This is a genomic window from Pseudomonas brassicacearum (genome assembly GCF_918698105.1).
In the GTDB taxonomy this organism is placed as follows: domain Bacteria; phylum Pseudomonadota; class Gammaproteobacteria; order Pseudomonadales; family Pseudomonadaceae; genus Aquipseudomonas; species Aquipseudomonas brassicacearum_F.
Genome location: NZ_CAKKMI010000053.1, coordinates 1 through 48,067, shown reverse-complemented (window position 1 = coordinate 48,067; position 48,067 = coordinate 1). Strand labels below are relative to the sequence as shown.

The 48,067-nt window shown below is 61.1% G+C and carries 42 protein-coding genes and 2 pseudogenes; 20 read left to right on the top strand and 24 right to left on the bottom strand.

From position 1 onward, the window contains the following. Positions 1–389 precede the first annotated feature (389 nt). From hutU to mdoH, 15 genes are all read left to right on the top strand, one after another. Complete coding sequence (gene hutU / locus LQ215_RS19985) at positions 390–2,078, top strand: urocanate hydratase (protein WP_003196887.1); 1,689 nt, start codon at positions 390–392, stop codon at positions 2,076–2,078. 149 nt (positions 2,079–2,227) lie between these two features. Further along, positions 2,228–3,694, top strand: coding sequence for a purine-cytosine permease family protein (locus LQ215_RS19980; protein ID WP_230152223.1), 1,467 nt, complete (start codon positions 2,228–2,230; stop codon positions 3,692–3,694). Positions 3,695–3,764: 70 nt separating this feature from the next. Next, on the top strand, positions 3,765–4,733 hold the full coding sequence (locus LQ215_RS19975) for an ABC transporter substrate-binding protein (RefSeq protein WP_230152222.1): 969 nt from the start codon (positions 3,765–3,767) through the stop codon (positions 4,731–4,733). A gap of 71 nt (positions 4,734–4,804) precedes the next feature. After that, positions 4,805–5,656, top strand: coding sequence for an ABC transporter permease (locus LQ215_RS19970; RefSeq protein ID WP_186613288.1), 852 nt, complete (start codon positions 4,805–4,807; stop codon positions 5,654–5,656). Next, positions 5,653–6,483, top strand: coding sequence for a quaternary amine ABC transporter ATP-binding protein (locus LQ215_RS19965; protein ID WP_207963024.1), 831 nt, complete (start codon positions 5,653–5,655; stop codon positions 6,481–6,483). The genes LQ215_RS19970 and LQ215_RS19965 overlap by 4 nt, the downstream gene beginning before the upstream one ends. A 170-nt stretch (positions 6,484–6,653) precedes the next feature. Then, positions 6,654–8,177 (top strand): histidine ammonia-lyase, encoded by a 1,524-nt coding sequence (gene hutH / locus LQ215_RS19960; RefSeq protein WP_230152221.1) that lies wholly within the window; start codon positions 6,654–6,656, stop codon positions 8,175–8,177. A 129-nt stretch (positions 8,178–8,306) separates the two neighbouring features. Then, complete coding sequence (gene hutH / locus LQ215_RS19955) at positions 8,307–9,839, top strand: histidine ammonia-lyase (RefSeq protein ID WP_436839589.1); 1,533 nt, start codon at positions 8,307–8,309, stop codon at positions 9,837–9,839. A 109-nt stretch (positions 9,840–9,948) separates the two neighbouring features. After that, positions 9,949–11,151, top strand: a complete 1,203-nt coding sequence (gene hutI / locus LQ215_RS19950) for an imidazolonepropionase (protein ID WP_230152220.1) — start codon at positions 9,949–9,951, stop codon at positions 11,149–11,151. Between the two features lie 11 nt (positions 11,152–11,162). Then, on the top strand, positions 11,163–11,966 hold the full coding sequence (hutG, locus tag LQ215_RS19945; RefSeq protein WP_230152219.1) for an N-formylglutamate deformylase: 804 nt from the start codon (positions 11,163–11,165) through the stop codon (positions 11,964–11,966). 261 nt (positions 11,967–12,227) lie between these two features. Next, positions 12,228–13,175, top strand: a complete 948-nt coding sequence (locus LQ215_RS19940) for a choline ABC transporter substrate-binding protein (RefSeq protein ID WP_230152218.1) — start codon at positions 12,228–12,230, stop codon at positions 13,173–13,175. Between the two features lie 231 nt (positions 13,176–13,406). Beyond that, positions 13,407–14,294: an alpha/beta hydrolase gene (locus LQ215_RS19935; protein WP_290369148.1), complete on the top strand. Its 888-nt coding sequence runs from the start codon at positions 13,407–13,409 to the stop codon at positions 14,292–14,294. A 105-nt stretch (positions 14,295–14,399) separates the two neighbouring features. Continuing rightward, positions 14,400–15,371: a prolyl aminopeptidase gene (gene pip / locus LQ215_RS19930; RefSeq protein ID WP_003196909.1), complete on the top strand. Its 972-nt coding sequence runs from the start codon at positions 14,400–14,402 to the stop codon at positions 15,369–15,371. Continuing rightward, positions 15,368–15,805, top strand: a complete 438-nt coding sequence (gene dtd, locus LQ215_RS19925) for a D-aminoacyl-tRNA deacylase (RefSeq protein ID WP_003196911.1) — start codon at positions 15,368–15,370, stop codon at positions 15,803–15,805. Before pip ends, dtd begins: the two co-directional genes overlap by 4 nt. Before the next feature lie 350 nt (positions 15,806–16,155). After that, positions 16,156–17,895 (top strand): glucan biosynthesis protein G, encoded by a 1,740-nt coding sequence (locus LQ215_RS19920; protein WP_230152216.1) that lies wholly within the window; start codon positions 16,156–16,158, stop codon positions 17,893–17,895. Next, positions 17,888–20,458 carry a glucans biosynthesis glucosyltransferase MdoH gene (gene mdoH / locus LQ215_RS19915; RefSeq protein ID WP_230152215.1) on the top strand — a complete coding sequence of 857 codons (2,571 nt, stop codon included), beginning with the start codon at positions 17,888–17,890 and terminating at the stop codon, positions 20,456–20,458. The genes LQ215_RS19920 and mdoH overlap by 8 nt, the downstream gene beginning before the upstream one ends. Before the next feature lie 94 nt (positions 20,459–20,552). Here mdoH and LQ215_RS19910 read toward each other — a convergent pair whose 3' ends face one another. Both LQ215_RS19910 and LQ215_RS19905 read right to left on the bottom strand, forming a co-directional pair. Next, positions 20,553–21,200, bottom strand: coding sequence for a hypothetical protein (locus LQ215_RS19910; protein WP_230152214.1), 648 nt, complete (start codon positions 21,198–21,200; stop codon positions 20,553–20,555). A gap of 17 nt (positions 21,201–21,217) precedes the next feature. Beyond that, positions 21,218–21,475: a hypothetical protein gene (locus tag LQ215_RS19905; RefSeq protein WP_230152213.1), complete on the bottom strand. Its 258-nt coding sequence runs from the start codon at positions 21,473–21,475 to the stop codon at positions 21,218–21,220. A gap of 415 nt (positions 21,476–21,890) precedes the next feature. On the opposite strand from LQ215_RS19905, the gene LQ215_RS19900 reads away from it, so the two are divergent. Beyond that, complete coding sequence (locus tag LQ215_RS19900; protein WP_230152212.1) at positions 21,891–23,039, top strand: PheS-related mystery ligase SrmL; 1,149 nt, start codon at positions 21,891–21,893, stop codon at positions 23,037–23,039. Between the two features lie 94 nt (positions 23,040–23,133). On the opposite strand, the gene LQ215_RS19895 is transcribed toward LQ215_RS19900, so the two are convergent. Next, positions 23,134–23,475 carry a DUF6124 family protein gene (locus tag LQ215_RS19895; RefSeq protein WP_230152211.1) on the bottom strand — a complete coding sequence of 114 codons (342 nt, stop codon included), beginning with the start codon at positions 23,473–23,475 and terminating at the stop codon, positions 23,134–23,136. A 420-nt stretch (positions 23,476–23,895) separates the two neighbouring features. Here LQ215_RS19895 and LQ215_RS19890 point away from each other — a divergent pair, with 420 nt between their 5' ends. Next, positions 23,896–24,084 (top strand): nucleoid-structuring protein H-NS, encoded by a 189-nt coding sequence (locus LQ215_RS19890; RefSeq protein ID WP_230152226.1) that lies wholly within the window; start codon positions 23,896–23,898, stop codon positions 24,082–24,084. 1,386 nt (positions 24,085–25,470) lie between these two features. On the opposite strand, the gene LQ215_RS19885 is transcribed toward LQ215_RS19890, so the two are convergent. From LQ215_RS19885 to ubiE, 14 genes and pseudogenes are all read right to left on the bottom strand, one after another. After that, positions 25,471–27,375 (bottom strand): methyl-accepting chemotaxis protein, encoded by a 1,905-nt coding sequence (locus tag LQ215_RS19885; protein ID WP_230152210.1) that lies wholly within the window; start codon positions 27,373–27,375, stop codon positions 25,471–25,473. A 142-nt stretch (positions 27,376–27,517) separates the two neighbouring features. Then, positions 27,518–28,222, bottom strand: a complete 705-nt coding sequence (locus tag LQ215_RS29820; protein ID WP_436839590.1) for a methyl-accepting chemotaxis protein — start codon at positions 28,220–28,222, stop codon at positions 27,518–27,520. Positions 28,223–28,420: 198 nt separating this feature from the next. Further along, a pseudogene (locus LQ215_RS29815) lies at positions 28,421–29,350 on the bottom strand (methyl-accepting chemotaxis protein); the annotation flags it as partial. Positions 29,351–29,651: 301 nt separating this feature from the next. Next, the gene (locus LQ215_RS29810; protein ID WP_373557684.1) at positions 29,652–30,365 is read right to left on the bottom strand and encodes a methyl-accepting chemotaxis protein; all 714 of its coding nucleotides are present in this window, start codon (positions 30,363–30,365) and stop codon (positions 29,652–29,654) included. Between the two features lie 144 nt (positions 30,366–30,509). Next, positions 30,510–31,478, bottom strand: a pseudogene (locus tag LQ215_RS29805) (methyl-accepting chemotaxis protein); the annotation flags it as partial. Between the two features lie 192 nt (positions 31,479–31,670). Further along, complete coding sequence (locus LQ215_RS19870; RefSeq protein WP_230152206.1) at positions 31,671–32,378, bottom strand: 16S rRNA (uracil(1498)-N(3))-methyltransferase; 708 nt, start codon at positions 32,376–32,378, stop codon at positions 31,671–31,673. Then, on the bottom strand, positions 32,375–33,172 hold the full coding sequence (gene tatC, locus LQ215_RS19865) for a twin-arginine translocase subunit TatC (protein ID WP_230152205.1): 798 nt from the start codon (positions 33,170–33,172) through the stop codon (positions 32,375–32,377). Before tatC ends, LQ215_RS19870 begins: the two co-directional genes overlap by 4 nt. Continuing rightward, complete coding sequence (gene tatB, locus LQ215_RS19860) at positions 33,169–33,588, bottom strand: Sec-independent protein translocase protein TatB (protein ID WP_230152204.1); 420 nt, start codon at positions 33,586–33,588, stop codon at positions 33,169–33,171. The genes tatC and tatB overlap by 4 nt, the downstream gene beginning before the upstream one ends. Positions 33,589–33,598: 10 nt before the next feature. Further along, on the bottom strand, positions 33,599–33,886 hold the full coding sequence (locus LQ215_RS19855; protein ID WP_210642454.1) for a twin-arginine translocase TatA/TatE family subunit: 288 nt from the start codon (positions 33,884–33,886) through the stop codon (positions 33,599–33,601). Between the two features lie 24 nt (positions 33,887–33,910). Further along, the gene (locus LQ215_RS19850; protein ID WP_003186671.1) at positions 33,911–34,243 is read right to left on the bottom strand and encodes a phosphoribosyl-ATP diphosphatase; all 333 of its coding nucleotides are present in this window, start codon (positions 34,241–34,243) and stop codon (positions 33,911–33,913) included. Continuing rightward, the gene (gene hisI, locus LQ215_RS19845; RefSeq protein WP_003196931.1) at positions 34,236–34,634 is read right to left on the bottom strand and encodes a phosphoribosyl-AMP cyclohydrolase; all 399 of its coding nucleotides are present in this window, start codon (positions 34,632–34,634) and stop codon (positions 34,236–34,238) included. The genes LQ215_RS19850 and hisI overlap by 8 nt, the downstream gene beginning before the upstream one ends. An 81-nt stretch (positions 34,635–34,715) precedes the next feature. After that, positions 34,716–36,320: a ubiquinone biosynthesis regulatory protein kinase UbiB gene (gene ubiB, locus LQ215_RS19840; RefSeq protein WP_230152203.1), complete on the bottom strand. Its 1,605-nt coding sequence runs from the start codon at positions 36,318–36,320 to the stop codon at positions 34,716–34,718. Next, positions 36,317–36,940 carry a ubiquinone biosynthesis accessory factor UbiJ gene (locus LQ215_RS19835; protein ID WP_230152202.1) on the bottom strand — a complete coding sequence of 208 codons (624 nt, stop codon included), beginning with the start codon at positions 36,938–36,940 and terminating at the stop codon, positions 36,317–36,319. Before LQ215_RS19835 ends, ubiB begins: the two co-directional genes overlap by 4 nt. After that, a complete protein-coding gene (gene ubiE, locus LQ215_RS19830; RefSeq protein ID WP_003196937.1) occupies positions 36,940–37,710 on the bottom strand; it encodes a bifunctional demethylmenaquinone methyltransferase/2-methoxy-6-polyprenyl-1,4-benzoquinol methylase UbiE in 771 nt (256 codons plus the stop codon). The genes LQ215_RS19835 and ubiE overlap by 1 nt, the downstream gene beginning before the upstream one ends. Before the next feature lie 155 nt (positions 37,711–37,865). Between ubiE and LQ215_RS19825 the strand changes: the two genes are divergently transcribed. The 3 genes from LQ215_RS19825 (at position 37,866) to LQ215_RS19815 (ending at position 39,741) form a co-directional block, all read left to right on the top strand. Continuing rightward, a complete protein-coding gene (locus LQ215_RS19825; protein ID WP_063323320.1) occupies positions 37,866–38,141 on the top strand; it encodes a polyhydroxyalkanoic acid system family protein in 276 nt (91 codons plus the stop codon). Positions 38,142–38,411: 270 nt separating this feature from the next. Continuing rightward, a complete protein-coding gene (locus tag LQ215_RS19820; protein ID WP_230152201.1) occupies positions 38,412–38,834 on the top strand; it encodes a phasin family protein in 423 nt (140 codons plus the stop codon). A gap of 10 nt (positions 38,835–38,844) precedes the next feature. Beyond that, positions 38,845–39,741 (top strand): phasin family protein, encoded by an 897-nt coding sequence (locus tag LQ215_RS19815; RefSeq protein ID WP_230152224.1) that lies wholly within the window; start codon positions 38,845–38,847, stop codon positions 39,739–39,741. A gap of 207 nt (positions 39,742–39,948) precedes the next feature. Here the strand turns inward: LQ215_RS19815 and LQ215_RS19810 are convergent, their stop codons facing one another. From LQ215_RS19810 to hslV, 7 genes are all read right to left on the bottom strand, one after another. Then, positions 39,949–40,569, bottom strand: coding sequence for a TetR/AcrR family transcriptional regulator (locus LQ215_RS19810; protein ID WP_230152200.1), 621 nt, complete (start codon positions 40,567–40,569; stop codon positions 39,949–39,951). 60 nt (positions 40,570–40,629) lie between these two features. Continuing rightward, a complete protein-coding gene (gene phaC / locus LQ215_RS19805) occupies positions 40,630–42,312 on the bottom strand; it encodes a class II poly(R)-hydroxyalkanoic acid synthase (RefSeq protein WP_230152199.1) in 1,683 nt (560 codons plus the stop codon). A 112-nt stretch (positions 42,313–42,424) separates the two neighbouring features. Continuing rightward, a complete protein-coding gene (phaZ, locus tag LQ215_RS19800; protein WP_230152198.1) occupies positions 42,425–43,279 on the bottom strand; it encodes a poly(3-hydroxyalkanoate) depolymerase in 855 nt (284 codons plus the stop codon). Between the two features lie 260 nt (positions 43,280–43,539). Next, on the bottom strand, positions 43,540–45,219 hold the full coding sequence (phaC, locus tag LQ215_RS19795; protein ID WP_230152197.1) for a class II poly(R)-hydroxyalkanoic acid synthase: 1,680 nt from the start codon (positions 45,217–45,219) through the stop codon (positions 43,540–43,542). Between the two features lie 278 nt (positions 45,220–45,497). Beyond that, positions 45,498–45,875, bottom strand: coding sequence for a gamma-butyrobetaine hydroxylase-like domain-containing protein (locus LQ215_RS19790; RefSeq protein ID WP_018606686.1), 378 nt, complete (start codon positions 45,873–45,875; stop codon positions 45,498–45,500). A 168-nt stretch (positions 45,876–46,043) separates the two neighbouring features. After that, positions 46,044–47,381 carry an ATP-dependent protease ATPase subunit HslU gene (gene hslU / locus LQ215_RS19785; protein ID WP_230152196.1) on the bottom strand — a complete coding sequence of 446 codons (1,338 nt, stop codon included), beginning with the start codon at positions 47,379–47,381 and terminating at the stop codon, positions 46,044–46,046. A 56-nt stretch (positions 47,382–47,437) separates the two neighbouring features. Next, the gene (gene hslV, locus LQ215_RS19780; protein WP_003196958.1) at positions 47,438–47,968 is read right to left on the bottom strand and encodes an ATP-dependent protease subunit HslV; all 531 of its coding nucleotides are present in this window, start codon (positions 47,966–47,968) and stop codon (positions 47,438–47,440) included. Positions 47,969–48,067 lie beyond the last annotated feature (99 nt).

Genomic DNA, 48,067 nt, shown 5'->3' with positions numbered 1-48,067 from the left:
GCCCTGTTTTTTGGGTCTGCTGCGCAGCCCAGCGGGAGCAAGCTCCCTCGCCACAAAAGCTCACTCGTTGTTCCTTCCGGGCGCACCAACTTGTTACCGAACGCCCCAGCGTGGCGCAATACCACGCTTCTATGCCCCGCCGATTTCCCCCTCGAAACCGCTCTTCAAAAATTTTCATGCAGCTCAGCGGCCCATAAATCACAAGGCTTCCAGCCAATTCCCCAAGCGTTTCTGAACACTGCCTCCAACAAGTTGGCCGCTCGATTGCATATGCTTGTACATACAAGTAAAGACGTATGCGTATGAGTCACCAACATTCAACGCAACGTTCGCTAAATCGCTGCCCACTGCCCGGGCTGGTCTGGATTGATCGCTGAGGAGTTTTTGCTGTGACCGACGCTACCCGCAAACCTGAAAAATACCGTGACGTTGAAATCCGTGCCCCTCGCGGTAACACGCTGACCGCCAAGAGCTGGCTGACTGAAGCGCCGCTGCGCATGCTGATGAACAACCTCGACCCGGAAGTGGCCGAGAACCCCAAGGAACTGGTGGTCTACGGTGGCATTGGCCGCGCGGCGCGCAACTGGGAGTGCTACGACAAGATCGTCGAAAGCCTGACCAACCTGAATGATGATGAAACCCTGCTGGTGCAATCCGGCAAGCCGGTGGGCGTGTTCAAGACCCACAGCAACGCCCCTCGCGTGCTGATCGCCAACTCCAACCTGGTCCCGCACTGGGCCAGTTGGGAGCACTTCAACGAACTCGATGCCAAGGGCCTGGCCATGTACGGCCAGATGACCGCCGGCAGCTGGATCTACATCGGCAGCCAGGGCATCGTGCAAGGCACTTATGAAACCTTCGTCGAGGCCGGTCGCCAGCACTACGACTCCAACCTCAAGGGTCGTTGGGTCCTGACCGCCGGCCTGGGCGGCATGGGCGGTGCGCAACCGTTGGCCGCGACCCTGGCCGGTGCGTGCTCGCTGAACATCGAGTGCCAACAGGTGAGCATCGATTTTCGCCTGAAAACCCGCTATGTCGATGAGCAAGCCAAGGACCTCGACGACGCCCTGGCGCGCATCGAGAAATACACCGCCGAAGGCAAGGCGATTTCCATCGCGCTGTGTGGGAACGCTGCCGAGATCCTGCCGGAAATGGTCCGTCGTGGTGTGCGCCCGGACATGGTCACCGACCAGACCAGCGCCCACGACCCCCTCAACGGCTACCTGCCGGCTGGTTGGACCTGGGACGAATACCGTGCCCGCGCCAAGACCGAACCCGCCGCCGTGGTGAAGGCCGCCAAGCAATCGATGGCCGTCCACGTCAAAGCCATGCTGGCCTTCCAGAAAATGGGCGTGCCGACCTTCGACTACGGCAACAACATCCGCCAGATGGCCCAGGAAGAGGGCGTCGAAAATGCCTTCGATTTCCCTGGTTTCGTACCAGCGTATATCCGTCCGCTGTTCTGCCGCGGCATTGGCCCGTTCCGCTGGGCTGCGCTTTCGGGTGACCCGCAGGACATCTACAAGACCGACGCCAAGGTCAAGGAACTGATCCCTGACGACGCCCACCTGCACAACTGGCTGGACATGGCCCGCGAGCGCATCAGCTTCCAGGGTTTGCCGGCACGTATCTGCTGGGTCGGCCTGGGCCAACGCGCCAAGTTGGGCCTGGCGTTCAACGAGATGGTGCGCAGCGGCGAATTGTCGGCACCGATCGTCATCGGTCGCGACCACCTGGACTCCGGTTCTGTCGCCAGCCCCAACCGTGAAACCGAATCCATGCAGGACGGTTCCGATGCGGTTTCCGACTGGCCGTTGCTCAACGCCTTGCTCAACACCGCCAGCGGCGCGACCTGGGTGTCGCTGCACCACGGTGGCGGCGTCGGCATGGGCTTCTCGCAGCACTCGGGCATGGTGATCGTCTGCGACGGTACCGACGAAGCGGCCGAGCGCATTGCCCGCGTGCTGCACAACGATCCGGCCACGGGCGTGATGCGTCATGCCGATGCCGGTTACCAGATCGCGATCGATTGCGCTAAGGAACAGGGGCTGAACCTGCCGATGATTACCGGCAAATAAACCCGGGCCCCCCTGTGGGAGCGAGCTTGCTCGCGATAGCGGTGGATCAGTACCGGTTCCGTCTACTGACACGCCCTCATCGCGAGCAAGCTCGCTCCCACAGGAGTGCGGCGCAATTGAATTGCAGAACAATCCACAGAGGTTGAACCATGGCTGTCACCAGCACACGTGCAAGCAGCAAGCCGTTGATCGAGAAACGTTCGATCGACTACATCCCGGAAACGGAGAGACACGGCCGATTGTTGAGCCAGTTCACCCTCTGGATGGGGGCCAACCTGCAAATCACGGCAATTGTCACCGGCGCATTGGCGGTGGTGCTTGGCGGTGATGTGTTCTGGTCGTTGATCGGTTTGCTGATCGGCCAACTGCTCGGCGGTGGCGTCATGGCGTTGCATGCCGCGCAAGGGCCCAAGCTTGGCCTGCCGCAGATGATCTCCAGCCGGGTGCAGTTTGGTGTGTATGGTGCGGCCATCCCGATCGTGCTGGTGTGCCTGATGTACCTGGGTTTCACCGCAACGGGAACCGTGCTTTCCGGCCAGGCGCTGGGCCAGTTGTTTGGTGTCAGCGACAGTGTCGGCATCCTCATTTTCGCCAGCGTCATCGTACTGGTCACGGTGCTCGGTTATCGGGTGATTCACTTCATTGGCCGTGTCGCCAGCATCCTTGGTGTGATCGCCTTTGTTTACCTGTTCTCTCGTCTGATGAGCCAGACGGACGTTGGCGCACTCTTGCAAATCCGTCATTTCAGCTGGAGCAGTTTCCTGCTTGCGGTGTCGCTCGCGGCATCCTGGCAGATCGCCTTCGGCCCCTACGTGGCGGACTATTCGCGTTACCTGCCGAGCAAGACTTCTTCGGTGAAAACCTTTTTTGCCGCGGGCGCCGGTTCAGTCATCGGCGCACAGGTGGCGATGATCCTCGGCGTGTTTGCCGCGGCCTCGGCCAATGGGCAATTCGCCGGTCACGAAGTGGCCTACATCGTGGGCCTGGGGGGCACCGGTGCCACCGCCGCGCTGCTGTATTTCAGCATCGCGTTCGGCAAGGTCACCATCTCCACGCTGAACTCCTACGGCAGCTTCATGTGCATCGCGACCATCATCAGCGGTTTTCGTGGTCACCTGAACGTAACGCGCTTGCAGCGTCTGGTCTTCGTGCTGGTCATCGTCGGCGCTGCGACGCTGATCGCGCTGCTCGGCCAGCACTCGTTCCTCGGCGCGTTCAAGTCCTTCATCCTGTTCTTGCTGGCGTTCTTTACGCCTTGGAGCGCGATCAATCTGGTGGACTACTACTGCATCACCCGCGAGCGCTATGACGTGCCGGCGCTGGCCGACCCGAATGGTCGCTATGGTCGTTGGAATGCCCTTGGCATCAGCGTCTATGTCTTTGGCGTACTGGTCCAACTGCCGTTCATCGCCACCAAGTTCTATACCGGTCCGCTGGTGGCCGCCATGGGCGGCGTGGACATTTCCTGGATCATCGGCCTGGTGGTTCCGGCGGCGCTGTATTACGTCGTCGCCAAGAAGTGGCACAGCGCTGTACCCGATCAATTGATCCTGCCGGTCGAGCAGGACACGGTTGACGCACAACCGAGCAGGGCGGGCCGCATCCAAGCGGTCTGATGGGACGTTGACAGGGCTGGATGCCTCTTGACTGCCGTAAGCCAATCCAACTGATTAGGAGCGTCACATAATGAAGTCGAACAAGACCCTGCTGACCACATTGCTTGCCATGGGCCTGCTGGCCAGCGCCGGTGCCACACAAGCGGCGGGTTGGTGCGAGTCGGGCAAACCGGTGAAGTTCGCCGGCCTGAACTGGGAAAGCGCCATGCTGCTGACCGACGTCCTGCAAGTGGTGCTGGAAAAAGGCTACGACTGCAAGACCGACAGCCTGCCAGGCAACTCCATCACCATGGAGAACGCCCTGAGCAGCAACGACATCCAGGTGTTTGCCGAAGAGTGGGTCGGCCGCAGTGAAGTCTGGAACAAGGCCGAGAAGGCCGGCAAGGTGGTTGGCGTCGGTGCCCCGGTCGTGGGCGCCATCGAAGGTTGGTATGTGCCGCGCTACGTGGTGGAAGGCGACGCCAAGCGCAAGCTCGAAGCCAAGGCGCCAGGCCTGAAGAACATCGCTGACCTGGGCCAGTACGCCGCCGTGTTCAAGGACCCGGAAGAACCGTCCAAGGGCCGCTTCTATAACTGCCCGGCCGGCTGGACCTGCGAGCTGGACAACAGTGAAATGCTGAAAAGCTATGGCCTGGAAAAAACCTACACCAACTTCCGTCCAGGCACCGGCCCGGCGCTGGATGCGGCGGTGCTGTCGAGCTACAAGCGCGGCGAGCCGATCCTGTTCTACTACTGGTCGCCTACGCCGCTGATGGGCCAGGTGGACCTGGTGAAACTGGAAGAAAAACCGGGCGTGGATAAAAGCGTGAGCATCAAGGTCGGCCTGTCCAAGACCTTCCACGACGAGGCACCCGAATTGGTGACGGTGCTGGAAAAGGTCAACCTGCCGATCGATATCCTGAACCAGAACCTCGGGCGCATGGCCAAGGAGCGGATCGAGTCGCCGAAACTGGCGAAGATCTTTCTGAAGGAACATCCTGAAGTCTGGCACGCCTGGGTCAGTGAAGACGCAGCCAAGAAAATCGACGCGGCTCTGTAGGTCGACTACTTCCCGGCCAACCGTAGGGCTGGCCGGGACGTTCACCGCATCCACTTGATCGAGAGTCTCTTATGTTTCCCGAAAGCTTTACCTTCTCCATCGCCGATTGGGTCAACGGTTGGGTCGACTCCCTGGTGACCAACTATGGCGATGTGTTCCGGCACATCTCCGAGACCCTGCTGTGGGCCATCGTCAACCTCGAAGGCCTGCTGCGCATGGCGCCCTGGTGGCTGATGCTGGCCATCGTCGGCGGCATCGCCTGGCACGCCACCCGCAAGGTGGTCGCCACGGCGGTGATCGTCGGCCTGTTGTTCCTGGTGGGTGCGGTGGGTCTGTGGGACAAACTGATGCAGACCCTCGCCCTGATGCTGGTAGCGACGCTGATCTCGGTGTTGATCGGCATTCCGCTGGGCATTCTCTCGGCGCGCAGCAATCGCCTGCGTTCGGTGCTGATGCCTTTGCTGGACATCATGCAGACCATGCCGAGCTTCGTGTACCTGATTCCGGTGTTGATGCTGTTCGGCCTGGGCAAGGTCCCGGCGATTTTCGCCACGGTGATCTACGCCGCGCCGCCACTGATTCGCCTGACTGACCTTGGCATCCGCCAGGTGGACGGCGAAGTGATGGAAGCCATCAACGCCTTTGGCGCCAACCGCTGGCAACAGTTGTTCGGCGTGCAACTGCCCCTGGCCCTGCCGAGCATCATGGCCGGGATCAACCAGACCACCATGATGGCCCTGTCGATGGTAGTCATCGCCTCGATGATCGGCGCCCGTGGCCTGGGTGAAGACGTGCTGGTGGGGATCCAGACCCTCAACGTCGGACGCGGCCTTGAAGCCGGGCTGGCGATCGTGATTCTCGCCGTGGTCATCGACCGCATTACCCAGGCCTATGGTCGTCCTCGGCATGAGGTGAGCAAATGAGCAACGCAGCCATCAGCAAGATCGAAGTCAAGAACGTCTTCAAGATTTTCGGCAATCGCTCCAAGGACGCCCTGGAGCTGATCCGCCAGAACAAGACCAAGGACCAGGTGCTGGCCGAAACCGGTTGTGTGGTCGGCGTGAACGACCTGTCGCTGAGCATCGGCACCGGTGAGATCTTCGTGATCATGGGCCTGTCCGGTTCCGGCAAGTCGACGTTGGTGCGCCACTTCAACCGGCTGATCGACCCTACCAGTGGCGCGATCCTGGTGGACGGCGAAGACATTCTGCAGCTGGACATGGACGCCTTGCGCGAATTTCGCCGGCACAAGATCAGCATGGTGTTCCAGAGCTTCGGCCTGCTGCCCCACAAGAGCGTGCTGGACAACGTCGCCTATGGCCTGAAAGTGCGCGGCGAGAGCAAACAGGTGTGCGCCGAGCGGGCGTTGCACTGGATCAACACCGTGGGCCTGAAAGGCTACGAGAACAAATACCCGCATCAGCTCTCCGGCGGCATGCGCCAGCGTGTCGGCCTGGCCCGGGCCTTGGCGGCGGACACCGACATCATCCTGATGGACGAAGCCTTCAGCGCCCTCGACCCGCTGATCCGCGCGGAAATGCAGGACCAGTTGCTGGAACTGCAAAAGACCCTGCACAAGACCATCGTCTTCATCACCCACGACCTCGACGAGGCCGTGCGCATCGGTAACCGCATTGCGATCCTCAAGGACGGCAAGCTGATCCAGGTCGGCACGCCGCGGGAGATCCTGCACTCGCCGGCGGATGAGTATGTCGATCGGTTTGTGCAACGGCGGGCGGCGGTGGTTTGAGGGATTTGTGGTGGCTGGGCTGGCGTCATCGCGAGCAAGCTCGCTCCCACAAGGGGGCCTCCTTTGTTCACACATTTTGTGTCCAAAGGAAATCCCTGTGGGAGCGAGCTTGCTCGCGATAGGGCCGGCAAAGCTGCATCAATGTTCAAGTTGCAAGCATGAGGTTGAAGATGTCCCAGGCTGAAAAAATCATCATCACCGGCGCCCCTCTGCGCTGGCAGGACGTCGTCGCCGTCGCCCGCTTTGGCGCTGTGCTCGAGCTATCGACTGAGACTTGGGCGCGGATCGACAATGCCCAGGCCATCGTCCAGCGTATCGTCGCAAGCGGTGAGCGCGCCTATGGCGTCAACACCGGCCTGGGGGCCTTGTGCAATGTTTCGCTCAAGGACGAACAACTCAGCCAACTGTCGCGCAACACCCTGCTCAGCCATGCCTGTGGCGTCGGTGCGCCGCTTGCCGATGAACAGACCCGGGCGATTCTCTGCGCCGCCATCCTGAACTACAGCCAAGGCAAGTCCGGCATCCATCGTCGGGTGGTCGAAGCGCTGCTGGCGCTGCTCAATCGCGGCATCACGCCGCACGTGCCGTCCCAAGGTTCGGTGGGTTACCTGACCCACATGGCCCACATCGGCATCGCGTTGCTGGGTGTCGGCCAGGTCAGCTATCGCGGGCAAATCGTCCCGGCGCAACAGGCCCTGGCCGCCGAGGGTTTGCAACCGGTGCAACTGGGGGCCAAGGACGGTTTGTGCCTGGTCAATGGCACGCCGTGCATGACCGGTCTGAGCTGCCTGGCCCTGGCCGATGCGACACGGCTGGTGCAATGGGCCGATGTGATCGGCGCCATGAGTTTCGAGGCCCAGCGCGGCCAGATTGCTGCGTTCGATGCCGAGGTCATGGCCCTCAAGCCGCACCCGGGCATGCAGCAGGTTGGGAGCAATTTGCGCGCGTTGCTCGACGGCAGCGAAGTCATCGCCGCGAGCCTGGGTATTCGCACCCAGGACGCCTTGAGTATCCGCTCGATTCCCCAGGTGCACGGCGCGGCGCGCGATCAGTTGGCCCACGCCCGGCAACAGATCGAAACCGAACTCAACGCGGTGACCGATAATCCGCTGCTGCTGGGTACGCCGGAGAACTTCCGGGTCATGTCTCAGGCCAATCCCCACGGCCAGTCGGTGGCGCTGGCGGCGGATCTGCTGGCGATTGCCATGGCTGAGATCGGCTCCATCGCCGAGCGTCGCCTCGATCGCTTGATCAACCCCCACGTCAGCGGCCTGCCGGCCTTCCTGGTGGCCAACCCCGGGGTGAACTCGGGGATGATGATCGTGCAATACGTCGCCGCGTCGCTGTGCGCAGAAAACAAGCAACTGGCGCAACCGGCGGTGCTCGACAATTTCGTCACCTCCGGATTGCAGGAAGACCATCTGAGCATGGGCACCAACGCAGCCCTGAAGCTGCACCGGGCGCTGGAAAACTGCACGCAGATCCTCGCCATCGAATACCTGCTGGCGGCCCAGGCCTTTGAGTTTCTCAAGGCCCAGCGTTTCGGCGCCGGCACCGACATCGCCTGGAAACTGTTGCGCGAGCGCGTCCCGGCCTACGACCAGGACCGTTGGCTGGCGCCGGACATCGCCAGTGCCGCCGCCCTGCTCAAAGACCCGAATGTGCTGCGCAACGTATTACCGAATTTGAATTGAACGAAAATGCGCCAGCGTGCCAAGGCACCTCTTGCCCACAAGGCATCGCCCAAAAAGCGGAGGTGACGGATAACGGAACATTCCGGAGCGACTGGCGGGTGAAAACAAAACTCTCAAAAGGAGCATTACATGATTGCCTTAAACCTGATTCCCGGCCAATTGAGCCTGGCTCAATTGCGTGACATCTATCAGCAACCCGTGACCTTGAGTCTCGACGCCAGCGCCTCGGCACAGATCGAAGCCAGCGTTGCCTGTGTCGAACAGATCCTTGCCGAGAACCGCACCGCCTACGGCATCAACACCGGTTTCGGCCTGCTGGCCTCGACCCGCATCGCCAGCGAGGACCTGGAAAACCTGCAGCGCTCCCTGGTGCTGTCCCATGCCGCCGGGGTGGGCGAGCCGATCAGCGATGCGCTGGTGCGGCTGGTCATGGTGCTCAAGGTCAACAGCCTGAGCCGGGGTTTTTCCGGCATCCGCCGGCAGGTGATCGATGCGCTGATTGCGCTGATCAATGCCGAGGTTTATCCGCACATTCCGCTCAAGGGTTCGGTCGGTGCGTCCGGTGACCTGGCGCCGCTGGCCCACATGTCCCTGGTACTGCTGGGCGAAGGCAAGGCCCGCTACAAGGGCCAATGGCTGCCGGCCGTCGAGGCGCTGAAAGTGGCGGGCCTAGCGCCGCTGACCCTGGCCGCCAAGGAAGGCCTGGCGCTGCTCAACGGCACCCAGGTCTCCACCGCGTTTGCCCTGCGTGGCCTGTTCGAAGGCGAAGACCTGTTTGCCGGGGCCGTGGCCCTGGGCAGCCTCACGGTGGAAGCGGTGCTCGGCTCGCGTTCGCCATTCGATGCGCGCATCCATGCCGCCCGTGGCCAGAAGGGCCAGATCGACGCCGCCGCGGCCTACCGCGATCTGTTGGGCGAGCGCAGCGAAGTCTCTGATTCGCACCAGAACTGCGACAAGGTCCAGGACCCGTACTCCCTGCGCTGCCAACCGCAAGTGATGGGCGCCTGCCTGACCCAGTTCCGCCAGGCCGCCGAGGTGCTGGTGATCGAGGCCAACGCGGTGTCGGATAACCCGCTGGTGTTCGCCGCCGAGGGCGACGTGATTTCCGGCGGCAACTTCCACGCCGAACCGGTGGCGATGGCGGCCGACAACATGGCCTTGGCGATTGCCGAAATCGGCTCCCTGAGCGAGCGCCGCATTTCGTTGATGATGGACAAGCACATGTCGCAACTGCCGCCGTTCCTCGTCGCCAATGGTGGGGTGAACTCCGGTTTCATGATCGCCCAGGTCACCGCTGCGGCCCTGGCCAGTGAAAACAAAGCGCTGTCCCATCCCCATTCGGTCGACAGCCTGCCGACCTCGGCCAACCAGGAAGACCACGTTTCCATGGCCCCGGCTGCCGGCAAGCGTCTGTGGGAAATGGCCGAGAACACCCGGGGGATCCTCGCGGTGGAATGGCTCGCGGCCTGCCAGGGGCTGGACCTGCGCGGCGGCTTGAAGACCTCCGCGAAGCTGGAACGGGCCCGTGGCCTGTTGCGTGCGCAAGTGCCGTTTTACGAGAAGGACCGGTTCTTTGCGCCGGACATCAATGCGGCCAGTGAATTGCTGGCGAGTCGGTGCCTGAACGAACTGGTCACGGCGCAGTTGTTGCCGAGCCTGTAAGGGCCTCATCGCGAGCAAGCTCGCTCCCACACTTATTTGGGGGACACCCTGACCCTTGTGGGAGCGAGCCTGCTCGCGAATCGATTTTGAATGAGACGAGGAAACGTGGATGAAAACCCTCTGGCAAAACTGCCACGCCGCCACCATGGCCCAGGGCGTCTACTCGATCATCGAAGACGCCGCCATCGTCACCCTGGACGAGCACATCCAATGGATCGGCCCGCGTGCCGAATTGCCGACGGGTGACTACCCGGCGGTCAACGACCTCAAGGGCGCCTGGGTCACGCCGGGGCTGATCGACTGCCACACCCACACGGTATTCGGCGGCAACCGCAGCGGTGAGTTCGAGCAGCGCCTGCAAGGCGTCAGCTATGCCGAGATCGCCGCCGCCGGTGGCGGCATCGCCAGCACCGTGCGCGCCACCCGCGCCGCCAGTGAAGACGAACTGTTCGCCAGCGCCGCCAAACGCCTGAAAAGCCTGATGCGCGATGGCGTGACCACAGTGGAAATCAAATCCGGCTACGGCCTGGACCTGGCCAGCGAGCGCAAGATCCTGCGGGTCATCCGCCGTCTCGGCGCTGAGTTGCCGGTCAGCGTGCGCAGCACCTGCCTGGCGGCCCACGCCTTGCCGCCGGAATACAAGGATCGCGCCGACGACTACATCGAGCACATCTGCACCGAGATGCTTCCGGCCCTGGCGGCCGAAGGACTGGTGGATGCGGTGGATGCCTTTTGCGAATACCTGGCGTTTTCCCCGGCGCAGGTCGAGCGGGTGTTTATCGCCGCGCAACAACTGGGGCTGCCAGTGAAGCTGCACGCCGAGCAGTTGTCATCCCTGCACGGTTCAAGCCTGGCGGCGCGTTACCAGGCGCTGTCGGCCGATCACCTGGAGTTCATGACCGAGGACGATGCCAAGGCCATGGCCGCATCCGGCACCGTGGCGGTGCTGTTGCCAGGGGCGTTTTATTTCCTGCGCGAAACCCAACTGCCGCCCATGGAAGCCCTGCGCAAGCACGGTGTGAAAATCGCCGTGGCCAGCGACCTCAACCCTGGCACCTCGCCGGCGTTGTCGTTGCGCCTGATGTTGAACATGGCCTGCACCTGTTTCCGGATGACCCCGGAAGAAGCCCTGGCGGGGGCGACGATTCATGCGGCCCAGGCCTTGGGCATGGCTGACACCCACGGTTCGCTGGAAGCCGGCAAGGTCGCGGATTTTGTCGTCTGGCACATCGACCGCCCGGCCGACCTGGCGTACTGGCTCGGTGGCGATCTGGAAAAACGCGTCGTGCGTCACGGCGTGGAAATCGATTGAGGAGAAAGCTTGTGGAGAAGGTCCTGAATTTCAAGCAAGGCCGCGTGCCGCTGTTGGTCAGCATGCCCCACGCCGGCCTGCGCCTGACGCCAGCGGTGAAGGCCGGGTTGATTCCCGAGGCCCAGAGCCTGCCGGACACCGACTGGCACATACCCAAGCTCTATGAATTCGCCAATGAATTGGGCGCCAGTACCCTGGCCGCGCAATACTCACGGTTCGTCGTCGACCTGAACCGTCCCTCCGATGACAAGCCGATGTACGTCGGCGCCACCACCGGTTTGTACCCGGCGACGCTGTTCGATGGCGTACCGTTGTTTCGCGACGGGCTGGAGCCGTCGGTCGAGGAGCGGGCGACGTATCTGCAACAGATATGGATGCCCTACCACCAGGCGCTGCGGGAGGAACTGGCGCGGCTCAAGGCCGAGTTCGGCTATGCCTTGCTGTTCGATGCCCATTCGATCCGCTCGGTGATCCCGCACCTGTTCGACGGCAAGCTGCCAGACTTCAACCTCGGCACGTTCAACGGCGCCAGTTGCGACCCGACCCTGGCCAGCCAGCTCGAAGCCATCTGCGCTCGCCATGCTGAATTCACCCATGTGCTCAACGGACGGTTCAAGGGCGGACACATCACCCGGCACTACGGCAACCCGGCCGAAGACATCCACGCGGTGCAACTGGAACTGTGCCAGAGCACCTACATGGAAGAATTCGAACCGTTCAACTACCGCGCTGATTTGGCGGCGCCGACTCAGGTAGTGCTCAGGGAATTGCTGGAAGGCTTCCTGGCGTGGGGACGCAACACCTACAAACGCTAACCTGTGGCGAGTCAGCTTCTGTGGCGGGGGAGCTTGCTCCCGCTCGAGTGCGTAGCGCTCGCAAAATTTGGGGCCGCTGCGCAGCCCAGCGGGAGCAAGCTCCCTCGCCACAAAAGCATTTCAAGCCCCTCTCCCTGTCGCCACCGTGCAAAACCGAGTCGCCACAGTTCATCTTCGGCCCCTCGGCGCTGCGTAATGTTTCGGGCACGGTGCAGCAAGACACCGACCTACAATAATCCGCTGCCGCACGAGACCTTCCCGATGAAAAGACTGTTCAAGCGCTGTCTGTCGATCCTCTGCGGTACCACCCTCTTGAGTGCCGGGGCGATGGCCGCCGAGCCTGCGTCGTGCCAGACCGTGCGCATGGGCGTGGTCAACTGGACCGACGTGATCGCCACCAGCGGCATGGCCGATGTGTTGCTCGCCGGGCTGGGCTACGACAGCAAGCAGACCAGCGCCGTGCAACAGATCATCTTCGCCGGCATCCGCGACAAGCGCCTCGACATTTTCCTGGGCTACTGGAAGCCGGCGATGGACAAGAACATCGCGCCGTTCCTGGCGGCCAACCAAGTGAAAGTGTTGGACAAGCCGAGCCTGGCCGACGCCCAGGCCACCCTGGCTGTTCCAGACTACGTGGCGGCGGCGGGGCTCAAGACCTTTGCCGACATCGCCCGGTTCAAAGATCAACTGGGCGGCAAGATCTACGGGATCGAGCCGGGCAGCGGGGCCAACACCACCATCAAGACCATGATCGAAACCAACCACTTCGGCCTCAAGGACTTCAAGCTGATCGAATCCGGTGAAGCGGGCATGCTGGCCGCGGTGCAGCGGGCGGTGAATCGCAAGGAGTTCGTGGTCTTCGTCGGCTGGACCCCACACCCGATGAACATCAACATGAACATCACCTACCTGACCGGCAGCGAGGATGTCTATGGCCCGAACGAAGGCGCCGCGACCGTCTCCACCGTCACCGCGCCGGACTATGCCCAACGGTGCCCGAATGTGAACCGGTTGTTGGAAAACCTCACCTTCACCGCCGCCCAGGAGAGTCAGTTGATGGTGCCGATCATGGAGCGCAAGACGCCCCAGGACGTCGCCCGGCAATGGTTGCGCGAGCATCCCGAGGATTTGCAGCGGTGGCTGGCCGGCGTCTCCAGCTTCGACGGCAAGGATGGCGTGGCGGCGGTGCAGGCCAGTCTCAAGAACTGACACAATCGTCTGGACACTGATAACCCCTGTGGCGAGGGAGCTTGCTCCCGCTGGGCTGCGAAGCAGCCCCAGAAAAAAACGGGCGCTGCGCACCCGAGCGGGAGCAAGCTCCCTCGCCACAAAAGCCACAAAAGCCACAAAAGCCACAAAAGCCACAAAGCCATAAAGGCCTCCGAGCCACACCTTGGCGATCCACGGCAAACCACAATGACCTACCCACTCTCCCAGGCAATGTCAGCCTTCATCGACCAGACCCGGAGCTTCACCAGCCCGGACGACAGCCTCGCCGGTTCGCGCCTGGCCTACAGCCAAATGTGTCGGGCGTTCACCCCGCCGTGCCCGCCGACGCTGGCCGTCGAGGATTTCGAACTGGCCGGCGTGGCGGTGCGGGCCTATTACCCGCAGCGTGCGGCACCGCTCGCCGGCTGGCCATGCCTGCTTTACTTGCACGGTGGCGGTTGGGTGGTGGGGAACCTGGATTCCCATGACTTCATCTGCATGGAGCTGGCGGCTGCCCTTGGTGCGCTGGTGGTGGCGGTGGATTATCGGCTGGCCCCAGAGCATCCGTTTCCAGCCGGGTTGGACGATTGCCTCGCCGTGTGGCGTCATCTGGCAGCCTTGCCCTTTGCCATCGACCCGCGTCGCCGGCTGGTGGTCGGCGACAGTGCCGGCGGCAATCTCACGGCGGCGTTATGCCTGGCCTTGCGTGATGCCGGGCAACCGTTGCCTCGGGCCCAGGTGCTGATCTATCCGGCGCTCGGTGGCCCGGCAACGCTACCCTCGCGCCACGAATGTGCCGATGCGCCGCTGTTGAGCAGCCAGGAGCTGGACAACTATTACGCGCTTTACCTGGGTGACGTTGCACCGTCGCCCGGCGCCATGCCGCTGCTTGCCGATCACCTGGGCGGCTTGCCGCCAGCGCTGATCATCGTGGCGCAATGGGACCCGCTGCGCGACGACGGCATCCTTTATAGCGAGCGGCTGAACGCCGCAGGGGTAGCCTCTGTGTTGTACATGGGCGAAGGGTGGGTCCACGGTTGCCTGCGCGGTCGGGGGCAGGTGCCGGAGGTCGATCGGCTGTATCGCACGCTGCTGGGGTACCTGGCTGACATGCTTTGACTGCGCAGGGGACATGCTCATTAAGGTAATTCGGGTTTATGATGCCGGACGGCAGACTAAATAGACGTCCCCACAGGGATGACTCGACCCCTTACGGAGCGCGCAATGCAGACTTTGTACCCGCAGATCAAACCCCATGCCCGGCACGATCTGGCTGTCGATGACACCCACACGCTCTATGTCGATGAAAGCGGTTCCCCCGAAGGCCTGCCGGTGGTGTTCATTCACGGCGGCCCGGGTGCTGGCTGCGATGCACAGAGCCGCCGCTACTTCGATCCGAACCTGTACCGCATCGTCACTTTCGACCAGCGCGGCTGCGGTCGGTCCACCCCCCATGCCAGCCTTGAAAACAACACCACCTGGGATCTGGTCGAAGACCTGGAGCGCATCCGCAAGCACCTGGGCATCGAGAAGTGGGTGCTGTTTGGCGGTTCCTGGGGCTCGACCCTGGCCCTGGCCTATGCCCAGACTCATCCCGAGCGGGTCCACGGCCTGATCCTGCGTGGGATCTTTCTCTGCCGGCCGCAAGAAATCGAATGGTTCTACCAGGCCGGTGCCAGTCGCCTGTTCCCCGACTACTGGCAGGACTACATCGCACCGATCCCGTTGGACGAGCGCGACGACCTGCTTAGCGCTTTCCACAAGCGCCTGACCGGCAACGACCAGATCGCCCAGATGCACGCGGCCAAGGCTTGGTCCACCTGGGAAGGTCGCACCGCGACCCTGCGTCCGAACCCGCTGGTGGTCGATCGCTTCTCCGAGCCGCAGCGGGCGCTGTCGATTGCCCGGATCGAATGCCACTACTTCACCAACAACGCTTTCCTCGAACCCAACCAGTTGATTCGCGACATGGGCAAGATCGCCCATTTGCCGGGCGTCATCGTGCATGGCCGCTACGACGTCATCTGCCCGCTGGACAATGCCTGGGAGCTGCATCAGAACTGGCCCAACAGCGAACTGCAGGTGATTCGCGACGCCGGCCACGCCGCTTCGGAGCCGGGGATCACCGACGCACTGGTGCGCGCCGCTGCGCAAATGGCCCGGCGCCTGCTCGACCTGCCGCCTGAAGAAGCATGAAGGGGCTGTTGCAACGAGTTCGCTGCGCGCGGGTCGAAGTATCAGGCGAGATCATCGGCGCCGTGGATCAGGGCTTGCTGGTGTTGGTGGCCGTCGAGCCCGGGGATACCCGGGCCAGCGCCGACAAACTCCTGCATAAGCTGCTTAACTATCGAGTGTTCAGCGACGCCGACGGCAAGATGAACCTGTCCCTGGCGGATGTCGGTGGTGGGTTGCTGCTGGTGTCGCAGTTCACCTTGGCGGCCGACACCAAAAGTGGTTTGCGCCCGAGTTTTTCGACAGCCGCGCCTCCGGCCCTGGGAGAAGAGTTGTTCAACTATTTGCTCACCCAGGCGAAACAGGTGCATGGCACTGTGGCATCAGGTAGATTCGGCGCCGACATGCAGGTGCATTTGGTCAATGATGGCCCGGTAACCTTCCTGTTACAGGTCTGAAAGCGTTTGAAACATCTTTTCGGGCCTGTTTCGAGGCAAAACTGGGAGTTTTCTCGATAAATACTTTGCTACCCCTGATGCGTTGTCACGCGGGCTACTAGATAATCGCGCGCTACGGGGGATCAGCGTTCGCTGGTCCATTTGACTTAGGTAGAGACTTGTCCTGGACCGTTTGGGGAATCATTTTGTCCCATCGGAGTCGGAACAATGCTCGCCAACTTGGCAAGAGTGGTCCGCAGGAACGGTTTTTCAATGCCGTTACCGTGCAGATACTTTATCTGGCCGTTGGTTTTTTGATCAGTTTTCGGCGAGGGTTGCTCGTGATTGTTAGTCCCTGTAATGCACCAAAAATGACTGCCAAACGGTTTAGAAACGCTCTGGTAGCGGGCTCGGCCCTGCTGTGCCTGTTCGGCGCGGGCCAACTGTGGGCATTCAGCCTGGATGATGTATCGGCGAAGGCTCAAGAGCTGGCCGGGCAAAAATACGAAGCCCCGCGCAGTAATCTGCCGAACGAATTCCGCGAAATGAAATTCGCCGACTATCAAAAAATCCGTTTCCGTACCGAAAAAGCCGAATGGGCCGACCAGAAGACACCGTTCAGGCTGTCCTTCTATCACCAGGGTATGCATTTCGACACACCGGTGAAGATCAACGAAATCACCGCGACCACCGTCGAAGAGATCAAGTACGACCCGTCGCGCTTTGACTTCGACGATCTGAAATTCGATCCCAAGGCCACTGAACAGCTGGGTTACGCGGGTTTTCGCGTGTTGTACCCGATCAACAAGGCTGACAAGCAGGACGAGATCATGACCATGCTGGGCGCGAGTTATTTCCGCGTCATCGGCAAGGGCCAGACCTACGGCCTGTCCGCTCGCGGCATGGCCATCGACACCGCGTTGCCATCGGGTGAAGAATTCCCGCGCTTTCGCGAGTTCTGGATCCAACGTCCGAAGCCGACCGACAAGCACCTGGTGATCTTCGCCCTGCTGGATTCGCCACGCGCCACTGGCGCCTATCGCCTGACCTTGCGTCCGGGCACCGACACCGTGGTCGACGTGAAGTCGCGCATGTTCCTGCGTGACCGCGTGACCAAGCTGGGTGTGGCCCCCTTGACCAGCATGTACCTGTTCGGCGCCAACCAGCCGTCCAAAGTGCTGAACTACCGTCGCGAACTGCACGATTCCAGTGGTCTGTCGATCCATGCCGGTAACGGCGAGTGGATCTGGCGTCCGCTGAACAACCCGAAACACCTGGCCGTGAGCAACTTCTCGGTAGAAAACCCGCGTGGTTTCGGCCTGTTGCAACGGGGGCGCGACTTCAGCCATTACGAAGACCTGGACGACCGCTACGACAAGCGCCCAAGTGCTTGGATCGAACCGAAAGGCGATTGGGGCAAGGGCTCCGTCGACCTGGTAGAAATTCCGACCGCCGACGAAACCAACGACAATATCGTTGCCTTCTGGAGCCCGGAAAAACTGCCTGAGCCAGGCCAGCCGCTGGACTTCAGCTATCGCCTGCACTGGACCCTCGACGAAGCCAGCCTGCACTCGCCTGACAGCGCCTGGGTCCAGCAGACCCTGCGTTCCACCGGTGACGTGAAGCAGTCCAACCTGATCCGTCAGCCGGACGGCAGCGTGGCCTACCTGGTGGATTTCGAAGGTCCGTCCCTGCAAGCTCTGCCGGAAGACGCCGATGTGCGTAGCCAGGTGAGCGTCGGCGAAAACGGCGAGATCGTCGAGAATAGCGTGCGCTACAACCCTGAAACCAAGGGCTGGCGCTTGACCCTGCGGTTGAAGATCAAGGATTCGAAACAGGCCACCGAAATGCGTGCGGCGCTGGTCCGTCCATTGACGCCTGTCGAAGCCCCGGCCACCGCGCACTCCGTAACCACGACCCTGGCCAAGGCCGACAAAGTCGCCCGCCAGCAGACCGAAAAAGAGCTCGCGAACGAAAAAGCGAAAGACGAAGCCAAGGCCGTCAAGGCGGCGGACGCGGCTGTTGAACCGACCCCAACCCAGCAGGAACCGGAACCGACTGAACAAGTCTTGACCGAGACCTGGAGCTATCAGTTGCCAGCCGATGAGTAATACTTCAGTACAGCCAGAGACGCTCAGCGAGTACCTGGCCCATTTGCCCATGACCGACGAGCAGCGCGCCGAACTGGCGGGCTGCAAGTCCTTCAGCGAATTGCACGAACGCCTGTCCTCATCGACCTTCGACGAGCCCGCCGAGGCGGCGCAAGCCTCGGTGGGCCGCCGGCTGACCCTGAGCACCGCCGAAGAGCTCGAAGACGCCGAGATGCTGGGGCTCGACACCAGCGGTCGGGTGTGCCTGAAGGCCACGCCGCCGATTCGTCGGACCAAGGTCGTACCGGAGCCGTGGCGCACCAATATCCTGGTGCGTGGCTGGCGGCGCCTGACCGGTCGTACCAACCCGCCGAAGCCGCCCAAGGATGAGCGCGTACTGCCACATGCACGCTGGCGTACCGTGGGCTCGACCCGTCGCTACATCCTGCTGATCTTGATGCTCGGCCAGACCATCGTCGCCGGCTGGTACATGAAGGGCATCATGCCGTACCAGGGCTGGTCGTTCGTGGATCTGGAAGAAGTCCTGCACCAACCGCTGTTGCAGACCGCCACGCAAGTGCTGCCGTATGCGCTGCAAACCAGCATCCTGATTCTGTTCGGGATCCTGTTCTGCTGGGTCTCGGCAGGTTTCTGGACAGCGCTGATGGGCTTTCTCGAATTGCTCACCGGTCACGACAAGTACCGCATTTCCGGTGCCAGCGCCGGCAACGAGCCAATTCCCAAGGACGCCCGCACCGCGCTGGTGATGCCGATCTGCAACGAAGACGTGCCACGGGTATTCGCCGGTTTGCGCGCAACCTTCGAGTCGGTGGCCGCCACCGGTGACCTGGATCGTTTCGACTTCTTCGTGCTCAGCGACAGTAACGAAACCGATATCTGCGTGGCCGAACAACAGGCCTGGCTGGACGTCTGCCGTGAAGCCGGTGGTTTCGGCAAGATCTTCTATCGCCGCCGTCGCCGTCGCGTGAAGCGCAAGAGCGGCAACCTCGACGACTTCTGCCGTCGTTGGGGCAGTGACTACAAGTACATGGTCGTGCTCGACGCCGACAGCGTCATGAGCGGTACCTGCCTGACCAGCCTGGTGCGCCTGATGGAAGCCACGCCGGACGCTGGCATCATCCAGACCGCGCCACGTGCTTCGGGCATGGACACGCTGTATGCGCGCATGCAGCAGTTCGCCACCCGGGTTTACGGTCCGTTGTTCACCGCCGGCCTGCACTTCTGGCAGTTGGGTGAATCCCACTACTGGGGCCACAACGCGATCATCCGCATGAAACCGTTCATCGAGCACTGCGCCCTGGCGCCGCTGCCCGGTAAAGGCGCGTTCGCCGGTGCCATCCTGTCCCACGACTTCGTCGAAGCGGCGTTGATGCGCCGTGCCGGCTGGGGCGTGTGGATTGCCTATGACCTGCCGGGCAGCTACGAAGAGCTGCCGCCGAACCTGCTGGACGAACTCAAGCGTGACCGTCGCTGGTGCCACGGCAACCTGATGAACTTCCGGCTGTTCCTGGTCAAGGGCATGCACCCGGTGCACCGTGCGGTGTTCCTGACCGGCGTGATGTCCTACCTGTCGGCCCCGCTGTGGTTCTTCTTCCTGGTACTGTCCACTGCGTTGTTGGCGGTGAACACGCTGATGGAGCCGCAGTACTTCCTCGAGCCGCGCCAGCTCTATCCGTTGTGGCCGCAATGGCACCCGGAAAAGGCCATCGCCCTGTTCTCCACCACCATCGTGCTGCTGTTCCTGCCCAAGCTGCTGAGTATCGTGCTGATCTGGGCCAAGGGTGCGAAGGAGTTCGGTGGCAAGTTCAAGGTGACGCTGTCGATGCTCCTGGAGATGTTGTTCTCCATGCTGCTGGCGCCGGTGCGGATGATTTTCCACACCCGTTTCGTGCTCGCCGCATTCCTGGGCTGGGCTGCAACCTGGAACTCGCCGCAGCGTGACGATGACTCCACGCCATGGAGCGAAGCGGTCAAGCGCCACGGTCCGCAAACCTTGCTGGGCTTCTTCTGGGCCTTGCTGGTGATATGGCTGAACCCGAGCTTCCTCTGGTGGCTGGTGCCGATCGTCGGGTCGCTGATGCTGTCGATCCCGGTATCGGTGATTTCCAGCCGCGTGGGCCTGGGCTTGAAGTCCCGTGATGAAAGCCTGTTCCTGATCCCCGAGGAATACGCACCGCCACAGGAGTTGCAGTCGACGGACCAGTACACCCATGAAAACCGTTGGCATGCGCTCAAGGACGGTTTCATCCGGGCGGTGGTCGATCCGCAACAGAACGCCTTGGCGTATGCGTTGGCAACCTCGCGTCACGGCAAGGCCGAGCCGATCGAGTGGCTGCGGGTCGAACGTGTGCGTCACGCCTTGAAGGCCGGCCCTGACGGTCTCAGCAACGCTGAGCGACTAGCCCTGCTGAGCGACCCGGTGGCCTTGTCCCGCCTGCATGAGCAGGTCTGGAGCGAGGGTCATCCCGAGTGGCTGGAGGCATGGCGTGAGTCGGTCAAGGCCGACCCTCATGCACCGCTGTTACCGCTACAGCCGTTGAGCGCACAGCCTCAAGTGGCCTGATACGCAAAAAGCCCCGCTTCTGAAAGGAAGCGGGGCTTTTTGTTGGGCTAAGGATTTGTACCTGTGACTTCCGAATTTCGAGCGAATAGCGTTATTACACAATTGGAGTGACATTGACGTTTGGACTGAGGAAGTCAATGTGAAAGCCGCTGGAGCCATCTCCGATAGCTAAATGGACACCGTTGATACCCTCGTTCATTTGAGAGTTCACCTTGTAATCTATGAAGGCTGCTATTTCTTCATTGACGCCGATGGCGAATTCGGTCAGTCCGAGTCCTCGAACCCCGGCAGCTGATTTCAATGTTTCGATATGTTCCTCGTTGTCGGCTTGTAAAGACGTCACCTTGTTTTCAACGACTGTCAGCCACCCCCCGGCCTTGGCTATCGAGTCTGATAACAGCTTGAGCCTGACTCGAATGTCCTCAGGTAGTTGTGGATTAGCTTTTCTTAATACCGTTAAAATTCCAGAAATCTTAAGTTTTCCGTTCAGGCAGAACGGACAGCGTTCATGGATATTCATGTGGGCATAGTGCACTTCGAAAAACTCGGCTGCTGAGTGTATGAAATTCTCTGAAATGTCCTCCTCTATCAACGCGTAGGGTTCTGCTTGGCGGTGGGTTGTGACTGTTCCGGAAGTGTCTTCACCTGATAGGAGGAATGAGTCATGGGAGTTAAGCATGTTTAAAAAGAAACGCTGTCTTTCTAATGATTTTTTGTAGTCGCTGTTAAGCAATAAGTGCAAGCTGTAGTTCGCGCTACTCAAAGACGGATCGAAGACCTGTGCTGCGCAGAACACGCTTTCTTGACTGGGGTGGTCTTGGCAATCTCCAGCGTGAGCTTGGCCGCGGTGTTGCTGAACGAAAAAATTATGCTATTTCGGGGAAGAGTACCGATCTCGTGAATGTGCGCTGTGTTCAATCCTTGATGACTGCATTCATCAAGGAATTCTTGTGAGTCTGCAATAACCCAGAATTCTTCTTCTCCAAAAAGTGTGTGGATATTGGTCATGGATGACATGGGTTGCTCCTGGATAGGCGGACGGCACGTAGATGCCGCCCGCTGGTTAGCGGAAGTCAATCCTCCGTGTAGGCCCAAGCCAATGGAGCCCATCCAAAGTTTTCCGGGCCCGAGGTCAGGCGACTCAGTTTCTCTGATTTCCATATTTACCCTCCTTTTTTGTTGGGATCCCTTGTCGAACAAGGGAGTTGTATTTATTCAAGTCTTTCTAAGATTTGGAATGGGTTTGTTTGAGGGTTTTTAGAATGAATTGCGCTATTTTCTGTTTTTTGGCTGTTAAGAGGTTATTTGTGTGGGAAGTGGCTGTAGCGGATTTCTGAAAATTAAGTAAATGACTCTCTGGCATTGTTTTGGTGGTCTAGTGTTGATAGGTTTTATTGCTATTCGTTTGAGGTTTTAAACTGAGGGGTCGGAAATGACAGGTGCAAAACAATATTTGTCTGATGCAGCCCTCCAGCAGGCGCTGTCCGTAACAGACCTGACGGAAACACATACACCCGCCCATGCGGTTCAGTTGATGGTTAATGAGATTGTCGAGGGATTGATTCGTAGCGGCTGGCCTCGGGCACGTATTCAGAGTGGCCCGCGTATCGTGTCTGCTGAAGAAAACTATGGGCTACTAGGCTACGATCCGGCAGAGATCACCTTGGGCAGTGAACACACTCGCTGGGTGAGCGAACATTCGTTGTTGCGCACGCAAACCACCAGCCAGATTCCCGCCGCTCTTCAACGGGCTGCTCAAGAGCGCAAGACCGGGGAGATGATCCTGCTGGCCGCTCCGGGCATCACCTTTCGCCGAGACAGTCGAGATAGGTGGCATTGCGCCGAACCGCATCAGATGGATATTTGGGTTCTGGGCGATCCAGAACTTTCGGATCGCGAGCATCTGTTGCGTCTGGTCCGCGATATTCTCGGCGCCGCGGTACCCGATAAACCTTGGGTCTACAGCGACAGCCCGCATCACTACACCGAGGGCGGAATCGAAGTGAACGTATTGAACGACGGCGCCAATGTTGAAGTACTCGAATGTGGCCTCATCGCCACTTCGCTGCTGCGGCGATTAGAAATTGATCCTCGGCGTCATGGTGGACTGGCGTTGGGAATGGGCCTGGATCGGTTGACGATGCTACGCAAGGGTATTCCAGATATTCGTTTGTTGCGTGACGCTAACGAGCGGGTGCAGGCCCAAATGCAAGATCTGCGGCCATGGAACGCCGTTTCGCGCTTGCCTTCGATTTCTCGGGATATTTCGGTGGCGGTGTCTCCGGGGTTGAGTGAGGAGGTGCTGACTGAAAGGATGCTGCAGGCGGCCGGGGACTGTTCTGGCTGGATCGAGGAAATGCAGATCAAAGGACGTTGGGTTTCGTCTGAGCTGCCACCCCAAGCTATTGAGCGACTCGGCCTTCTGGTCGATCAGGAGAATGTTCTACTGCGCGTCGTACTGCGGGATTGTTCTCGGTCAATCACGACTGCGGAGGCCAATGCTTTGTATGAAAGGATTCAGTCGGCGTTGCACGAGGGCGCTCCGGGAGCAGGATACCGAATGGACTTGAAGGTGCGTTAATGCACTCGCCAATGGTGCTGGTTCCGTCTCGCAGATAAATCAAAACAGCCCCACTTCTGAAGGCGCGCAGGGCTATTCCTCGTGGCGATGTCGGTCAGTGTTGTGGATTGATGCTATCCAACATCCGGTTTGCCAATAACCTACTCAGTTCGATCAGTTGCTGAATGCCGAAGGCAACATGGCGTCGCGAGCCTTTCAGGTCGAACGCAAGGTCGCTGACCATGGCATCGGCTGAGGCCAGGTTTTCGCTGAGGTTGGCCAGCAGGCTTTCGGTGTCGATGTCGTCGACGACGGTGAAGAGTTGGCTTGGCGACGGTTTTATCCCGGATTTGGTCTGTTTGGGATTCAGGTAGTCATCGAGCGTGCGATCGATGGCTTCTTGGATTTTCTTGGGGTCGGTTTCTGGTTCTGGAGGGTTGGGTGTGACCTTGTGCATGGTTGACGCTCCTTGATTGATGGAGCCGCCAGACATCGCTGCTAAACGAAAAGGGTGGCGACTGTGCGCGGGTTAGCAGACCAGGAATCAAGGAACCCGGCGCACCGAAGTGCCCCACGCACAGCCGCCATAAAGCGGACCTGCGTGCCTTGATATTGTGCCGAGCTGCTAAACCCGATCGCTGAACTGACAGCGACCCGCAAACGTTAGAGCCCAGGGCCAAGGCGCACAAGCCGGCGGATTCTGGCGTAGTTGTAGGCAATGGCGCAAGGCGCCGTAGCCTTGGGATGACGGATTGTCGGACGTAGGTATTTTTGTATGTATATCCGTTATTTAGGTCACGGCTGCTTAGGGTTCCGCCCTTACGGCGGGTCACTTTCGAAAAGCGCGAAAGTAACCAAAGCGCTCATGCCCCACCACTTGGCACCTCGCTTAGGCTCGGCATGCCCTCACTCCGGCATTGCTCCGTGGGCCCGCCGCGAAGGGCCATCCATGGCCCAGCGCGGCTATCCCGGCATCCATGCCGGGATGCCCACTCCACAATGCCTGCGTTCGGCCATCGTGGTTAACGGGGCGTCCGAGATCAACGTCCATCGCGAGGCGGCCTAGTAGCCGACCTGGCTCTCCCGGTCGTACACCCGTCAGATCTGTTTGAGCAGGGCCTGTGGGAGCAAAGCTTGCTCGCGAGGCGGCCTAGTAGCCGGCCTGTCTCTTGCGGGTGTACCCCAATCCAACTGTGGGAGCGGGCTTGCTCGCGAAAGCGGCAGCACATTCAGCATTGATGCAAGCAGACCCACCGCCATCGCGAGCAAGCTCGGCTCCCACAGGGATCGGCGGTGGACGCTGATCTTATAAACGACCAAAAACCTATGTGGGAGCGAGCCTGCTCGCGAAGGCGGCGGCACATCCAGCATTGATGCAAGCAGACCCACCGCCATCGCGAGCAAGCTCGGCTCCCACAGGGATCGGCGGTGGACGCTGATCTTATAAACGACCAAAAACCTATGTGGGAGCGAGCCTGCTCGCGAAGGCGGCGGCACATCCAATACTGATGCAAACTGACCCACCACCATCGCGAGCAAGCTCGGCTCCCACAGGGATCGGCGGTGGACGCTGATCTTATAAACGACCAAAAACCTATGTGGGAGCGAGCCTGCTCGCGAAAGCGGCAGCACATTCAGCATTGATGCAAGCAGACCCACCGCCATCGCGAGCAAGCTCGGCTCCCACAGGGATCGGCGGTGGACGCTGATCTTATAAGCGACCAAAAACCTATGTGGGAGCGAGCTTGCTCGCGAAGGCGGCGGCACATCCAATACTGATGCAAACTGACCCACGGCCATCGCGAGCAAGCTCGGCTCCCACAGGGATCGGCGGTGGACACTGATCTTATAAACGACCAAAAACCTATGTGGGAGCGAGCTTTCTCGCGAAGGCGGCGGCACATCCAATACTGATGCAAACTGACCCACCGCCATCGCGAGCAAGCTCGGCTCCCACAGGGATCGGCGGTGGGCACTGATCTTATAAATGACCAAAAACTTATGTGGGAGCGAGCTTGCTCGCGAAGGCGGCGGGGCAGTCAGTATTGATGTTGCCTGACAGACCGCCATCGCGAGCAAGCTTTGCTCCCACAGATCTGACGGGTGTACGACCGGAGGAGCCAGGTCGGCTATAAGGCCGCCTAGTGGTGGACGTTGATCTCGGGCGCCCCGTTAACCACGATGGCCGAACGCAGGCATTGCGCAGTGGGCAACCCGGCATGGATGCCGGGTTAGCCGCGCTGGGCCATGGATGGCCCTTCGCGGCGGCCCACGGAGCAATGCCGGAGTGAGGGCATGCCGAGCCTAGGCGAGGCACCAAGTGGTGGGGCATGTAGCGTTTTGCTTACTTTTGCGCTTCTCAAAAGTGAGCCGCTGTAAGAGCGGAACCGTCAGCCGCCGTTACCTAAATAACGGATATACACACAAATCCAAGTGAGCCAGCCGCAAGGCATCAAACCCGAAACCGCCCCACCAACGTCTGCAAATGCACCCCCAACCGCGCCAGCTCAGCACTGGAGGCGGCAGTCTCCTCACTGGACGACGCCGTTTGCTCCGATACATCACGCACATTCAGCACACTACGGTTAATCTCCTCAGCCACCGCGCTCTGCTGCTCGGCCGCCGCAGCGATCTGCTGGTTCATCGACTGGATCGCCGAAACCGTACGGGTGATGTTCTCCAACGAGCCCCCGGCGCGGCGGGTCAGCTCGACGCTGTTGTCGGTCAGGTTGCGACTATTGTCCATGATGGTCGCGACCTGCTGGGTGCCCGATTGCAGGCCGACGATCAGCTCTTCGATTTCTTCGGTGGACTTCTGGGTGCGCTGCGCCAGGCTGCGAACCTCATCGGCCACGACCGCAAAGCCACGTCCGGCTTCCCCTGCGCGGGCAGCTTCGATGGCGGCGTTGAGGGCCAGCAGGTTGGTTTGCTGGGCCACGGACTTGATCACGTCGAGCACGCTGCCGATCTTGTCGCTTTCACGCTTCAGGTCACCCATCGCCGCGGTGGAGTTGCCCACTTCGAGGGCCAGGCGTTCGATCTGGGCGATGGCTTCGCCGACCACTTTTTCACCTTCGCGCGCCTGCTGATCGGCTGCGACGGCGGCTTCGGAGGCTTCCTCGGCGTTGCGGGCGACTTCTTGCACCGTGGCGGTCATTTCATGCATGGCGGTGGCCACCTGATCGGTTTCAACCTTTTGGCTGTTGACCCCGGCGCTGGTCTGCTCGGTGACGGCCGAGAGCTGGTCGGCGGCGCTGGCGATCTGGGTAACACCTTCGCTGATGCCACCGATCAATTGCCGCAGGCCCACGGTCATGCTTTGCATGGCGCGTTGCAGTTGGCCGAGTTCGTCGCGGCGTTCTGAGGTGAGATTGTGGGTCAGGTCGCCAGCGGCCACGCGTTCGGCGACCTTCAAGGTCTCGCCGAGTGGGCCGACGATCTGCCGGGTGATGAACAGGGCAGCGATCACGCCAAACAGCAGCGCCAGGGCGGCGGCTGCGATCAGGACAGACTTGGCCTGGCCGGAATCATGGTCACGCACGGCCGTCTGGGATACGGTGAGCTTCTGGCTGGAGTCGATCAGTACCCTGCCTTGCTCACTCATTCGTTGCAGTGCTGCGCCGTTATCCAACTGGGAGTCGCGGAACTGACTGACCGCCGCGCGATAGACGTTCATCGAGTCGCTGGCTTGTTGGAGGGTGTCGGCGTGTTCCTCGGGTAGCTGGGCCGGCAAGCGTGCCAGTAGCTTCAGGACGTCGGTGATAGCATCGATGGCCGGCTGCTGGGCCTCGCTTTTTCCGCTGTAGGTGTAGCCGCGAACCTGATAGCGCGCCTGTTGGATCGCCTTGCTCAGGGCCACCACACTGTTGAACTGGGTTATATCACCGCTTTGCAGCGAGGCTTTTTCCACCTCGGCGACGCGGGCCACGGCGCTGTCGGCGCTGGCGCCGAGTTTGCTGCGGGCGTCTTCGCGGCTGACGGTGGCGCTGGTCATCTGGGCGAAGGCGCTTTTGTATTCGGCAACGGCGGCCAGTTGCTGGTCGATCAGCGCCACGTCAGCGGGTTGTTCAATTAACTCGCGAGCAGTTTTCAATCCGGCTTCGAGCTTGCCAAGCAGGTCGTTGACCTGTTGCGGTCCTTTCTCGCCGCGCGTGTTGCTGTAGTCAATGCTTGCCAGGTTCAAGTCCTTGCTCAAGTCATTGAGACTGGCAATGAACCCTAGCTTGTCGCCCCGGCTGATGACATTACCCAGGCTGGACCAACCGGTGAACGCAATCAACAAAGTGAGGAACAGCACCAGGCCGAAGCCTGCGCCGAGTTTACGGTTAACGCTTACGTTACCTAGCCATCGGAACATGCCGTTACTCCCAGCAGTATTGTATTTATATGCTGGGACCTATATCGACCGTTTGGCGGATATCTATAGAAAATAACGGCGGTGCACTTGCTGAGTTTTCTCTACCGCCAGTCCATGGCCGGGTGATCCATGCCTGTACTATTTAGACCTTGAAGCGTCCTACCAGCGTTTGCAAATGAACCCCCAACCGCGCCAGTTCGGCGCTGGAGGCGGCGGTTTCTTCGCTGGAGGATGCGGTTTGTTCGGAGATATCGCGAACGTTCACGACGCTGCGGTTGATTTCTTCGGCCACGGCGCTCTGCTGCTCGGCCGCGGCGGCGATCTGTTGGTTCATCGACTGGATCGCCGAGACTGTACGGGTGATGTTTTCCAGTGAGCCACCGGCACGGCGGGTCAGTTCGACGCTGCTGTCGGTCAGGCTACGGCTGTTGTCCAGGGTGGTCGCGACCTGCTCGGTGCCCGATTGCAGGCCCAGGATCAGCTCTTCGATTTCTTCGGTGGACTTCTGGGTGCGCTGGGCCAAGCTGCGCACCTCGTCGGCCACCACCGCAAAGCCCCGTCCGGCTTCACCGGCCCGGGCTGCTTCGATGGCCGCGTTGAGGGCCAGCAGATTGGTTTGCTGGGCCACGGACTTGATCACGTCGAGCACGCTGCCGATCTTGTCGCTCTCGCGCTTGAGGTGGCCCATGGCTTCGGTGGAGTTGCCCACTTCCTTGGACAGGCGTTCGATCTGGGCGATGGCTTCGCCGACTACTTTTTCGCCTTCGCGAGCCTGCTGGTCAGCGGCGACGGCCGCTTCGGAGGCCTCTTCGGCATTGCGCGCCACCTCCTGCACGGTGGCGGTCATTTCATGCATGGCGGTGGCGACCTGATCGGTTTCCACTTTCTGGCTGTTGACTCCGGCGCTGGTCTGCTCGGTGACGGCCGAGAGCTGTTCGGCGGCGCTGGCGAGTTGCGTGACGCCGTCGCTGATGCCACCGATCAGTTGCCGCAGGCTGATCACCATTCGCTGCAGGCTGCCTTGCAATTGGCCCATGTCGTCACGGCGGGTGACCACCAGGTTATAACTCAGGTCACCCGAGGCGACACGCTCGACGGCAACCAGGGTCTGTTGCAGTGGCACGACGATCTGCCGGGTGATGATCCACGCGGCCAGCAGGCCAAACGCTAACGCCAGGATGGTGACGATGATCAGCGTTTCTTTCGCTTGAGCCGTTTCCTGGTCGCGTTTCTCGATCTGCGAGGTCGTCAAACGACTGTTCAGCTCATCCAAACGGGCGTCTTGATCCGCCATTCTCTTGAGGGCTGATGCGCTGATCACCTGCGAATCGCGGAACTGGCTGACGGCAGTGCGATAAGCCTTCATCGATTCAGAAGCTTGTTGCAGGTTGGCGGCGTGCTCGGGCAGCTTGCCCGGCAGGCTTTCAAGGTTTTTCAAGACGCTATCGATGGCATCCAGCGCCGGTTGCTCGGCATCGGCCTTGCCGCTGTAGGTGTAGCCGCGGACCTGATAGCGCGCTTGCTGGAGCAGTTTGCTCAGCTCAACCACACTGTCGAATTGCGCAACACTGTCGCCTTGGCGCAGGGCATTTTCGACTTCCTTCACTTTGGCCACGGCATTGTCGGCATTGGCGCCCAGCTTGGAGCGGGCCGATTCGCGGTTCTGCGTCGCCTGGGTCAGGTCGGCGAAGGCGCGTTTGTACTCATCGAGGATCGCCAGTTGCTGATTGAGCAACTCCTGGTCTGCCGGACGTACAAACCGTTTGAGGGCCGCTTGGATGCTGTCCTGAAGCTTGCCCAAGAACTCGGTGACGACTGCTGGCCCTTGTTCGCCGCGTCGCATCTCATACTCGAGACTGGCAACTCGCAAATCCTTGGCCAACTCATTGAGGCTGGCGATGGACGCCTGTTTATCCGCGCGGCTGATCACGCTGCTCAGGCTGTTCCAGCCGGCGAAGGTACTCAGGAGGGTCATGAGCAGCACCAGGCCAAAACCGAAACCCAGTTTGCGATTGACGCTTACGTTTCCCAGCTTTTCGGTTAGCCAACTGAACATGCTGATACTCCCTCGAACCTTTTATAGGCCTTATGAGAAGAGTATCGACCATGTGACGGGGATCTGTAGAAAATAGGCGGGGGTATATCCGTGGCGAGGGCGCTTGCCCGTGCTCGGCTGCGAAGTCGTTGCCAGTCCGAACGCCGTTGATGGCCGATTCGCGCCCGAGCGGGAGCAAGGCCCCTTGCCACGGGGGCCGTGCTCGCCGCTTTTTCGGCGTTTAGACTTTGAAGCGTCCCACAAGTGTCTGCAAATGAACCCCCAGTCGCGCCAGTTCGGCGCTGGAAGCGGCGGTTTCTTCGCTGGAGGAGGCGGTTTGTTCGGAGACATCGCGAACGTTCACGACGCTGCGGTTGATCTCTTCGGCCACGGCGCTCTGTTGCTCGGCGGCGGCGGCGATCTGTTGGTTCATCGACTGGATCGCCGAGACCGTGCGGGTGATGTTTTCCAGTGAGCCGCCGGCACGGCGGGTCAGTTCGACGCTGCTGTCGGTCAGGTTGCGGCTGTTGTCCAGGGTGGTGGCGACCTGTTCGGTACCCGATTGCAGGTTGCCGATCAGTGCTTCGATTTCTTCGGTGGACTTCTGGGTACGCTGGGCCAGGCCACGAACCTCGTCGGCCACCACTGCGAAACCACGCCCGGCTTCACCGGCACGGGCCGCCTCGATGGCCGCATTGAGGGCCAGCAGGTTGGTTTGCTGGGCGACGGACTTGATCACGTCCAGCACGCTGCCGATCTTGTCGCTCTCGCGCTTGAGATGACCCATGGCTTCGGTGGAATTGCCCATTTCCTTGGACAGGCGTTCGATTTGGGCGATGGCTTCACCCACCACTTTTTCGCCTTCGCGAGCCTGCTGGTCCGCGGCGACCGTCGCTTCGCAGGCCTCTTCGGCATTGCGCGCCACTTCCTGCACCGTAGCGGTCATTTCATGCATGGCGGTGGCGACCTGATCGGTTTCCACTTTCTGTTTGTTGACCCCGGCACTGGTCTGCTCGGTGACGGCCGAGAGCTGTTCGGCGGCACTGGCGATTTGCGTGACGCTGTCGCTGATGCCGCCGATCAATTGCCGCAGGCCCACGGTCATGCTTTGTATGGCGCGTTGCAGTTGGCCCAGCTCGTCGCGGCGCTCGGCGCTGAGGTTGTGGGTCAAGTCACCTGCCGCCACGCGTTCGGCGACCTTGAGCGTCTGCTCCAACGGTATGACGATCTGCCGGGTGATCGCCATGGCGGCGATCACGCCGAACAGCAGGGCCAACGCGGCGGCCGAGATCAGTAACGTATTGGCTTTGGTCGCATCATGGTCGCGCACGACCGTTTGGGACAGCGTGAGGTCTCTACTGGCCCCGCGTAGCACAACCCCCAGGTCGGACATGCGCTTGATGGCGGCAGCGCTGGCAGTCTGGGCATCACTGAACTGGCTGACCGCGGCACGATAGGTCTTGAACGACTCGCTGGCCTGTTGCAGGTTGGCGGCGTGTTCATCGGGCAGTTGGGCCGGCAGGCTGCCGAGGATTTTCAACGCGTTATCGATGGCATCCAGGGCTGGCTGCTCGGCGTCGGCCTCAACGCTGTAGGTATAACCGCGAACCTGGTAGCGGGCTTGTTGGATGGCCTTGCTCAGGCTGACCACACTGTCGAGTTGAGCAGCGTTGTCGCTTTGCCGTATGGCGGTTTCAACGCTGGTGACTCGGGCCACGGCGTTATCGGCACTGGCGCCCAGTTTGCTGCGCGCATCCTCACGACTGGCCATGGCTCGGACCAATTCGGCGAGGGCAACCTTGTAATCGGCGACAGCGGCCAGTTGTTTGTCGACGATCGCCACATCGGCTGGCTGTTCGATCGATTGACGGGCGGTCTGGAGCCCGGGCTCCAGTTTGCCGATCAGATCGTTGATTTCCCCCGAGCCCTTTTCACCCCGGGTCGAGTAATAGTCCATGCGCGCGGAGCGCAGGTCCTTGGTCAGGTCGTTCAGGCTGGCGATGAGCCCGAGTGTGTCGCCGCGTGCAATCACATTGCCCAGGCCGGTCCATCCGGTGAAGGCAATCATCAAGGTTAAGAGCAGCACCAGACCGAAGCCGAAGCCTAGTTTGCGATTAACGCCTACGTTACCTAGCCATTGGAACATGCGGATACTCCCTTGAAGGGCGGAACTGCTCTGTATAGAGCACTATCGGCCCAGCAGGGGAGAACTGCAGAAGTGGGTTAGATGAGTTTGGAATACAGTGGCAAGCCACTGGTATCAGAACAGTCGTGAGAGCAGCGCGGTAACCGCCGTCTCGACCCGCAGGATCCGCTCGCCCAGTTGCACCGGTTGCAGCCCGGCCTTGGCCAGCAGGTCGATCTCGTAGGGAATCCAGCCGCCTTCCGGGCCAATGGCCAGTGTCACCGGTTCGGTCAGCGCGCGAGGGCAGGGCGGGTAGTTGCCGGGATGACCGACCAGGCCCAAGGTGCCGTCGGTCATGGCCGGCAGGCGGTCCTCGACAAAGGGTTTGAAGCGTTTCTCGATAACCACCTCAGGCAGCACGCTGTCCCTGGCCTGTTCCAGGCCCAGGATCAGTTGCTCGCGGATGGCCTCGGGTTCGAGGAACGGCGTTTGCCAAAAGCTCTTTTCCACGCGATAGCTGTTGACCAGCACCACGCGCGGCACGCCCATGGTGGCGACGGTCTGGAACACCCGCCGGAGCATTTTCGGACGCGGCAAGGCCAACACCAGCGTCAATGGCAACTTGGCCGGTGGAGGCAGGTCGAGGGTCACTTGCAGTTCGGCCTCGTGGGCTTCCAGGCGCAGCACCTGGGCGGTGCCCATCAACCCACCGATGCGCCCGACGCGCAGGCTGTCACCGACGGCGCTGCGATGGACTTCCTGCATGTGGGTCAACCGGCGATCGCTCAGGATCACGCGGTCAGGCCCGATGAAATCGGCCTCTTCGAGCAGCAGCAGGTTCACGCTTGGGTCGCTGGCGGCTGGTCGTTGTGGTCATCGACCGGTTGTTCCTCGGGCTCTTCTTCCCGGCGCTTGCGCACCAGGCCACCGAACAGGATGCCGATCTCGAACAGCAGCCACATCGGCACCGCCAGCAGGGTCTGGGAGAAGATGTCAGGCGGGGTCAGGATCATGCCGACCACGAAGCAGCCGATGATCACGTAGGGGCGGATCTTCCTCAAATAGGCCACGTCGACCACGCCGATCCACACCAGCAGCACCACGGCCACGGGGATTTCGAACGCCACGCCGAAGGCGAAGAACAGCGTCATGACGAAATCCAGGTAGCTGCTGATGTCGGTCATCATTTCCACGCCCGCCGGGGTGGCGGCGGCGAAGAACTTGAAGATCAGCGGGAACACCAGGTAATAGGCGAAGGCCATGCCGGTGTAGAACAGCAGGATGCTGGACACCAGCAGCGGCACGGCGATACGTTTTTCATGCTTGTACAGGCCCGGTGCGATGAAGCCCCAGATCTGGTGCAGGATCACCGGGATCGCCAGGAACAGCGAGACCATCATCGTCAGCTTCAGCGGCGTCAGGAACGGCGACGACACGTCGGTGGCGATCATTGTCGCGCCTACCGGCAGGTACTGGCGCAGCGGCGTGGAGACGAAGGTGTAGATCTGCTGGGTGAAGGAAAACAGCCCGGCGAAGATGATGAAAATCGCCGCGACGCAACGCAGCAGGCGGGTGCGCAACTCGGTGAGGTGCGATACCAGCGGCATCGGCTGGTCGTTCTCTGGGATATCGCTCATGGGGCTCGCGGCGGCAAAGTAGGATCGTTAGGCGCTTCCGGCGTTGTCGCCGTCGGGGCGGGTTCCACTGGTTTGGCAGGCTCGGCCACCGCAGGCGCCGTGTCCTTCACCGGTGCCTGTGGCGCAATCGTCGGTTCGGCCACAGGCTGGACCGGCGTCGGTTCCTGTTGGGTCGGCGTGAAGATTTTCCGCGCTTCCTGCTCCAGGGACAGAATATGTTCGTTGTGAAGTTGCCGCCGGATGTCGTCGGCACCGATCTCACGTTCAACTTCCTGTTTGATCGCATTGAAGCTGCGCTTCAGACGGCCGATCCACAGACCGGCGGTGCGCGCAGCACCCGGCAGGCGCTCGGGGCCCAGTACCAGCAGGGCGACGAGGCCGACGAGCAGCAGTTCAGTGAAGCTGATCCCAAACATTAGTCAGTGCTCACGAGTCTTTGCGGACGGGCTCTTCGACTTTCTGGGCCTGCACGTCGATGGTGTGCGGCGCATTCACCGGCTGGGCGGCCTGGGGGTGTACCGGTTGGGTCGGCTGCGCCGGTTGGCCGGGAGCCGCCGTCGGATCGGTCGGTTTTTCGTCATCGTTCATGGCCTTGCGAAAGCCCTTGATCGACTCGCCGACATCGGTGCCGAGGTTTTTCAGTTTCTTGGTACCGAATACCAACACCACGACGACCAGGATGACGATCCAGTGTTTCCAGTCAAAAATACCCATGGGACTATTCCTCTCAAAAGTTGATCAGGCGGACGGGCGCGAGGCTTTCTCGACGTGCCCGGACAGACCGAAGCGACGGTCCAGTTCATCCAGTACGGCCTGCGGATGCTGCCCCAGTTGGGCCAGCATGACCAGGCTGTGGAACCACAGGTCGGCGGTCTCGTAGATCACGTCGCTGCAATCGCCACTGATGGCGGCGTCCTTGGCGGCGATGATGGTCTCGACCGACTCTTCGCCGACTTTCTCCAGAATCTTGTTCAAGCCCTTGTGGTACAGGCTGGCGACATAGGAACTGTCGGCTGCGGCGCCCTTGCGCTCTTCCAGCACCTGGGCCAGGCGGGTCAGGGTGTCACTCATGGGTATGTCCTGAATAAATGGCGTGCGGGTCCTTGAGCACCGGGTCGACGGTTTTCCAGTCGCCGTTCTCGAAGACGCGATAGAAGCAGCTTTGACGGCCGGTGTGGCAGGCAATCTCGCCGACTTGCTCGACCATCAGGATGATGACGTCGCCGTCGCAGTCCAGGCGCATCTCATGCAGGTGCTGCACGTGCCCGGACTCTTCACCTTTGCGCCACAGCTTGCCACGGGAACGTGACCAATAGATGGCGCGGTTCTCGGCGGCGGTCAGGGCCAGCGCTTCGCGGTTCATCCAGGCCATCATCAATACGCGCCCGGTCTTGTGGTCCTGGGCGATGGCCGGCACCAGGCCGTCAGCGTCCCATTTGATCTCGTCCTGCCAGTTTTTCATCTTTGACTCCGACCATGGGCCGCGCACCTGAGGTCGGCGGGCCCAGCGTTGAAACAGTGTGCCAGCGCGAACCGGTGCTGGCTATCGGCGAACGACCAGATACAGACCGACCACCATCATGATGCCGGCGGGCCAGTGACCCAGTTCGCTCAGCGGCCCACCGGTCGCCAGCACCGCGCCGCCTCCCAGGTGAGCGGCGCCCAGCAGGCGCAACAGCCAGTCGTCCTTGCGCCGGTGCCACGGGGGCGCCGGATCGTGGGCGTGGGGTTGGGACATGCGTTCGAGCAGGTCGCGGGTCATGTTGGCCAGGTGCGGGAGCTGCTCGAACTGGCTTTGCACGTTGCCCAACAAGGTTTTGGGGCTCACGCGTTCGCGCATCCAGCGTTCGAGGAACGGTTGGGCGGTGTTCCACAGATCAAGGTCCGGGTACAACTGGCGGCCAAGGCCCTCGATGTTCAACAGGGTTTTCTGCAACAGCACCAACTGTGGCTGGACTTCCATGTTGAAGCGCCGCGCGGTCTGGAACAGGCGCATCAGTACCTGGCCGAAGGAAATATCTTTTAACGGTTTTTCGAAGATCGGTTCGCACACGGTGCGGATCGCCGCTTCGAATTCGTTGAGCTTGGTCTCGGCCGGCACCCAGCCCGAATCGATGTGCAACTGGGCGACGCGACGGTAGTCACGCTTGAAGAAGGCGAACAGGTTGCGCGCCAGGTAGTCCTGGTCTTCGGGGGTCAGGCTGCCGACGATGCCGCAGTCGATGGCAATGTATTGCGGGCTCCACGGCTGCACCGTGCTGACGAAGATGTTGCCCGGGTGCATGTCGGCGTGGAAGAAGCTGTCGCGAAACACCTGGGTGAAGAAGATTTCCACGCCGCGTTCGGCGAGCATCTTCATGTCGGTGCGCTGGTCGGCCAGGGTCGCCAGGTCGGTGACCTGGATGCCGTAGATGCGCTCCATCACCAATACTTTCGGCCGGCACCAGTCCCAATAGACCTGCGGCACATAGAGCAGCGGCGAGCCTTCGAAGTTGCGGCGCAGCTGGCTGGCGTTGGCGGCCTCGCGCAGCAGGTCGAGTTCGTCGTAGATGGTTTTTTCGTAGTCCTGGACCACGTCCACCGGGTGCAGCAGGCGGGCATCGGCCGACAACCGCTCGGCGGCGCGGGCGAGGATGAACAGCCACGCCAGGTCCTGGGCAATGATCGGCTTGAGGCCCGGGCGGATGACCTTGACCACCACTTCTTCGCCGCTCTTGAGTTGGGCGGCGTGAACCTGGGCGACGGAGGCCGAGGCCAGGGGCTCGACGTCGAAGCGGCTGAAGACTTCGCTGATCTTCTTGCCCAGTTGTTCCTCGATCAGCGCCACCGACACCTTGGAATCGAACGGCGGCACGCGGTCTTGCAGGCGCATCAGTTCATCGGCGATGTCTTCGGGCAACAGGTCGCGACGGGTCGAAAGGATCTGCCCGAACTTGATGAAAATCGGCCCCAGGTCCTGCAAGGCCAGGCGCAGGCGCGCACCGCGACTCAGGTCCAGCGTTCGCCGGGGAAACCAGCGCCATGGCAGCACGAAGCGCAGGGCCAGGAGAAACCAGGGCAGCGGCAGGGCGAACAGCAGGTCATCGAGGCGGTAGCGGATCACGACGCGCTGGATGCGCAACAAACGGCGGACGGCAAGCAGCTTCATGCGTTATCGCTTGGTTTCAGGGATCGGGAAAGGCGCTCGAAACGCGCCTCGAGACGTTCCAGGTCAAGTTTGATCTGGTCCAGTTCATTAAAACGGGCTTGTGCTTCGCGTTGGCCTACGAGGGTACGCGATTCTTCGGCCAAATATTCACTCAGATTCTGCCCCAGGCTGGCGAACCCCTGCCGATACCAGCGGCTGCGGCTGCGCAAATGGCCGCTGAGCAATTGGGTCGCCACTGGACCGATCCAGCGGGACACTTCGTATTCCCAGTCCAGCTCCAGGTCCTGGAGAATCGCCGCCAGCTCCAGCAGTACGCCGCTGTCGCCGTCGAGCTCCACGTCGGGGCTGTGCAGCACCGCGGTCTTGTCCTTGCCCAGGGCCAGGTTCAGCAGGCTCGACGCCGGGGCGCGCAGCGTGCAGTCGGCCTCGGCCTCCCAATGCGCGGCGAGCATCAGGCCTTCGTCGCTGGGCAGGATGAACAACCGCAACGCCGGGCTGCGGCAGTCGACGGCGATCACCTTGCCGCTCAAGTGTGCCAGGCGCACGAGCGCCGTGCTGTCCAGGCGCAGCACCCGGTTGAGGCCGAGTTCGACGCTGGCGAGCAGGCCGGTGAGCAGCATCAGGGTTTGATACCGCGGTGCAGGGCGACGATGCCTGCGGTCATGTTGTGATAGGTCACGCGGTCGAAACCGGCCTCGACCATCATCGACTTCAGGGTTTCCTGGTTCGGGTGCATGCGGATCGATTCGGCCAGGTAGCGATAGCTTTCCGAGTCGTTGGTGATCAGCTTGCCCATCAGCGGCATGAAGGCGAACGAGTAGGCGTCATAGGCCTTGGACATCAGCGCGTTGGTCGGCTTGGAGAACTCCAGCACCAGCAGGCGGCCACCAGGCTTGAGCACCCGCAGCATCGAGCGCAGGGCATCTTCCTTGTGGGTGACGTTGCGCAGGCCGAAGGCGATGGTCACGCAGTCGAAATGGTTGTCGGGGAACGGCAGCTTTTCAGCGTCGGCCTGGACGAACTCGACGTTGCCGGCCACACCCAGGTCCAGCAGGCGGTCGCGACCGACCTTGAGCATGGATTCGTTGATGTCGGCCAGCACCACCTGGCCGGTCGGCCCGACGATGTGGGAAAACTTCTTCGTCAGGTCGCCCGTGCCGCCGGCGATGTCCAGCACGCGATTACCGCTGCGCACGCCCGACAGTTCGATCGCGAAACGCTTCCACAGGCGGTGCATGCCGCCCGAGAGCAGGTCGTTCATCAAGTCATACTTGGCGGCTACGGAGTGGAAAACCTCAGCGACTTTTTCCGCTTTCTGGCTTTCCGGCACGTTCTTGAAGCCGAAGTGAGTGGTGGGTTCGGCATCGCTGCCTTTGCGCTGATCAGTCATATCGCGGTCACCAAAAAAGAATGCGGGACATTCTAATCCCGGTAGAGGGCTTTGTCTTGGCAAGGCTGAAGGTAAGATGGGCGACCGCCGGGACGTTTTGACGCAGCCAGGGTCTGAAACGTTCAGGCAAGTCCCGATAAAACAGGAGTCACCTGATGGCCCGTATAACGGTTGAGCGTGCCCATGGCTTGGGCAAGGAAGCGGCGCGAGAGAAAGCCGACAAGCTGGCGCAGAAGCTGTCCGACAGCTATGGCCTTGAGCCGCAATGGGAGGGCGACACCCTGAAACTCAAGCGTTCCGGAGTCAAGGGCGAAGTGCATGTGGGCGAGGACTCGATCCGCGTCGACGTGGAGCTGGGCATGTTGATGTCGGCCATGAGCGGCACGATCAAGACGGAAATCGAAAAGGCGCTGGATAAGGCGTTGGCCTGATTGGTTGAAAGGGTGGGTGAAATGCATGACTCAAGTTCACCACCAATCCACTTGTGGGAGCGAGCTTGCTCGCGATTGCATTGTTTCAGTCACATCAAGGTTGGCTGACACTCTGCCATCGCGAGCAAGCTCGCTCCCACAAGAGGGCGTCACAGCCTTTGAGATTTGTGTCAGTTGTTAGGGTGCCGTTTCTAATTATTGTCACTACTTTGTGCCTGAGCCCGACCGTGTGCGGGCAGTTCCTCAAACCATTTTCGAGTGAGGTGCACCATGGCCAAAGTTATGCTGAAGAAAAAAACCGACGTTGAATCTTCTACGCTCAGCGACGTGAAAACGTACGCGCGCAAGATCTGGCTGGCGGGCCTGGGCGCCTACACGAAGGTCGGCAAGGAAGGCAGCGAGTACTTCCAGGAGTTGGTAAAGACTGGCGAAGTTATTGAAACCAAAGGCAAAAAGAAAATTGCCGGAAAACTTGAAGCGGCCAACAGCGAATTGATTGAAGCCAAGAGCGACGTCAATACTTTCAAGGCCCGGGTTGAAGTACAACTCGATAAAGTCGAGAAGGTATTCGATGCCCGTGTTGCAAGTGCCTTGAATCGTATCGGCATTCCGTCTAAACATGACGTTGAGACACTCTCTGCTAAGCTCGATGAGCTGACAGCATTGCTCGAACGTGTCGCGCGTAAACATTAAGGAGAACGGGATGGCTGGCAAAAAAATCACAGAAAAAGAGGGCAGCTCGTGGGCCGGGAAGATTGAAAAATATTCCCGCAAAATCTGGCTTGCTGGTTTAGGCGTGTACTCGAAGATCGACACTGACGGCAGCAAGCTCTTCGAGTCCCTGGTTAAGGACGGCGAAAAAGCCGAAAAACTCACCAAGACGGCAGTCGGCAAACAAGTCGATGCAGCCAAGGACTCTGCCGAGTCCGCCAAGTCGCGAATCGGCGGCGTGAAGGATCGTGCGCTGGGCAAATGGGATGAACTGGAAGGGGCTTTCGACAAGCGCCTGAACAGTGCGATCTCGCGCCTGGGTGTGCCGAGCCGTAATGAAGTCAAGGCACTGCACAGCAAGGTCGACACCCTGACCAAGCAGATCGAAAAACTCACCGGGGCCAAAGTCGCCCCAGTGGCGACCAAGACTGCGGCGGCCAAGCCGGCCGCTAAAACGGCGGCCAAGCCACTGGTCAAGGCTGCGGCAAAAACCGCTGCCAAACCTGCGGCGAAAGCAGCGGCCAAACCTGCGGCTAAAACGGCTGCGGCCAAGCCTGCTGCCAAGGCGGCGGCGAAACCGGTAGCCGCCAAACCTGCGGCCAAAGCGGCAGCCAAGCCTGCGGCCAAGCCCGCGGCTAAGACGGCAGCAGCCAAACCGGCAGCGAAACCCGCCGCCAAGCCTGCGGCAAAAGCGGCGGCCAAACCTGCTGCGGCGAAAAAACCGGCCGTGAAAAAACCGGCCGCGCCGAAAGCCGCTGCACCGAAGGCGCCGACCGCGGCCGCCAAACCGGCAACCGCGACGAGCACGGCGAACTCCGCCGCAGCGCCGACCCCGGTCGCCACGCCAACTCCAGCGCCGGCTCCATCGACGCCTACCACCCAGTCCTGATTTCTGCGGGACATGCAAAAACGCCCGGCCTGTGAAGGTCGGGCGTTTTTGTTTGTACGCAGGTCAACCTGTGGGAGCGAGCTTTGTGGGAGCAAGGCTTGCCCGCGATGAAAACGCCGCGGTCTCTTGAGGACCGCAGCGTCTGGATCGCGAGCAAGCTTTGCTCCCACAAGCTCGCTCCCACAATGGATCTGCCACTGTCGGTGGTTAGTCGTGTTCTTCCAGGTAGCGCAACGCCAGTTGCTCAGTCGCCACCTTGGTCGCAGGCGGCAGGTGTGGGGCCACCAGCATCATGATCTGGTAGACCACCAGCCGAACCTCGCCCTCGCGATCGAGGATCCGCTGGTAGTCCAGGGAGAACAGCAAGGTCATGGTGATCTGCTCCACCAATTGTCCCAGGGCCTGGGTATCGCTGACCAGCAATCCCTGGGCCTTGAGCTGCGCCAGCAGTGAGGCGAGGGTGCGCTTCAGGGCGTTGAGCAACTGGCGGATGCCCTTGGCCAGTTTCGGCAGGCGCCCGGCCAGGTTCGACAGGTCCTGGAACAGAAAGCGGTACTGCGCCAGGCGCTCGACGATCAGGTGCAGGAACAGCCAGTAGTCTTCCGGCGCCAACTGCACGTCCGCCGGAGGGTCGAGCAGCGGTGCCAGTTCGCCTTGGAAGCGCTCGAACAGCCCGAGGATCAGCGGTTCCTTGCCGTGAAAGTGGTAATAGAGGTTGCCCGGGCTGATGCCCATTTCGTTGGCAACTTCCATGGTGGAGACGTTCGGTTCGCCCTTTTCGTTGAACAATTGCAGGGCACATTCAAGGATGCGGTCGCGGGTTTTCATCCGGTCTTCTTAATGATCAAGTCGTGCCACGGCCAATCGCCTGGCCGTGGGGTAAGGCCTTCAGCGCACGCGAACATAAGTGCCGGGAGCTGCGTCCAGGGGCGGGTAGTTCGCATTGCCCAAGGTCATCTGGGTTTCGTGCTGGGCGCCGGAACGTTCCTGGATCCAGCCCAGCCATGGGGTCCACCAACTGCCTTCGACGTGCTTGGCGTCGTAGTACCAGGCCCGTGGGTCGCTGCTCAATTTTGCGCTTTCGATGAAGTTGGCCTTGGGGTTGCCCGGCGGGTTGAGGATGCTCTGGACATGGCCGCTGTTGGAAAGCACGAAGCGTTTTTCGCCACCCAGCAACAGGGTCGAGCGATACACCGCGTCCCATGGCGTGATGTGATCATTGATGCCGGCCACACTGAAGCTGTCCACCGTCACTTTTTGCAGGTCGATGGGCGTGCCGCACACTTCCAGGCCGCCGGGATGGGTCAGTGGGTTGTGCTTGAAGAAGTCCAGCAGGTCGCCGTGGTAAGCCGCCGGGAGGCGGGTGCAGTCGTTGTTCCAGTAGAGGATGTCGAAGGCCGGCGGCTCCTTGCCCAGCAGGTAGTTGTTGATGAAGTAAGTCCAGATCAGATCATTGGGGCGCATCCAGGCGAACACCCGGGCCAGGTCGCGGCCATCGAGGATGCCTTTCTGGTAGGAGCGGCGCTTGGCGGCTTCGAGGGTCTGCTCGTCGATGAACAGCGTGGCCTGGCTATCGATCTGGCTGTCCAGCAGGCTCACCAGGTACGTGGCACTGGCGACCCGGCGTAGCTGGCGCTTGGCCTGCAGGTGGCCTTGCAAGGCGGCGATGGTCATGCCTCCGGCGCAGGCGCCCATCAGGTTGACCTCGCGGGCGCCGGTGATCGCCCGGCAGACGTTCATGGCCTCTTCCACGGCCTCGACGTAGCTGGACAGGCCCCATTCGCGGTGGCGTACGTCAGGGTTGCGCCAGCTGATGATGAAGACCTGCAAACCATTTTTCAGGGCGTACTGGACGAAGCTGTTGGAAGGGCTCAGGTCGAAAATGTAGAACTTGTTGATCTGCGGCGGCACGATCAGCAACGGCTTGGCGTATTGCTTTTCGCTCATGGACCGGTACTGGATCAGCTCGAGCAATTCGTTGCGAAACACCACCGCGCCGGGGGTCGTTGCCAGGGTCTTGCCGACTTCAAAGGCATGGGGCGTGGTTTGGCGCGGCAACCCATCGTTGTGCAGCAGGTCGTCCACCAGATGGCTGAGGCCTCGAACCAGGCTGGTGCCGCCGGAGTTGAACAGTTCCTTGACCGCCAGCGGGTTGAGCAAGGTATTGGACGGTGAAACGGCGTCGTTGAGCAGGGCGAAGGCGAAGTGGGCGCGGGCGCGGTCATCCTGGCTCATGGTGCTTTCGTCGATCCAGCTCGTCACCTGTTTCTGCCAGCTCAGGTAGGCCTGCAGGCTGCGGCGGTAGAACGGATTGAGCTGCCAGGTGGGGTCGGCGAAACGCTGGTCGTTGGGGTTGGTGGGGTGCAGGGTCTCGCCCAGCAGCACTCGGCCCAGTTGACCGCCCAGCTTCAACGCATGCCGGGCACTGTGCACCGGGTTGCGCAAGCCGTGTACGGCAACGCTGCGCAAGGTGGACAGCAGGTCCCTGCCACGCAGGCCGGTGACCGCACTTTGTGCGTTGATGAAGCTGGCAGGGGCGGGCACGGAGCCCTTCGCCGGTTTGTCGCGCATGAGTCAACTCCTTCGTCATCAGGCTAAAAACAAACACACCGAACCAGACAACATAGTCGCTGTTTCGGGTCGCTGCGCGGTCCGGCGTCCTGCCAGGCGCTAATGGGCGGTTTCAGCCGCCCAGCGGCGAGGGATGCGGATGCATCACTGCACGCTGACGTTCTTCCTCCAGGAATTTCATGATGATCGGCGCCACCGCCTCGGCCCGGGTGATCAGGAACAGATGGCCGTCATCGATGATGTGCAATTGGGCGTTGGGAATGCGCCAGGCCAGCATGCGCATGTTGATCAACGGGATCAGCGGGTCGTCGTCGCCGGCCAGCACCAGGGTTGGCTGGTGGATCTTGTGCAGCCAGTGGATGCTGGTCCAGCCCAGGCCGGCGAACAGTTGCCAGTAATAACCGAGCTTGCCCGCCGAACGAACCTTGGCCGCATGGCTGGCGGCCAGGCTCGGGTCGCGACGGAACGAACCGCCGTAGATCAGTGGGGCGATGCGCATCACATGGGAGGGCTGAACGTAACGCCGGGGGCTGGCCATCATCCACAGCACCTTCGGTTTGCCCGGCACCATCACCGCCCCGGCCGCCGTGGCCGCCAATACCAGCTTCTTGCAGCGCTCGGGGTAGTCATAGGCGAACTGCTGGGCCAGGGCGCCCCCCCAGGACACGCCGATCACGTTGACCTGCCCATAGTCGAGATAGTCGAGCATCCGCGCGGTGAGTTTGGCCAGGCCGGGAAAGCGATACGGCCGGTTGGGCGTCGATGAACCGCCGACACCGGGCACATCAAAGGCGATGACTTCCAGGTCCGGGTCCAGGGCCTCGATGAACGGGAACACCAGCTCGAGGTTGGCGCCGATGCCGTTGAAAATCAGCAGCGGCGTCAAGTGAGGCTTGCCGGGACGTACCGCGGTGCGCAAGGTCTGGCCATCCAGATCGACGGTACGGAAGATGTACGGTTGCGGCATGCTTCAAGCCCTGTGGGTTGGGTCGCTGTCTTTCATTTTTCCCCTATCCCCTGTGGGAGCGAGCTTGCTCGCGATTGCGATGTGTCAGCACATACAGGTGTTGAATGTGCCGCCGTCATCGCGAGCAAGCTCGCTCCCACATGGGATCTGCTGTGAACATGAGTTTTATGTTCGCCAGCGCTGTGGGCCTTGCATTCAGTGTCGGCTGGCGGGATGTATTCGTGAGCAAGCCCACCCCCGCAGCAGACGAGTTGCATCCATTACCGCTCATGCACATAAGTGCCGGGCGCCGCTTCACCGGCTGGGTAGGCCTTGTTGCCCAGCGCGGTCGGGGCTTTTTTCAGTTTGCCCGAGCGCTCGGCTTGCCAGCCCTGCCAATGCAACCACCAGGAGTCGGTGTGCTTGGTTGAATTTTCCTGCCAGTCCTCGGCCTTGGCCGGCATGTCATCACTGGTCATGTAGCGCGACTTGGGGTTGCCTGGCGGGTTGAGGATGCTCTGGATATGCCCGCTGCTCGACAACACGAACTCCACCTTGCCGCCAAACAGCTGCGCCGACTTGTAGCAGGACTTCCATGGCGTGATGTGGTCGTTGGTGCCGGCCAGGGAGAAGATGTCGGCGGTGACCTGCTTGAGGTCGATGGGCGTGCCGCACACTTCCAGTGCATTGGGGCGGATCAATGGATTGTTCTTGAACATTTCGATGAGGTCGCCGTGGAACGCCGCCGGCAGTCGCGTGGTGTCGTTGTTCCAGAACAGGATGTCGAACACGGGCGGCTCGTTGCCCAACAGGTAATTGTTGACCCAATAGTTCCAGATCAGGTCGTTGGGGCGCATCCAGGCGAACACCTTGGCCATGTCGCGGCCTTCGAGTACACCGGCCTGGTAGGAATGGCGCTTGGCCGCTTCCAGGGTCTGTTCGTCGACGAACAACGCCACGTCGGTGTCCAGGGTGGTGTCGAGCACGCTGACCAGCAGGGTCAGGGCATTGACCTTTTTCTCGCCCAGGGCGGCGTAATGGCCCAGCAGTGCGGTGCAGGTGATGCCGCCCGAGCAGGCGCCAAGCATGTTCACGTCCTTGCTGCCGGTGATGGCCGTGACCACGTCCACTGCTTCCTTGAGCGCCTCGATGTAGGTCGACAGGCCCCACTCGCGCTGTTCCTTGGTGGGGTTGCGCCAACTGACGATGAAGGTCTGCACGTTGCTGCGCAGGCAAAAGCGCGCCAGGCTCTTGTCCGGGCTCAGGTCGAATACGTAGAACTTGTTGATCTGTGGCGGCACCACCAGCAGCGGCCGCTCGTGGACCTGCTCGGTGATGGGCCGGTACTGGATCAGCTCCAGCACGTCGTTGCGAAACACCACGGCGCCTTCGGTCACGCCCAGGCTCTTGCCGACCTCGAACGCACCCATGTTGACCTGGCTCGGCATCCCGCCGTTGTGCACCAGGTCCTTGGCCAGGTGGGACAGGCCGTCCAACAGACTCTTGCCGCCGGTTTCGAAGAAGCGCTTGACCGCCGCCGGGTTGGCCGCCGAGTTGGTCGGGGCCATGGCTTCGGTCATCAGGTTGATCACGAAATGCCCGCGGCTGATGTCCGCCGGCGAGAGGTTGCTGTCGTCGATCCAGGCATGCAGCTCCTTGCGCCACGCCAGGTAGGTTTGCAGGTAACGTTTGTAGAGGGGGTTCTGGCTCCACGCCGGGTCGGCGAAGCGACGGTCATCGCCGGCCGGTTGCAGTTCGGATCTGCCGAACAGGACATTCTTGAGTTCGACACCGAAATGGGCGACGTGCTTGACGCTGTGCAGCGGTTGCTTGATGGCCTGGGTCAGCACCATGCGGGCAGAGGCCAGCAGATCTTTTCTGCGCAAGCCGACGACGGGATTCAACCCCAAGGTATTTTCCGAGGCTTGATACTTCAGGTCATCGTTGTTCTTGTTGCTCATCTACGACGCTCCATTGTCCTTCAGACGAGTACCCGGATCGTGCCATGAAGCCACACGGCCAATACCAGGTACGCTGCTCGGGTGACCATTAATTCCGCATCGAGGGCCAATGAGGAAACGTGTGCCAGGAACTCGGCAGTTCCTTTGCAGGTAACTTGCCAGCTCCATTGGTTACCCGAGTTTAATTTTTTTCGCAAGCAGGCCAGTCATTGACGTTGCTGCGCGGGCATTCAAGCAGATGAGTCTAGAAAATTCGCCCTAAAGCGCCAGCCCTTGAGCTAGAGCATCAATTTGACGACGGACTCGTTCGGATCGCGGGTTTTTCCGGCGGCCTTGAGTTCACCAAGATAATCGTTCCACAAGTCTTCCTGACGCACCGCCAGCTGGTAAAGATAGTCCCAGGTGAACAGCCCGCTGTCGTGGCCGTCGTCGAAGGTCAGTTTCAGTGCGTACTGGCCGGCCGGTTCGACCTTGGTCAGGGCAACGTTGAGCTTGCCGTATTGCAGGATGGGTTTGCCGTGGCCCTGGACCTCGGCGGAAGGCGAGTGCACCCGCAGGAATTCGGCGGGCAGGTGATACTCCTCGTCCGGCGCGTATTTGAGCGTCAGGGTCCTGGAGGCTTTGTGCAGGTTGATGGCGGTGGGGAGTTTGGTCATGGCCTGTGATCCGTCTCGGAAGGATGCCTTGATCTGCAAAAACGACACGGTCCATGTGGGAGCGAGCTTGCTCGCGATAGCGGTTCGACAGTCAACACATGGGTTGAATGTTATGCCGCCATCGCGAGCAAGCTCGCTCCCACAGGTCCCGGGAAACCTGTCAGTGATTTACAGGATATACCGCGACAGGTCTTCGTTCTGCGCCAGCTCACCCAGGTGACTGTTGACGTACTCGGCGTCGATGAGGATCGGCGTTTCGTTGTGGGCGCTGGCCAGGTCGCCGGCGCTGAACGAGACTTCCTCGAGCAAGCGTTCGAGCAGCGTGTGCAGGCGCCGGGCACCGATGTTCTCGGTCTTCTCGTTGACCTGCCAGGCGATCTGGGCCAGGCGCTTGATGCCTTCCGGGGTGAACTCGATGCTCAGGCCTTCGGTCTTGAGCAGCGCGCAATACTGTTCGGTCAGGGAGGCGTGGGGCTCGCTGAGGATGCGTTCGAAGTCTTCCGGTGTCAGCGCCTTGAGCTCGACACGGATCGGCAGGCGACCCTGCAGCTCCGGCACCAGGTCGCTCGGCTTGCTCAGGTGGAACGCACCGGAGGCGATGAACAGGATGTGGTCGGTCTTGACCATGCCCAGCTTGGTGTTGACCGTGCAGCCTTCGATCAGCGGCAGCAGGTCGCGTTGTACACCTTCGCGGGACACGTCGGCACCGCCGACATTGCCGCGCTTGGCGACCTTGTCGATTTCGTCGATGAACACGATGCCGTGCTGCTCGACCGCCTCCAGCGCCTTGGCCTTCAACTCTTCTTCGTTGACCAGGCGACCGGCTTCCTCATCGCGCACCAGTTTCAGCGCTTCCTTGACCTTGAGCTTGCGGTTTTTCTTCTTGCCCTTGCCCATGTTGGCGAACAGGCTCTGCAACTGGTTGGTCATCTCTTCCATGCCTGGCGGCGCGGAAATATCGACGCCGGCCATTTCGGCCACTTCGATCTCGATTTCCTTGTCGTCCAGCTGGCCTTCGCGCAGGCGCTTGCGGAACAGTTGGCGGGTGTTGGAATCCTGGGTCGCGGCGGCGTCGGCGTTGAAGCCCATGCGCGCCGGTGGCAGCAGGGCGTCGAGGATGCGCTCTTCGGCGGCGTCTTCGGCGCGGTGGCGGACCTTGGTGATTTCCTGTTCGCGCAGCAACTTGATGGCGGCATCGGCCAGGTCACGGATGATCGACTCGACGTCGCGGCCGACATAGCCGACTTCGGTGAACTTGGTGGCTTCGACCTTGATGAACGGCGCGTTGGCGAGTTTGGCCAGGCGACGGGCGATTTCGGTTTTACCGACACCGGTCGGGCCGATCATCAGAATGTTCTTGGGGGTCACTTCGACGCGCAGTTCTTCGGGCAGTTGCATCCGGCGCCAGCGGTTACGCAGGGCGATGGCGACGGCGCGCTTGGCATCGTCCTGGCCGATGATATGGCGGTTGAGTTCGTGGACGATTTCGCGGGGAGTCATGGACATAATAATAGGTGGTCCTCAAGCAGGAATGGGCCGTGGCGTGGGTCGCCTGGACAGGCTTATTCCGCGAGGTCCTGCTCCTCAATGGTCTGGGTGTGGTTGGTGAAGACACAGATGTCGCCGGCAATGCCCAGGGCAGTCTCGACGATCTCACGGGCCGACAGGTCGGTTTTTTTCAGCAGGGCGCTGGCCGCAGCCTGGGCGTAGGCTCCGCCGGAACCCATGGCGATCAGGCCATCCTCGGGCTCGACGACGTCGCCGTTGCCGGTGATGATCAGCGAGGCGTCCTTGTTGGCGACCGCGAGCATGGCTTCGAGGCGGCTCAGGGAGCGGTCGGTGCGCCATTCCTTGGCCAGTTCCACGGCGGCACGGACCAAGTGGCCCTGGTGTTTCTCAAGCTGGCCTTCGAAACGCTCAAACAAGGTGAAGGCGTCGGCAGTGGCCCCGGCGAAACCGGCGATGACTTCGCCGTGATACAGGCGGCGGACTTTCTTCGCGTTGCCTTTCATCACGGTGTTGCCCAGTGAAACCTGGCCGTCGCCGCCCATGACGACTTTGCCATGACGGCGGACTGAAACGATGGTGGTCAAGGGAGAGTCTCCACGCAGCGGGGCGAAAATGCCCGGATGGAACTCATATGGGGGTGGCGTGGGGTTTTTCAACTGCGGGGGTGCAGAGGGGACGAGTGG

Coding starts and splice junctions, on each gene's coding strand:
- LQ215_RS19835 (WP_230152202.1), bottom strand. CDS start 36,940: ATGCTGCTCACCGGCCTGCTCGCCAGCGTCGAACTCGGCCTCAACCGG.
- hutI (WP_230152220.1), top strand. CDS start 9,949: ATGAAAACCCTCTGGCAAAACTGCCACGCCGCCACCATGGCCCAGGGC.
- ubiE (WP_003196937.1), bottom strand. CDS start 37,710: ATGACTGATCAGCGCAAAGGCAGCGATGCCGAACCCACCACTCACTTC.
- LQ215_RS19980 (WP_230152223.1), top strand. CDS start 2,228: ATGGCTGTCACCAGCACACGTGCAAGCAGCAAGCCGTTGATCGAGAAA.
- LQ215_RS19965 (WP_207963024.1), top strand. CDS start 5,653: ATGAGCAACGCAGCCATCAGCAAGATCGAAGTCAAGAACGTCTTCAAG.
- LQ215_RS19970 (WP_186613288.1), top strand. CDS start 4,805: ATGTTTCCCGAAAGCTTTACCTTCTCCATCGCCGATTGGGTCAACGGT.
- tatC (WP_230152205.1), bottom strand. CDS start 33,172: ATGAGCGATATCCCAGAGAACGACCAGCCGATGCCGCTGGTATCGCAC.
- LQ215_RS19815 (WP_230152224.1), top strand. CDS start 38,845: ATGGCTGGCAAAAAAATCACAGAAAAAGAGGGCAGCTCGTGGGCCGGG.
- LQ215_RS19790 (WP_018606686.1), bottom strand. CDS start 45,875: ATGACCAAACTCCCCACCGCCATCAACCTGCACAAAGCCTCCAGGACC.
- LQ215_RS19895 (WP_230152211.1), bottom strand. CDS start 23,475: ATGCACAAGGTCACACCCAACCCTCCAGAACCAGAAACCGACCCCAAG.
- LQ215_RS19905 (WP_230152213.1), bottom strand. CDS start 21,475: ATGTCATCCATGACCAATATCCACACACTTTTTGGAGAAGAAGAATTC.
- tatB (WP_230152204.1), bottom strand. CDS start 33,588: ATGTTTGGGATCAGCTTCACTGAACTGCTGCTCGTCGGCCTCGTCGCC.
- LQ215_RS19850 (WP_003186671.1), bottom strand. CDS start 34,243: ATGAGTGACACCCTGACCCGCCTGGCCCAGGTGCTGGAAGAGCGCAAG.
- hutH (WP_230152221.1), top strand. CDS start 6,654: ATGTCCCAGGCTGAAAAAATCATCATCACCGGCGCCCCTCTGCGCTGG.
- dtd (WP_003196911.1), top strand. CDS start 15,368: ATGAAGGGGCTGTTGCAACGAGTTCGCTGCGCGCGGGTCGAAGTATCA.
- ubiB (WP_230152203.1), bottom strand. CDS start 36,320: ATGAAGCTGCTTGCCGTCCGCCGTTTGTTGCGCATCCAGCGCGTCGTG.
- LQ215_RS19920 (WP_230152216.1), top strand. CDS start 16,156: ATGACTGCCAAACGGTTTAGAAACGCTCTGGTAGCGGGCTCGGCCCTG.
- LQ215_RS19885 (WP_230152210.1), bottom strand. CDS start 27,375: ATGTTCCGATGGCTAGGTAACGTAAGCGTTAACCGTAAACTCGGCGCA.
- hisI (WP_003196931.1), bottom strand. CDS start 34,634: ATGAAAAACTGGCAGGACGAGATCAAATGGGACGCTGACGGCCTGGTG.
- mdoH (WP_230152215.1), top strand. CDS start 17,888: ATGAGTAATACTTCAGTACAGCCAGAGACGCTCAGCGAGTACCTGGCC.
- pip (WP_003196909.1), top strand. CDS start 14,400: ATGCAGACTTTGTACCCGCAGATCAAACCCCATGCCCGGCACGATCTG.
- LQ215_RS29820 (WP_436839590.1), bottom strand. CDS start 28,222: ATGACCGCCACCGTGCAGGAGGTGGCGCGCAATGCCGAAGAGGCCTCC.
- LQ215_RS19855 (WP_210642454.1), bottom strand. CDS start 33,886: ATGGGTATTTTTGACTGGAAACACTGGATCGTCATCCTGGTCGTCGTG.
- LQ215_RS19810 (WP_230152200.1), bottom strand. CDS start 40,569: ATGAAAACCCGCGACCGCATCCTTGAATGTGCCCTGCAATTGTTCAAC.
- hutH (WP_436839589.1), top strand. CDS start 8,307: ATGATTGCCTTAAACCTGATTCCCGGCCAATTGAGCCTGGCTCAATTG.
- phaC (WP_230152199.1), bottom strand. CDS start 42,312: ATGCGCGACAAACCGGCGAAGGGCTCCGTGCCCGCCCCTGCCAGCTTC.
- LQ215_RS19900 (WP_230152212.1), top strand. CDS start 21,891: ATGACAGGTGCAAAACAATATTTGTCTGATGCAGCCCTCCAGCAGGCG.
- LQ215_RS29810 (WP_373557684.1), bottom strand. CDS start 30,365: ATGCATGAAATGACCGCTACGGTGCAGGAAGTGGCGCGCAATGCCGAA.
- phaC (WP_230152197.1), bottom strand. CDS start 45,219: ATGAGCAACAAGAACAACGATGACCTGAAGTATCAAGCCTCGGAAAAT.
- phaZ (WP_230152198.1), bottom strand. CDS start 43,279: ATGCCGCAACCGTACATCTTCCGTACCGTCGATCTGGATGGCCAGACC.
- hslU (WP_230152196.1), bottom strand. CDS start 47,381: ATGTCCATGACTCCCCGCGAAATCGTCCACGAACTCAACCGCCATATC.
- LQ215_RS19975 (WP_230152222.1), top strand. CDS start 3,765: ATGAAGTCGAACAAGACCCTGCTGACCACATTGCTTGCCATGGGCCTG.
- LQ215_RS19825 (WP_063323320.1), top strand. CDS start 37,866: ATGGCCCGTATAACGGTTGAGCGTGCCCATGGCTTGGGCAAGGAAGCG.
- LQ215_RS19935 (WP_290369148.1), top strand. CDS start 13,407: ATGTCAGCCTTCATCGACCAGACCCGGAGCTTCACCAGCCCGGACGAC.
- LQ215_RS19940 (WP_230152218.1), top strand. CDS start 12,228: ATGAAAAGACTGTTCAAGCGCTGTCTGTCGATCCTCTGCGGTACCACC.
- LQ215_RS19820 (WP_230152201.1), top strand. CDS start 38,412: ATGGCCAAAGTTATGCTGAAGAAAAAAACCGACGTTGAATCTTCTACG.